Here is a 56,428-nt window from a genome sequence, read left to right on the forward strand (position 1 = left end):
TCGCTGGCCAGCGTGCTAGGGCGTCTTGGATCCATCTGTGGTGAGCGCGGCCGCTGGCGATTAGGATATTATCGGCCAGCTTGAGGGTGACGGTGTCGGGTGGATTAAGGTATTCGAGGGCGCGGCGATAGATGAGGTCGGGTTCGAGTGAGAGGATTTGTTTCCATGAGGTGGAAATTGTTTTGGGATCGATTTGGTATTTGGGGGCGAGATCGAGAGGATCTGAGGCGTGAGGGTCTTTTAGTCCTGAGAGGGTGTAGCGGCCTTCGGCGTGGTGGGAGTAGGTGATGATGACGCCTGGGAGTGAGGAGGCTTCGAGGAGGAAGCGTTGCCACTGGCGTTCTTTTTCGGCGAGGAGGAGTTGGTGTTGATGGTGGCGGTGGTAGCCATAACCAATTAGGCCTATGATGGTGAGGAGAAGGAGTAGTAAGATCCAGGAGAAATGGCGGGGAGGAGTTCTTTTTTCTTTTTTCAAGCAGGCTTCTAGGAGTGGGCGTGTGGCTAGGAAGGGAGAGGTGTCGCCTTGGAAATCGAGTAATGGGATTCGGAAGTCGTAGTAGATTTGCTCGAGGGTGCGCTGGAAGAGGTGGTGGAGCTCTGGGGTGACGGTGCCGCGGACGACGGCGGCGAGGATGGCAGTGGGGGATTGCTCGACTTGGACGACTAATTCACCGACGCGGAAAGAGTCGAGGTTGTGGTCGGGATTGGCGCCGAATGAGTCGCGAACGAAGTCTTGGATGGCTGTGAGCATGCTGGAGACGAGTTGTGGGTCGCGTTGATCGGTGTCGTCTGCGGATACGTGCTGGAGGAGGAGACCAGATTTTCTGTGGATGAGGAAGACTTGCTCGACGCGGTAGAGGAGGGTGTGGGAAAGGACGACTTCAGCGTAGGGGCGGCCCGTGCGCCAAGCTTGCCAGCGCCAACGTAGGCCTTCGAGGGTGAAGGTGTGCTCGACGCTTTGTGTGATATTTTCAATGAGGGAACTGAAACTTGCGGCGATGGATTTTCGGATCGTGGGTCCGATGAGAGGGAAGAGGGCATCGACGAAGAGGTGTGGTTTTTGCTTGAAGAGAGCGTCGAGGATGTCCTGGACGGTCGAGGTGAGGGCGCTGGAGAGTTTTTGGCTGCGTGAGGCGGCTTGTGCTATGGCCTCGGGGAGGATGGGGGAGACATCTTCCGGCCGGAGGCGGAAGTTGTTCATTCGTCTTTCGAGTCGCTCGATGCGTGCGCGCTCGTTTTGGTTGAGGATTTGGGTGAGCTCGGAGAAGGCTTGGTCGTCACTTTTGCTGGAATAGCTTGAGGCTTGTGCTGGGGGGATAGGAGGGGTGGGGGCGGGGGGCATGGCTGGGGAGTGACGTCACGGGTGAGGGGGATTTTCGTAGCGGGGTTGGGTTTGGGGGGATGGGGAGGCAGAGGTGTTGAGTAGGCGTTTGGCCATTTCGGAGAACATTTCTGCGATGAGGCGGCGATCGGCTTTGTCGTTGCGGAGGTCGTTGGTGGCTTTGGCTAGCATGTCGTAGAGGGTGTTGTGTTGTTGGCGGATTTGTTCGCCGATGCGCGCTTGTTCTTGTTGTGCTCTGGCGGTCAGGGATTCAATTCGGTCGCGTGTTTCTTGGGCGAGGATTAGGGTGGCGCGGTCGAGAGATTTGTAGTGCTCATCGAAAAGAGCTTTGAGGTGGTTGATTTCTTGGGTGAATTTGGATTCGAGTTGTAGGATGCGATTTTCGATGCGGCGGATTTCATCACCAAAGATGAGTTCTCTGATTTTATCGAGGTTGCTGCTGCCGTCTTGTTGAGGTGGAGGGGTGGGGCGATCGGGAGAGGTGGCAGGTTGCGAGGTAGAGGGGGTTGGGGATGGGTGTGTGGAGAACGATGGGTCTGGGGTAGTCGGGGTGTTTGGGGGATGGGGTTGTGTTTGTGGATCTGGGGAGGGGGTGGGGGGAGTCGAGTTGGGAGGGGTGTGCGGAGCGGGTCTGGATGTGGGGTAAATAGATGGCCGGAGTGGGATGGAGGGGTCTGGTTGATGGGGATAGGGGTTGACGGGTGGGTGGGGATGTGGTGGTTGGGAGGGATGAGTAGGGGTGTGAGTTTGTTCCGGTTGTTGTGTGGGGTGTGGAAATTGAGGATGCGACTGGGGTGATGTGGGTGAGGGTCTTGGGACTGGCTTAGGGATGTAGGGCGGTGTGGGGTCCATAGCAGGGGGAGGCTTGTGTTTGTTTTATTATTACAATTTATTGGATAGCATGATGGGGTAAAGCGGAATTAGCAATTATTGTGCCTAAAAAAAGTGGAAGGATGGAAAATTTTGATTTTTATGTGTAAATATTTGAATATAAAGCCGATAATTCGATAGCGAATTTTGGCAAGATTAGGTGGTGGGCTTTGCTGGGGTAATTTAAGGAAATTTTTGCAGGGGATGATATAATTTTTTAGGGCTTTTATGCTCACGAAGTTACATCGGAAAAGCGGCTCGAGCATGTAGTTGGCCGAGGTTTTTTTATAAGGGAAGCGAGAAGGGCGGAGTGGAGCTTATGTGCTCGACAAAGATAGGTGGGTTGTGGGTAGACTGAGCGAGTGGTTTTGAGAAAGAGGATATTTAGTATGTATTTTTGGCTTGGGCTGAGTGTGTTTGCGGCGTTGATGGTCGGATGTGGGGGGTTGGATGAGAGTCGGGTTGTGCGGGTGTGGCATATGAAGGCTCAGTCGGAGCGAGCTTTGCTGGAGGAAATAGTCAGGGAGTATAACGCTTTGCATAAGGATCGGCGGGTAGTGGTGTTAAACAAGCCTGTAGAGGAATTGCGGAATCATTTTTTGGCGGCGGCGGTTGCGGGTGTTGGGCCAGATTTGGTTTATGTAGCTTCGGATAATGTGGGAGTGTTTGAACTGACGGGGGTGATTATGCCATTGGACGAGGTGCTAGGAGCTGATTTTTTTGAGGAGTTTCATGAGAAGGGAAAGGTGTCTTGGAAGGGGCGTCAATGGATGGTGGCGGATAAGGTTGGGGATCATTTGATGTTGATCTACAATCGCGATTTGATTTCTGAGCCGCCTCGTGATTTTGATGAGTTTGTGAAGGTGCTTAAGGAGGTTACTCGGGATGGTGAGGAGATGGGCCAAAAGCGGTATGGGATAACGTGGAATTATCAAGAGCCGTTTTTTTTCATTCCTTTTTTGACGGCATTTGGTGGTTGGCTGATGGATGAATCTGGACGTCCTACATTAGATACTCCGCAGATGGTGGAGGCGTTGCGGTTTGTTTCGGAGTTGCGAAATGTGCATAGGGTTGTGCCGCCGGAGACCGATTACCAAATTTCCGATGCTTTATTTAAGGAGGGTCGTGCGGCGATGATTATCAATGGTCCTTGGTCTTGGGCTGATTATCAGGTGCCGAAGCGGAGTATGATTGCGCCGTTGCCTTACAATAGTGAGAAGGGATTTTGGGCAGAGCCACTGGTGTCTGCCTGTGGTTATTGTGTGAATGTGAATGTAAAGCGTGAGAAACTGCCGCTTGTGTTGGAGGTGCTTAAGTATTTGACTTCTGAGGAGACGCAACGGCGGATGGTCGAGCGGTTGCTGAGTTTTCCGACGCGTTTGTCAGTGATTGAGTCTGGTCTTGTGCAGGGTAATCCGATTTTGCAAAAGTCGTGGGAGCAGATACTACGCGGTCGTCCTATGCCGATTGCTCCTGTCCTGCGTCAGATATGGGATGGTATGCGCGGTGCATATCAGCTTATTATGGCTGGGAAGCTCAGCCCTGAGGAGGGGGCGCGTCGCATGCAGGCGGACACTGAAAAGCTTATTCGCGATAGTCAGATGTGAGTTTATGTATCGAGCTTCGCGTTTCCCGATTTTTCTCAGTTTTTTAATTGGGCCGATGCTGGTGATTGTGTTGGCGGTAGTCGCTTATCCGTTTTTTTACAATATTGTGCTTTCGTTTTCGAATGCGAATCTTTATACGATACGCGATTGGCGGATAGTCGGCATTCGGCAATATGTTGCGGTCTTTTCTGAGCCGATTTTATGGGAGCTTTTGATTAAGACTTTGGTTTGGACAGTGGTGAATGTGTTTTTTCATGTTACGATTGGGGTGGCTCTTGCTGTTGCGTTGCACCAGAAGTTTATTCGTGGGAAGCCTTGGTGGAGGATGATTCTTATTCTTCCGTGGGCTTTGCCGCAGTATATTACTGCGTTGACATGGCGGGGGATGTTTAACTACGACTATGGTGCAATAAATGTTATTTTGAGGGAGTATTTGAGGCTTCCGCCGGTGCAGTGGCTGGGCTCGCCTTTGGAGGCGTTTGTTGCGGTGATTATTACGAATATTTGGATGGGTTTTCCTTTTATGATGGTTGTTGCTTTGGGTGGTTTGCAGTCTATCCCGAATGATTTGTATGAGGCTGCGGAGATAGATGGTGCGAGTGCGTGGCAGCAGTTTTGTAATATCACGCTTCCGCTTCTTAGGCCGGTTTTAGCGCCGGCCATTACGCTTGGCACGGTGTGGACTTTTAATAACATCAACGTTGTGTGGCTTGTTTCGAATATGGGTGAGCCTGCTGAGTCGACACATATTTTGGTGTCTTACGTGTATAAGGCTGCGTTTAGTATGTATCGGTTGGGGTGGGCGGCTGCTTTGTCTATGGTGATTTTTATGATTTTGGTGTTGATTACGCAGAGCTACATGCGCCATGTGAAAGCTTCGGAGCCCGTATACTAGCGCTTTGGGAGGGGCGAGGATGATCAGCGTGATCGGACGAAGTCGTGGATAGCTTCGATCATGTAGTCGAGCATTGCTGGGGTGAGGCCTGGGTAGACGCCGATGAAGAGGGCGTGATTGAGGATGCGGTCGGCTCCTTTTAAGTCGCCAATGATTCGGATGGACTCGGGACGCTCTTTGCGGAGCTGAACGAAGGCAGGTTGTCGGAGGAGGTTTCCTCCGAAGAGCATGCGGTTGCCGATTTTCTTTTGATCGAGGTGGCGTGCGAGTTCTGTGCGGGTGAAGGGGGCGTTGGGTTTGACGAGGAGCATGAAACCGAACCAGGATGGTTGGACGTAGTTTTCGGGTTTATTTTTGTGCCATGTGAAGCCGGTTTGTGGGGACCAATCTTTGGCGTGTGTGGGGAGGTGAAAGTCGAAAAACTCGCTGAGGTCGTGAAGGCCTTGGCGTAGGGTGAGCCAGTTGTGTTGGCGTGCTTGGATGAAGTGGGGGAGCTTGAGGAGTTGTTGACGTGCGATTGCTGCTTGGGGGTCTAGTGGTTTTAGGTTGTAGCCGAGGTGTGAGTAGATGTATTTGTGGTCGTAACCTTGGGGTAATTCGCCGAGTTGCCAGCCGAAGCGTTTGTTGCAGGTGTTGTCTTTTCCGGAGGGGCACCAGCAGTCTCGTCCCCAGTCGCGGAAGCTTTCGACGAGGACTTTTAGTTTCATATCGCGAACGATATTTACAGCGCCCCCTTCTCCCATTGTGAGGTGGTGGGGGGGGTAGAAGGATTGGGTGGAGAGGTCGCCCCATGTTCCGGTGAGTCGTCCTGCGTAGCGAGCTCCGAGGGCGTCGCAGTTGTCTTCGATGAGCCAGAGGTTGTGTTTTTGGCAGAAGTCTGTGATGCGATCGAGGTCGAAGGGGTTGCCTAGGGTGTGGGCCATGATGACGGCTTTGGTTTTTCCTGGGCGGTGGGCTTCTTCGAGGTGGGTGAGGTCGGCGTTGAGGGTGAGTGGATCGTTGTCTAGGAAGACGGGGATGGCTCCGCATTGGATGATGGGGGCGACGGTGGTGGGGAATCCGGCGGCTGTCGTGATGACTTCGTCGCCGGGTAGGATGCGGCGTTCTGGGGGGAGTTTGGGGCTGGTGAGGGCGGAGAGGGCGAGTAGGTTGGCTGAGGATCCGGAGTTGACGAGCAGTGAGCGTTTGACGCCGAGATATTGGGCTAGTTCAGTTTCGAAGGCTTCTCCTTCGGGGCCTAGGGTTAGCCAGAAATCGAGGATGGAGTTGACGGCGGCTGTGACTTCGGCGGCGTCGAAGACGCGTCCTGCGTAGGGGATGGTGTCTTGGTGTGGGGTGAATGGGGGTGCGTCGTGTTGGTAGCCTGGTCGTTGGCGGGTGTGGGCGAGGTGTGAGTAGTGTTGGGTGAGGGTGAGGATGAGTTTTTTTTGGTATCGGAGGAGGGCGGAGGTTGTGAGGCTGGAGTCGGTGGGGGTGAGTGAGGTGGTGTGGTAGAGGTGCCGTTCTCTGAGCGAGATGGCGATTAGGTCGTGGAGTGGGTGTGTGGACCAGTCTGAGGATTGGAGGTGGAAGACTTGTGAGGTGGAGGAGATGGATGAGAGTAGTAGTGCAGCTTCGATGTAGGATTCGGAGTCTGGAGGGGTGAGGATGAGCACTTTTTTGGGGGGGGCGTTTTTTAGTTGGACGGTGGCGATTTGTCCTGGGGAGAAGTGGGTCATGGGTGTAGGGTAGAGGTTTTATTGAGTCCACGGAAGGCCGATTTTACGGGCGTCGTGGGTGTAGTTTTCGATGTTTTCTTCGGTGAGGGCTTGGAGGTTTGTGGCTCCGTTCATGTAGGCGCGATACCAGCGTGCGGTGATGGCGATGGTGGTGGAGAAGTTCCATACGGGGGTCCAGCCGAGGAGGTGGTAGGCTTTGTCTATGGCTAGTTGTAGTCGTGAGGCTTCGTGGGGGGCGTGTGGGTCGGAGTGGTCGATCCAGGTGCCGGGGATGTGTTTTAGGAGTTCTTCGACGACTTGGGCCACTGGGCGATTGGATTCTAGGTGGGGGCCGAAGTTGAAGGTGCTGTAGAGGTGGAGTGGGTCGGGAGAGGTGGGGGTGGAGGGGAGGGTTGAGAGGACGACTCCGAGCCAGAGGTAGCCGGAGAGGGGTTCGAGGACGTGTTGCCAGGGGCGTGTGGCGTGGGGGTTGCGGATGGGTATGGGCTGAGATTGGCTTAGTGCGCGTATGCAGTCTGGGATGAGGCGGTCTTTTGCCCAGTCGCCTCCGCCGATGACGTTGCCGGCGCGTGCGGATGCGATGCGGATGGGTGAGGGTGGGGCGAAGAAGGAGCGGCGGTAGGAGTGGATGGCGAGTTCTGCTGCGGCTTTGCTTGCGCTGTAGGGGTCGTGTCCGCCGAGGGGGTCGTCTTCGCGGTAGGCGTGGAGCCATTCGCGGTTTTCGTAACATTTGTCGGTGGTGATGAGGATTGCGGTGCAGGGTTTTTGTAGGGTGCGGAGGGTTTCGAGGATGTGTGCGGTGCCGAGGGTGTTGGTGTGCCAGGTTTCGATTGGGATGGAGTAGGATTCGCGGACGAGTGGTTGGGCGGCGAGGTGGAAGATGAGGTCGGGTTGGGTGTGGAGGATGATTTTTTGGATGTGGGCGAGATCGCGGATGTCGGCGATGTGGTGTTGGCAGTAGTTTTTGAGTTGGAGTTGATCGAAGAGGTTGGGGGTGGTGTGAGGGGGGAGGCTTAGGCCGGTGATTTGGGCGCCGAGTTTGTGGAGCCAGAGGGTGAGCCAGGCGCCTTTGAAGCCGGTGTGGCCGGTGATGAGGACGCGTTTGTTTTGGTAGAAGTTGCGAAACATGGTTGGGTGGGGGTGTTTTAGGTGGGGGGGTGGAGTTTTTGGTATTCTTTGTAGTAGATTTGCCAGAGTTTTTCGTTGAGTCCGATGAGGGGTGCGAGGTCGGAGTGGGGGGCGTCTGGGTAGAAGCGTTTTAGGTGATGGATGAGGTGTGCCATGAATTCGGGCCAGATGGGGCGATGGGATTTGTGTATGAGGGGGGCTAGTTGTTCGGCGAGTGATTCGAGGTGTGAGGGGGCTTTGGGGGTGGTGTGGGGGGCGGGGGGTTGGTGGATGGCTTGTTGGATTTCTTTGGGGAGGTGGGTGGGGAGGATGGTGTGGGCTTGTGATAGGACGAGGGCGCGTTGGAGGCAGTTTTCGAGTTCGCGTATGTTTCCGGGCCAGTGATAGGCTGTGAGGTGGGTGAGGGCTTCTTCGGAGAGGTGGGCGGGGGGTAGTGAGGGGTTTTTGATGCGGAGGCGGTTGAGGAGGTGTTGGACGAGGAGGGGGATGTCGCTTTTGCGTTCGCGTAGGGGTGGGAGGTGGATGGTGACGACGTTGAGTCTGTAGTAGAGGTCTTCGCGGAAGTGTCGGGAGAGGACTTGTGCGTAGAGGTCGCGGTTGGTGGCTGCGATGATGCGGACGTCGACGGTGATGGGGATGTTGCTGCCGATGCGGGTGAATTCTGATTCTTGTAGGACGCGGAGAATTTTGGCTTGGGTTGAGAGGGGCATTTCGCCGATTTCGTCGAGGAAGAGGGTGCCGCCGTGGGCTTGTTCGAATTTGCCGATGCGTTGGGACATGGCGCCGGTGAAGGAGCCGCGTTCGTGGCCGAAGAGTTCGCTTTCGAGGAGGTTTTCTGGGATGGCGGCGCAGTTGATGGCAAGGAAGGGTTTGTGTGCGCGGGGGCTGTTGTGGTGTATGGCGTGGGCGACGAGTTCTTTTCCGGTGCCGCTTTCTCCGAGGATGAGGACGGTGGTGTTGGAGGGGGCGACTTGGCCGATGAGTTTGTAGACTTCTTGCATTTTGGGGGAGGTGCCGACGAGGGTTGTGTGGATGTCGTGTGGTGTGGGGGGGGGTGGGGGGGGTGTGGCGCGGATGGTGGTGGTGGAGAGGGCGCGGTGGATGAGGTCTTTGAGGTGTGGGATGTCGAAGGGTTTGAGTAAGTAGTCGTAGGCGCCGTGTTTCATGGCTTCGATGGCGGTGTCTGAGGTGCCGTATGCTGTGATGACGATGATGATTTGTTTGGGGTTGTAGCGGCGGATTTGTTTGAGGAGGTCGAGGCCGTTGCCTTGGCCGATGCGGATGTCGAGGAGGATGAGGTCTGGGTTTTCTGATCGGGCGAGTGCGAAACCTTTTTCTATGGTGTTGGCGGAGAGGATGGTGTAGGGTTCGTTTTCGAAGAGTCTTGTGAATGAGTAGTGGACGTCTTTTTCGTCGTCGATGATGAGGATGCGGTGTGTGGTGGGTTGTGGGGTGGGGGTGTTGGTTTGGGGTGTTGTGGTGGGGGTTTTTTTGGGGGTTTTGGGTGGCATATGGAGGGGGTGGTGAGGGGATTTAGGGGTGTGGTTGAGTGGGGGGGGGTGTTGGGTGGGGTGAGGGGGTTTTGTTTTTGGAGCGGAGGAGGCGGAGGAGGTGGCGACGGAGGGGTTGTGGGTTGTGGAGGTCGGACCAGCGGCGGTGGATGTATCCTTTGGTGTTGAAGAGTGTGGCGGCGAGTTCGTTGGGTTTGTTGTTCCAGCCGAGGGCTTCGGCTATGGTTCCGTCGAAATCGGCTATGGTGTGGAGGTCGTGGCGGGGGGAGTTGGGGTTGCCGTTGGAGCGGTAGTAGGGGAGGAGTCGTTGGGCTTCTTGATCGAGGTTGGAGCGAATTTGGATGCGAACGATGGTGGGGAGGAGGTTGGCTAGGGAGTTTCTGAAGTCGATGACGACGATGAGGCGCCATTCTTTTAGGCCGCGGAGGTCGTCGAGGCTGCGGGCGATGGAGCGGGTGCGGTCGGCTAGGGGTTGGTTGGATTTGAGGACGAGGGTGATGATGCCGGGGGAGTTGATGTGGATTTTTTGTGCGTCGACGGTTTCGGCGTGGATGGGGGGGATGGAGATGAGTGGGGGGGGGAGGTCGGGTTGGGGTTGTGAGTTGAGGGGGGAGGGGAGGGGGATGATGAGGAGGGGGAGGAGGATGAGAGGGAGGGGCGGGTGGGGGTGGGGTTGGGACATAGAAGGCTGGCTGTGCGGGGGTTGGTTTAGAGTTTTTCGAGTAGTAGGCCTTTGAGGTATTCGGTTTCTGGGACGTTGATGAGGATGGGATGGTCTGAGGCTTGGGTGAGGCGAAGGCGTAGGCGTAGTTGACAGCGGGTGGAGGCGGCGGCGCGGTTGATCATTTTTTCCCAGAGTTCTGCGGTGATGTTGTGGGAGCAGCAGAAGGTGGCGAGGAGTCCGCCGGGGGCGAGGAGGCGGAGGGCGCGGCGGTGAATTTCGTGGTAGCCGCGTAGGGCGGATTGGATTTGGTCGGTGTTGCGGGTGAAGGAGGGGGGGTCGAGGATGATGAGGTCGTATTGTTTTTTTTCGTTTTCTTGTGTGGAGAGGGCGTCGAAGACGTTGGCGTTTTCGAATGAGATGTTGAATAGGTTGTTGCGGTTGGCGTTGGTGCGTGCGAGGGCGATGGCTTCTTCGGATTGGTCTATGGCGTGAACGGATCGGGCGCCGTGTTGTGCGGCGTGTAGGCCGAAGGAGCCTTGGTTGCAGAAGCAGTCGAGGACGCGGCGGTCTTTGGCGTGTTGGGCGATGGTGAGGTAGTTGTGGAGTTGGTCGAGGTAGAAGCCGGTTTTTTGGCCTTCTAGGAGGTTGAGGTGGTATTCTATGCCGTGGAGTGAGATGGGGGTGGGTGGGGTGTAGGTGCCGAGGGCGACGGATTTTTCGAGGGGTAGGCCTTCTCGTTGTCGGACTGGGGCGTCGTTGCGGATGATGATGCAGGTGGGTGAGAGGAGCTCGGTGAGGATTTCGATGATGAGGGGTTGGCGTTGGGCAAAGGCGAAGGTGAGGGTCTGGATGACGAGGTGGTCGTGGTAGCGGTCGACGACGAGGCCGGGGAGGGAGTCGGATTCTGACCAGACGAGGCGTTCGGCTGGGGGGGGGGTGGGTTGTAGGGTGCGGCGGTATTGGATGGCTTTGCGGATGGTGGTGGTGAGGAAGCTGCGGTCGAGGGCTTGGAGTTCGCGGGAGTAGCGGCGGAAGACGATGCGGGATTGGTTGTTGTAGATGCCGGAGCCGAGGAGTTGGCCTCGGGAGTCGTAGGCGGCGAGGTAGTCGCCGTTTTTGACGTTGCCTTCGATGCGGTCTATTTCGTTTTGGAATACCCATGGGTGGCCTTCGTAGATTCGATGGGTGCCGCTTTTTCTGAGGAATAGTTTGGGGAAAGAGGAGGAGGGTGAGGAGGGGCTGGGGTTGGGTGAGGGGGGGGTGGGTTGGGAGGTCATAGTGTGGGGTTGGGTGTTTGGGTTTTGGGTTTTGGCAGTGTAGTGGTGGAGGTGATGTATGGCAAGGGGGTGGGAGGGTCAAGGTAAATGGAGGATGGGGATGATGTCATGGAGGGGTTGGAATGCGGTTTCGTGGATGTGGAGTTGGGTGTTTGCGTGTGCTTGGAGGTAGAAGTGTTGAAGGGTCCAGTAGGTGGTGTTGTTGTGGGATGCTTGTATCCAAAGGGCATAGGATCCGGGGAGGAGGAGGTTGGAGTCGGTGAGGTTGCTCCAGGTGAAGGTGCCGTCGGGGGAGATTGGGAGGTCGATGATCTTGTTTTTGGGTGGGAGGTTGCGGATGTCGTTGTTGAATTGTTCGTAGTAGGATTGGATTTGGGAGTTTGTGGAGATGAGTTTTTGGCGGATGGGGCGGAGCGCGTTTTCGGTTTGGTGGAGGGTGTTTTGGAGTTGTTCGAGTGTGGAGATGGTCTCGGTTTGTTGTTTTTTGATGGTTTCTGGGGTGTGGCGTGATAGTAGTTTGTTGCGTTTTTCTTGGAGGGTGCGTTTTTGGTCATTCCATTGGGTATCGTAGTTTTGCCAGATTTGGATGGCGCGTCGGAGCCAGTCTCTTTCTTCTTCGACATTTAGGTTAGGTGGGGGAGAGTAGAGGGAGAGGCGGAAGGCGGTGATGATTTTTTCGGCGGTGAGGGGGGATCGGGTATCGAGGGTGACTTTGAGCTTTTGAATTTCGGCACGGCGGCGGATGACGTTGGCGAATTCTTCGAGGCGTTTGCGGTATTGTTGATCGAGTTGGAGTTCTTCGTTGTTTATTTCTTGGAGGGCAGAGGTGAGGAGGGCGTTGTCTGAGTCGAGGTTGAGTAGCTGGATTTGGAGTTCGGCGAGTTGGTTTTCGGTTTCTTCGATTTTTTGGACGGTCTCTCTGATGATTTTGCGGTAGTGGGAGATTTCTGTTTCGAGTTTGAATTGTTCACGCACGAGGGGGATAAGGATTTGGCGGTATTGGAGGATGAGGGAGTCGAATTTCGATTGGATGGGGTGTAGGATGGTGACGTGGGTGGGGAGCTGGAGTTTGCGGAGGTAGATGTGGCCTGTGAGGCGCATTTCGGATAGGCCGATGAAGAGGTAGTAGCCTAGGGCTAGTGTGGTGGTGAGCAGGAGGATGTAGGTGGTTTTTCTGAGTATTGTGGCATAGCGGCGCTGTTCAGGTGTGAGGAGTCGCATTGGATGTGGGAGGGGAGCTTATTGTGGGGGTGGGGTGAGAGAAGATAACCACCATTGTTGGAAGCTCGGGCTGATTTCGTGCGGTGTGAGAAGGAGCCATTGGGGACAGGTGTAGGGATGGTGTCGGGTGAGGAGATCGTAGAGGGTATGGGCGAGTTTTTGGGTGGTTTTGAGGGTGATGAGGATTTCTTCGGTTGAGGTGATTTTGTTTTCCCATGTGAAGTGGGATTCGATGTGGGGTATCAGGTGTGCGCAGGCGACGAGGCGTTGGGTGAGTGCGAGTTGGATAAATTGAACGGCTTGCGGGCGGTGGGAGGCTGGGTATGTGGTGATTGCCCAGCGGTATGGGTATGGTTCCTCCATGTGGGAATGGTAGTGGATGGGCTGGTGGGGGGCGAGTTTTTTTCTTATGGGTGGGGAGTGCACTTGATTGTGGGGATGGAGCGTGTTAATTCAAGTTGAGTTGTGTAGGTTATGGATGAAAAGCTTGTGTATTTGAGAGAGCCTTATGTTTATAAGCGGCGTGTAACACGCGCTGTGAGGGTGGGAAAAGTGCAGATAGGTGGGGGGGCTCCGATTGTGGTGCAATCGATGTTGACATGCGATACGATGGACACGGCGAAGTGCGTGGAGCAGACGTTGGAGCTGGTGAAGGTCGGCTGTGAGGTGGTGCGAATTGCGGCGCCGACGGTAAAAGACGCTGCGAATTTGAGGAATATTAAGGAGGCGTTGCTAGCAAGGGGGTGTGATGTGCCAATCGTGGCGGATATTCATTTTAAGCCGGAGGCGGCTATGGAGGCGGCGCAGTGGGCAGATGGTGTGAGGATAAACCCTGGGAATTTTGCGGATAAAAAGAAATTTCAGGTGAGAGAGTATACACGGGAGCAGTATGAGGAGGAGTTGCAAAGGATTGAGGAGTGTTTTGCGCCTTTGGTGAAGTTGTGTCTGGAGCGTGGGATAGCGATGCGGATCGGCACCAATCATGGTTCGCTTTCGGATCGGATCATGAATTACTATGGTGATACGCCACTGGGGATGGTGGAGAGCGCTTTGGAGTATGCGCGGGTGGCGCGGAAGTATGGTTATCACAATTTTGTTTTTTCGATGAAGTCTTCTAATCCGAAGGTGATGATTCAGGCCTATCGGCTTTTAGTTGCTAAGCTGGATGCGGAGGGGCCGGATTGGAATTATCCGTTGCATTTAGGGGTAACTGAGGCTGGAGATGGAGAGGATGGTCGAATTAAAAGTGCGATAGGAATAGGGTCGCTGTTAATGGATGGGATTGGAGATACGATTCGGGTATCGTTGACGGAGGAGAGTGTGTATGAGATACCAGTTGGCAGAGCTTTGGTGGCGTGGGTGGAAAAGCTGCAGGCGAGTTGCGAAGGAGCTAAGATTTCGCCGCCGTTGGGATTTGATCCGTTTAGTTTTGAGCGGCGGGCGGTGCCGGTTTTCGAATTTAATGGGGTCAGGCTTGGAAAGGGTGAACCTGCTCGTGTGGTGGTGACAAGAGAGCAGAAAAGTATTTTAGAAAATCAGGGAAAAGGATTTGGAGAAACGCCGCCGGAGTTAGTGTTTGAGGAACTTAGACTGATCGAGGTTGATCCGGAGAACCGAGAAGAGATTGAGAAAGTAAATGCTCTTGCAGAAACGCATTTGATCACCGTGCCTGATGGTTGCAGGCTGAATCCTATCACCGCTTATCGGTTGCTAGATGCGCAGCTTGATAAGCGCCATGCGTTGTTGATTAAAGATACATTTAGACCACCGCAACCAGGAGTTGCTGAGGGGCTAGATCCCTTGGAAAGTTTGATCGCTGCGTCTGTCGTGATAGGGTCTTTAGTATGCGATGGGATTGGTGATGCGATCTGGGTGAGAAGCGAGCCTGGGGCCGGGGCTGCGTTGCGTTTAAGCTATAATATACTTCAAGCAGCGGGGAATCGCACATTTAAGACAGACTACGTCGCTTGCCCCTCATGCGGGCGGACTTTATTTAATTTGCAAGCTACCACAGCTCGTATCAAGGCTGCGACGTCGCACCTCAAAGGAGTAAAAATAGCTATAATGGGGTGCATCGTAAATGGGCCAGGGGAGATGGCTGACGCTGACTTCGGGTATGTCGGGGGAGCGCCAGGGAAGATCAACCTCTATGTGGGCAAGAATCCAGTTAAATTTAACATTCCAGAAGAAGAGGCTGTGGATCGGCTTAAAGACTTGATCCGCGAGCATGGAAAATGGACTGATCCATAGAAAATGGGTATTGCAATTAAGATGCTGCCCCAGGATTAACGTGGTGAAGGGGCTTTCAACCCATACAATCAAGGTGGGAGCGTCTTGAACATGTCGTCCGTCTTCCTGTATGAGGCGTGACGTCGGACAAGCCATCAGCCCCCATAAGGTTTACATCGGCAGAAAGACATTCTTCAATCAGCACGATTAACCCAGGGCATGTGAATTAATTTACATTCTCTCTTCTTTCTGCAAAGTTATTCTTGCGGCATAATCTTTGGTGGGTTTGACAACCGCTAAAAGTCGCATACGTTTTTGCACGTGAGCACTGAGACTCTTGATCTAAACAGCATAGACCAATCCAAAGGTGATTTTACTTATGACGTAAGATACACTTACGACGCGGGTCGAGGGCTTACTGAAAAAACAATAGATTATATTTGCGACGTCAAAAATGATCCTCAATGGATTCGAGAGTTCCGTCATCATGCTTTGAAAGTTTTTCTGTCGAAACCTACGCCGACACATTGGGCTAGCCGGGAGCTTGAGAAAATAGATTATGATGTTTTTCGCTATTATTTGTCTCAAGGGCCAAAGCCCAAGAAGAGCTGGGAAGAGGTGCCGGAAGAAGTCAAAAAAACATTCGAGCGGCTCGGCATACCAGAGCAGGAGCGTAAATTTTTAGCTGGGGTGGAAGCGCAGTTCGATAGCGAAGCTGCATACTCGAACATCAAAAAAGCTATCGAAGACCAAGGAGTAATATTTGTCGGCAGCACTGAAGGTTTGCATGAATATCCAGACATTTTTCGGCCTTGGTTTAGCAAAGTCGTTCCCGTAGGAGATAATAAGTTTAGTGCGCTCAACTCGGCTGTCTTTAGCGGAGGAAGCTTTATTTATGTGCCTAAAGGTGTAAAGGTCAAACATCCTCTCCAGGCCTATTTTAGGATCAACGCAGAACAGTTTGGTCAGTTCGAACGCACTTTGATCATCGCTGACGAAGGGGCTGAGGTCACTTACATGGAAGGCTGCACAGCTCCCAGGTTCAACACGCCGACTCTGCATAGTGCGGTGGTAGAACTTGTCGCACTCAGGGGCGCAAAAATTCAATACATTACCGTGCAGAATTGGGCGCCAAATGTGTTCAATCTCGTTACAAAACGTGGCCTTGCACACGAGGAATCTGAGATCAAATGGATTGACTGCAACATCGGCTCGCGGCTGACTATGAAGTATCCTGGCGTCATCCTCAAAGGGCGTAAGGCGCGCGGAGAAGTGATATCAATCGCCTTAGCCAACAACGGCCAACATCAAGACACGGGTGCAAAGATGATACACGCTGCTGATGAGACGACGTCGATTATTGTCTCCAAATCCATATCGATAGGTCAAGGTCGAGCCAGCTACCGAGGGTTAGTGAAGATTCCTAGCCATCTGAAAGGTTGCAAGAATAACACAGAGTGTGATGCCCTGCTGATTAACACGAATTCTCGCACTGACACATATCCGGCGATCACTGTGCGGGGCGACAAAAACTGTGTCCAGCATGAAGCCAGCGTCAGCAAAGTAAGCGCTGAGCAAATTTTCTACATGCAGCAACGAGGCCTTACTGAAGCTCAAGCTATGAGTCTCTCGGTGAACGGTTTTGTTAACGATCTTGTGCGTCAGTTTCCGATGGAATACAGCGTAGAGCTCAAACGACTGATAGACCTGGAAATGGAAGGTTCCGTCGGATAAGGGCACTCATTAATCAGGCTTTGAAAATTCCCCACTGCTAGCACATAGTGAGAATATAACTATGTCTAGCAAGCCTTCTATTCCTGAAGTGACCGTGGGGCATTTCTACACACAGCACGCCGAAGCTCTCCAGCTCAAGCTACTAGCCGGCGCTGGTGGCCTAAATCGAGTTATAAAACAAGGAGCAGTAAATCGACCCGGACTCGCCCTTGCTGGGTTTTATGTTGATTTTGCACATGATCGTGTGCAAATCATCGGTCGCGCTGAGACGGCCTACCTCAAATCCCTCGGCGAAGATTTAAGCCGCGTTCGGCTTCGAGAACTATTCCGTCATAACATCCCATGTTTGATCTTCGCTCGATCTATCGTGCCTCCGAAGGTTGTGCTTGAAGAAGCTGAAGCAGAAAACATCGCTGTGTTTAGTTCGCCAATGACAACCTACCGCTTAGTCAACGCGGCAACAATATGTCTCGAAATGGATTTTGCACCGACTACAAGCGAGCACGGCAGCATGATTGATATCCAAGGAATTGGCATTCTCGTGCGTGGAAAGAGTGGAGTTGGAAAAAGTGAATGCGTGTTGTCTCTTATCGAGAGAGGACACAGCATCGTCTCGGATGATATTACGCGCTTTAAGCTGATTGAAGGCCGCGAGTTGGTAGGAACGGCGTCCGATCTTACCAGATTCCACATGGAAGTCAGAGGACTCGGTATCATTAACCTTGCGAGCATATTCGGGGTGCGTTCAATCAGATTAGAAAAAACATTGGACCTCGTCTGCACCCTGAAAGATTGGAATGAAGTCGAGAATATCGAACGAGTCGGCATGGAGACCGAATACTATGAAATTTTAGGCATCAAAGTCCCCCACGTTACAATACCTGTGCGTCCGGGGCGAGATTTGGCAAGCCTTGTCGAGGTAGCAGCTATGGATCAAAAGCTAAAGCGGATGGGACAAAATTCAGCAGTTGAATTTAACCAACGCCTCATTCAATCTATGAGCAAGCCCATACGGTAAAGACCCATGACATTTGCTATCCAGAACCTCGCTTCAGACAAAGCTGAGCTCCACATAGAGATCCAGAATAAGCTCGGCCTGCATGCCCGACCCGCGGCGATGTTTGTACGAGTGGCCAATCGTTTCTCTTCGGAAATCATCGTTGAAAAAGATGGCGAAGAAATCAACGGAAAAAGCATCATGGGCTTGATGCTCCTTGCTGCAGGCCAAGGTTCCAAGTTGAAAATTATTGCTACTGGCAAAGATGCGCACGAGGCCTTAAGAGCCCTGGGCGAAATCATCGAACGAAAGTTCGACGAAGAATAATCCCACCAAGCCTATGCCTGAAAGCTCGCCGGCACAACTCACTCTTCGTGGGCGTGCCGCAGTGCCCGGAGTAGCCTTCGGCCCGATTGTCATATTTCAGAGAGGCAAAAATATTGTTCGAAAACGAAAAATCACAGAAGACCAGATACCATCGGAAATCAATCGTCTTGAAGAAGCGATCCTCAAGACACAACAAGAGATACGCAGGATCCATCAAAAAATGAAAGAAGCGACTTCACAGGAAGACGCAGCCATTTTTGATGCCCACCTGCTCTTCGTAGACGATGCCATGATCATTGAAAACGTTAAGAGGCGACTTCGAGAAGAGTTGTTAAATATCGATTACATCTACCACGATGTCGCTCGACAATATGCAGAACAATTAGCTGCAATGGACGATCCATACCTCAAAGATCGTGCAGCGGATGTTACTGACGTAAGTGGACGCGTCTTAGCCCACCTTAAGGGCGGATCCACAGGCTCGCAAATTTCTCTAGAAGCCCCCTCCATAGTTGTTGCTAACGACCTTCTCCTCACGGATCTCGCAGAGCTCGATCGATCGCTAGCTCTTGGAATCGCTACCGAACATGGCAGCTCTACATCCCACGTCGCCATCATGGCCCGCGCCCTCAATCTTCCAGCTGTAGTCGGTATCCGCGATCTTACTCAGCTTGTTTCCAATGCAGACTATGCGCTCATAGACGGTCACGAGGGCCTTCTTATTCTTCATCCCACTCAGCAAACGCTTTTCGAGTATGGTCAACTCGAGCATCGCCGCCGCCTTTTCGAAGAAAGCCTCAAAACGCTTCGCGATCTCCCCGCGCAAAGCACAGACGGTCATACCATCATCCTCTCGGGGAATATTGAGCTACCTCAAGAAATTCCCCTCCTCAAAGAACAAGGTGCAGAAGGCATAGGGCTATATCGCACAGAATTTCTCTTTCTAAATCACGATCGGCTACCCACTGAAGAAGAACAATTTCAAGTTTACAAATCGGTCGCCGCAGCAGTTAAACCTCATACCGTTATTCTTCGCACGCTCGACATCGGTGGAGATAAATCTATCCCCATCCCGCGGGCTACTGTCGATGCCAATCCATTCCTCGGATGGCGAGGGATACGCCTCGCTCTGGATTGCGAGGATGTCTTCGTCACACAGCTTCGCGCGATGGCTCGAGCTGCTATCGAAGGCAATATCAGCATAATGTTTCCTATGATTGCAGACATTCAAGAATTACGGCGTGCTAAAAAAATCTGGCATACCGTTCTCTCCGACTTGCAATCACAAGGACTCATCGACGATCGTCACATCCCTTGTGGCATGATGATGGAGATCCCATCAGCAGCGCTGATGGCAGAGGTATTTGCTCCAGAAGTCGATTTTATCAGCATCGGTACGAATGATCTCGTGCAATATACACTAGCAGTAGATCGGTTAAACGAACGCGTTGCCAATCTCTACCAACCTGCTCATCCAGCGGTCCTTCGTCTCATCAAACACATCATCGAAGCAGCTCATGCCGCTAAAATTTGGGTCGGCATCTGTGGGGAAGCAGCAGCCGATATCCGCCTGACACCTGTTTTTCTAGGACTGGGAGTTGATGAACTAAGCATGGGCTCTGTATCCATCCCGCGCGTTAAAAAAGCAATTCGTTCACTCTCTCGAGAGACATTGCGCCCCTTATGCGATGAATGGCTTAAGCTTTCCACCGCACAGCAAGTGCTTCAGCAGCTCGAGGAAATTGCTCAGACCTACTACCCAGACCTGCTCGTCTAACCGCGACGATCCCCAGAAAATAACCCCATACGAAGGATTTCTATTCAATCATTGCCACCACCAAAAATTCGAGCAATGATTCAAGTCTAATACCTCTATGAAGCTTCTCATCTTGGCCGCTGGATATGCCACACGCCTCTATCCCCTTACACAAAACACCCCCAAACCCCTCCTCCCCGTAGGCGGCCAGCCCATGATCAACAACGTTATCGAGCGAGTGACCACCATTCCCGGGCTCAACGAAATCCTTATCGTTACCAACCACAAATTTACTCCTCATTTTCAAACTTGGGCTTCCAACTACACCATCATCCATCCTCGTTATCGCATCACTATCATAGACGATGGCTCCACAGACGACTCCAATAAACTTGGAGCCATCGGCGATATTCACTTCGTTATTCGTCAAGGTCACGTCGGGGATCAAGATTTAGTGGTTGTCGCAGGCGATAATCTCTTTACCGAATCGCTTAAAGGTTTTGGAGAATATTGCCAACAAATCCACGCCCCTGTCCTAGCCGTCTATGATGTCGGGAATCTCGAAGAAATAAAAAAATACAACTCGATCTCACTCGATACAGACGGCCGCATTACATTCTTCGAAGAAAAACCCAACACCCCAACCACTACGCTTACCGGTATCGCTCTCTATTATTTTCCAAGACATATTGTCCCCCTTTTTGACACTTACATCCAAGAAGGGAACAACCCCGATCAACCTGGACGATTTATCCAGTGGCTCTATCCTCGCACACCTGTCTACACGTGGCGTGTGCCAGGGAAGTGGTTCGATATCGGCAGTAAAGAAACCCTCGAAGAGGTGAATCGCTATTTTGCTCGCTACTATTAACAAACGTTACTCTGTTTGCTTATCTCATCCAAGCTCTTACTCTCTCAAGCCACGATATACCGGCGCACGCGCTTGCTAATTCCCGTCAATACTTCCCACGGAATCACCCCCGTGCGCTCTGCGAGCTCGCGAACGCTTATCTCTTCAGAGCCACACTTTCCTACAAGTGTCACCTCTTCACCTGTTTGGATGCTCTCTCCCCTCATATAAATGGAACTTAAGTCCACCATCACTGCATCCATCGTTACACGCCCTAAAATAGGACAACGCCGTCCTTTAACCAAGATCTCCCCATTGTTTGAGAGCTTACGCGGATAACCATCCGCATATCCTACACTCACAACTCCCACCCAGGCATCTTCCTTTAGACGATAAGTTGCACCGTAGCTGATAGTCATTCCCGCGCGCATGTGCCTCACGAGTGAAACACGACTCTTCCACGTTAGCACAGGCCGTAGTTTCTCTTGATTCTGAATCAAGGGAGAGACGCCATACACCATCAAGCCAGGGCGGACAGCATCCCCATAAAGGCTCGGGAATCGCATCAATCCAGCGCTATTCGCTAAATGCCAAGGTCTTTGTGGAAGCTCTCTTAAGATGCCTCTGAAACGCTCTTCTTGAATTAAAGTCATCTTCTCATCCTCTTCGTCTGCACATGCTAGATGGCTATAGTAAGCTTCCACAACTAGCCACCTCGAAGAACGCAATATGCGCTCCCTCACAGCTGTAGTTCTGTCAGCGAAAAAACCTAAACGTCCCATCCCTGTGTCGAATTTCACATGCGCCCTAGCCTTTATTCCTACCCTTTCTGCTTTGTGTTCCAACGTTTCCCATTCTTCAAAACTTGAAAGCGTAAAAATCAATCCAGCTTTAATACCTTCTTCCATCTCCTCCGGTAACGCTGCCCCGAGTAGCAGAATTGAAGCGCTCAGGCCTGCTTCTCTTAATTCTAAGCCTTCCCGCACATTCGCTACACCCAACATTTCAACCCCATTATCTACTAAACAACGTGCCACCTCCACAGCTCCATGTCCGTAAGCATCCGCTTTGACGACCGCGATGATCTTCCGATCTTTTCCAATCTGTTTTCGAATAAATTGCACGTTGTGCTGCAGTGCAGTTAACGAAATTTCCGCCCACGAACGATCGCATCCTTTCATGACATCTTCTCGATCGGTAAATAAAAAGGTTCCAGACGTTCACGCTGCCAGTCTTGAAAATTAGGATCATCATAAAGATCTAGATAATCTTCGGCTCTAGGAAAAATTCGTTCCAACCGCTCATCTCTCCAATCTGCCGTAGCAGCAAGCGTGCCCTTTGAGAGACAGTTATCCAATTCTTCGCTTCTGACCATATAAGTTGCCCGATACAGCTTCCCCCGCTCATATTCCGTCACATACACACAACCCCTTCGAGCATCAGTTACTAAAATTAAGCGCGTCACATGACGCATCTGTCGTCCTTGGGAATAATGGCTCCATACCCCCCACACCTCGCATCCCTTTACTAAAGCCAATCCGTAAGCCATCGCTAAACCCACACGTATACTGGTAAAAGATCCAGGCCCGAGGCCAATCAAGATCTTGTCTAATGCGATGGATTCAAGCTCAAGACGGATTAACGCTCGGGTGAGGGATTCTGAATGACGCTGCGGAGAGAAGAAACGCTCGACCTTTCTCATTTCTTTCCCCCTTGCAAGGGCCACGGATCCATAAGCGGAGGAAGTTTCAATCGCCAAAACATTCATGCAGACCTTTGCTTATTTTTATATCGTCTCCCACGCGTAACTCCGCGCCTGCCCATAAAACGCAATTCGCATCTCCACCGTCTTCCCTTTTGGCATACCTCGTGGATGACGCTCAGGCCATTCTACGAGTGCTAGATCAGCCTCAGCGAGCATCTCATCAAAAAAACGCCAAAACGAAAAATCATCAGGTTCGATACGATACAAATCAAAATGATCCACACGCCTTGCTCCCCCTTCGTATGTGTGATGCAAAGTAAAGGTCGGACTTGTCACCTCTCCTTTGTAGCCCAGCGCATCCATCAAAGCCTGACACAGAGTCGTCTTGCCCACGCCTAAATCTCCTCGAACCGCGAGAACGGAATAATCACGCAGATTGTCCACCCAGCTTCGCATCCAAGTCTCCAGCGCATCTTTACCCTGTATGACAATTTCGCCTTTCATTTATTTTTTAACTCAATCGCCTCTTAGATGATCATACCCTTTCCAAGGCCATTCTCTGAGTGTCTCGCTTACGCGTCCACGCATTTCTCCAATGCAACTAAGCGGTGTTGAAAAAGGCCATTTTCGTTCCAAGCTTTTCGCCTTACTCTTCGGCACTGTAAATAGCAACTCATAATCTTCCCCTGTCTCCATTGCCTCATGAAGACTCACTCCAGGAAATCGAGGGATTCTTTTTTCATCTAATCTAACCCCCACATTCGAAGCCAATACCAGCCTGATCAAATCTATCCCTAAACCATCGCTGATATCCATCATCGCTGTGGGATAACCGTGTCGCGCTAGCCACTGTCCTTCTGCAAGTCGAGGTGAAAAAGTCAAATGCCGCCGAGGCATGGCGCCGCCGAGCCTACCCGTCACGTAGACGTAATCGCCACTCTTCGCGCCAGCGCGGCCAATCACTCTCTGAGTCCATCCAAGAGCTGCAACAGATAAGACCAGCTGCCGAGTGGTCACGGTCTCTCCTCCGACAAGCAAAAGTTTCACCTTGTCAGCCATAGCTTGCATTCCCGCATAGACAGCCTTAAGGCGGCTAGTGCTAATTCCACGGGGACGTCCTAAGGTCACTACAGCCACCCACGGTCGGCCTCCCATCGCAGCGATGTCGCTTAAGACGCGCGCTATCGCTTTGCGACCGACTAGCCTAGGAGATGTCGAGGATTCAAAATGCACATCTTCAACGATTGCGTCGGTCTTAAAAAGAAGATAACGTGACCGGCCGCTGCTAGTTACACTGAGGACGGCACAGTCATCTCCTACACCTTTTACTATGCTTGCATCTTGCTGCCAATAGCGGGTAAGAGTGGCAATCAACGAGATTTCGCTCAAGCCTGTATCCCGATAAGACTTCATTTGTCTCTCACGTTAAGACGGCTATTTTCAAAATCAATGACAGCCCAACGGAAAACAGTATCTGATCTATCCACATGCCTTACAGAGCCATGCTGGCTTGTGAAACAAGAACCCTCCGCTTACAGCTTTTCGCAATTTCTCGAAGAAAAGACAACGGCTTGGACAGGAGTTCGCAATCCACAGGCGCGTAAAAATCTTCGCGCAATGCGCAAAGGCGATTTTGTTTTTTATTATCACACAGGGAATGAGAAAGCGATTGTGGGTGCAGCTAAAGTTAAAAAAGAAGCATATCCAGATCCTACTGATACAAGCTGGGACTGTGTCGATCTGGAAGCGATCGGTTTTTTACCACGGCCTCTCCCCCTCGCTGAAATAAAGTCTGATCCCCGTCTTCAAGATCTTCCGCTCGTCCGCCAAGCACGCCTTTCGGTGATGCCTATTCCTAAAGACCAAGCGGAATATATTCTCCGGCGTTGTAGGGGAAACTCATGAAGCAGAACAGCCTGTCGAAGCTCTAAAAAAACACTTCTGAAACAATCGGACGATGCTCTTCGTCTTGAAGTCTGCCTTCACGAGTCCATCGAAAAGTAATGACACCTGTCTTTTTTTGAATCCAAGCGGCATGCCAATCTTCATAAAACGCGCCATGAGAGAAAAAATCATTTAAGACTACCGCTTTCACTTCCAACCCATCGGATAAAATGCGCTCCACCGTCAACAACGTATGGTTGATTGTGCCCAAGCTATTCCTTGCGACTACAATCACTGGGAAGCCTAGCATTTTAGCCCATTGAGATATATCCATATCTTCGGACAACGGCACGCGCCATCCTCCTGCCCCCTCGACCACACCGCAGTCGAACTGCTGCAAAGTCATGCACACGATGCTGTGCAGCTCTTCAAAATCAATTTTTTTAGTCTGCACGCCTAGTGATAGAGCACGATGCTGCTCTGCAAAATAAGGGGCGGCAGGCTCGTTCCAAAAGAAAGGGTTTATCTCATCCAGAGAAAGCGAGCTTTCAGAAGCTGATTGGAGAATCTGAGCATCTTCGCGATCCCCTGTAGCAAACGGCTTCAATCCGACAACACGACGACCTTGTTTTCGCCACGTCTGTAACAACCATGCACAAAAAGCAGTCTTGCCTACGCCTGTATCTGTTCCCGTAACAAAATAATAATGACGCATCTCCGTTATCTAAGCCGACTCCTTCATTGAAAGGCAACGTCGAGTTTGCTACCAAAGGGAGTTCACTGTGCTCCATGAGAATTGTTGTCTGTGGCCTCTTAGCTCAATATCCATTTGGAGGGGTTATTTGGGATTACATTCAATACGTGCTTGGATTTCGAGCTTTAGGGCATGAGGTCTGGTATCTCGAGGATACAGGATGCTGGCCATATCATCCAATCGAGCAGACTTATACAGAAGATGCTTCGCATAATATCGCGGCTTTGCGACAGATCATGGATGAATTCGGGTTAAGCGATCGCTGGATCTATCGAAACGGTGCTACAGGAGAAATCACCTCTACAGCATCTTTGAGCTTGGCAGCCCTGATTGAGGAAAGCGATTTAGTTGTAAACGTCTCAGGTGCCGCTTTGCTTCAAGGGTTAAGAAAAGGAAAGAGCCATTGGATGTATCTCGACGGTGACCCGATGTTTACACAGATTCGGTTGGTAGATGAAAAAGAGGCCTTTCAGCGGAAGCGACTTTCTGAATATGACTCTCATTTTACATTCGGTTTAAACATCGGATCTGAAGATTGTATCGTCCCGACGGGTGGTTTTCTCTGGCGAAAAACAGTTCAGCCGATTTCCTTGGAGCATTGGCCTGTGGTAACACAAGCGCCTGCACTCCCTTGGACGACCGTCATGAATTGGAATAGCTATGCCTCAACTGTGTGGCAGGGCGAGCGATATGGACAAAAAGATTTCGAATTTATGCGGTTTAAGGAGCTACCACAAAAAACTACTGCCCGGTTTACTATTGCGATGGGACAAGGGCCGGGACGAAAACGTCCTACGGCAGAGTTGTTGAATCTAGGCTGGCAAATTGTCGAGCCAGATCAGGTCGTCCCAGATCATCATACTTACCGCGATTTTATCCTTCGCTCTTACGGTGAATGGAGCGTGGCGAAGGAGGGTTATGTAAAATCACGCAGTGGGTGGTTTAGTTGTCGCACGGCTTGCTACTTAGCTGCAGGACGTCCTGCGATCGTCCAAGATACTGGCTGGAGCCGCTATTTACCAACAGGTCACGGGCTCTTTGCTTTCGATGGTATGGAGGATATTCTTCATGCCTTAAAAGAGGTAGAGAGCAATTATGAAGAGCATTGCCTTGCAGCGCGGCAGCTAGCTGAAGAGCATTTTGAGGCAACAAAGGTGTGCAACGATTTATTAAGACAAATTGGCCTAGATCAATAAACGACGCTGATGCAAAAGTCCCTTTCTGTTTTGATGACCGGGGCTACTGGATTTTTAGGGAGTCAGGTAGCACGGCGACTTCTGGAGCGTGGGCATCACTTGGTAGCGCTCTGTCGCCGTGCCTCTATTCTTCGGCGGTTGACGCAGCGTGAGATCGAAAAGATTCATTGGCTTCACATCGAGGAAAATGGAGTGCGCAGGGCATTTGAAACTCCTATTGATGTGGTCATTCACACTGCGACGAACTACGGCTATCGGGGTTCTTCGATAAATGACATTTTGGAGGTTAACCTTTTGCTGCCTCTGCAGATCTTAGACTATGCGGCACAACACGGGGTGTCGCTTTTTATAAGCACTGACACGATGTTGACTAAATTTCTAAACGATTATGCTTTGACAAAGTCCCACCTCACCGATTGGGGGCGTCGGTTTGCGGATTTGGGGAAAATCGCATTTTGTAATTTGCGAATCGAGCACATGTATGGGGTCGGAGACAATCCAGAACGTTTTACTGAATACGTGATTCAGGCCTGCTTGAAGAACGTCCCGCATCTTGATTTAACGCTGGGAGAACAATATCGGGACTTTATCCATGTGAGCGACGTAGTAGAAGTCTACGATAGATTGCTGAGCGTTTTCTATGGTGCTCCGCCGCAGTTTTGTGAGTTTGAAGTAGGAACCGGGGTCGCAACTCGAGTGCGGGATTTTGTTGAAATGGTGCATCGGTTGACGGAGTCGCGCACAGAACTTCGTTTTGGTGCCGTGCCTTATCGGTTGCATGAGATCATGTATGCGTGTGCGAATATCGAACCGCTCAAAGAATTTGGCTGGCAACCGAAAGTAAAGCTTGAAGACGGGTTGCGGCAAGTGATTGCAGCGATAAGGTCAAGGAGCGATTAAAAATATGAAACTTTTTATTACAGGTGGCGCTGGCTTTCTTGGCAGTAATCTTGCGGCCGAGGCGTTGAGGCGAAATTTCGATCTCATCATTCTAGACAATCTCTCGAGGCTGGGATCGGCTGATAATTTGGAGTGGTTGCGAGAATGGGGAACCTTCACCTTCATCGAGGGTGACGTCACAAAGCCAGGCATTTTGCAAGAGATTGTGCGAAGGGAGCAGCCAGATGCGATTTTTCATCTGGCTGGGCAAGTGGCTATGACGACTTCGATTGCGGATCCTATGCGGGACTTTGAAATCAACGCGCTTGGGACGCTGTATCTCTTGGAGGCGGTGCGTCAATATGCTCCAGATGCTCATGTTTTCTATTCTTCGACCAATAAGGTGTATGGTGATCTTGAGCAGTTTACTTATCGGGAGACCTCGACGCGATATGAGTGCGTAGAAAGGCCAAACGGATTTGATGAGAGCACGCCACTTGAGTTTCACTCTCCCTACGGTTGTTCGAAAGGGGCAGCGGATCAGTATATGCTCGATTACGCAAGGATTTTTGGGCTATGCACGACGGTGTTTCGGCATTCTTCGATGTATGGCGGGCGGCAATATGCGACTTATGATCAGGGTTGGGTAGGTTGGTTTTGCCAAAAGGCTATTGAGATTCGCCGAGGCTTGTTGAAAGAGCCTTTTACGATCTCGGGGAATGGTAAACAAGTGCGCGATCTTCTTCATGCGGAGGACATGATAGCGCTTTATTTTACATGTCTTGAAAAGCGAGAGGTGGTGAGGGGGGAGGTGTATAACATTGGGGGTGGTATGGAACGCAGTCTTTCGCTCTTGGAGCTATTTATGCGTCTTGAGGGGCTGACAGGGGTCTCTATGAGCTATCGTTCCTTGCCGCCTCGGATCTCAGATCAAAAGGTGTTTGTGGCGGATTTAAGTAAGGTCGCACGGCATATTGGATGGACGCCGCAGGTAGATGTTGAGAGAGGATTAGAGTCAATGATTCGATGGTGTGAGAGGGTGGTTGGGTGATGGATGCTTATATGCGTTGGTTCCAAGCAACTGTGTCGTAACGCTCACGGCACAGTTTTTCTGTGTGTGAAAGCTCTTCGCTGGTGATTGTTTCTTGTATGAAGTGAGCATCCCATTTTTTGCAGAAGTGATGGATTAGGGTGAGGGCGAAGGTTTTTTTTAGGTCGAGCGACCAGTTGAGGCCTTGCACGCTGCCTTGGTGAAGCAAGCCGAAACGATTGCGGCGTTGGGCGGCGCCAGCGATTTTCTGTCTAGTGCTGGGATGTAGGAGATCATGGGGGACTGGAGAAATGAAGCATGGAAGTGGGATTGCAGACGTCGATGTGGGGTGTGAGGTGTTTAGAATCGTGTGGATCTTAATTTCAGCTAATGCATCGGAGAGGATCTGGTGAAAACTTCGGTAGCTCTCTGCGACTGAGATTTGTAGGCTTTCAAGATGGCGTTGTGGAATGATGACGGAATAGGTGAAATCGTTTTCGTGGTCTACAAGGCCTCCACCAGTGAGGCGGCGAACGTAGGAGCGGTGGTGGGGAACGATTTGCCAGGGATCTTGATAGCCGATGCTTATGGGGCGGCGGCCTTGTGAGTCTGGGCTCCAGGAGTAGACACGGAGGACGGGGTGTGGGCTGCATTCTAGGAGAGCTTGGTCAGCCGCCATGTTCCAGCCTTTGGGACGTTCCTCTTCGATGATCAGTCGGAAGAGAGGACGGTTCATTGGGGCTAGGAGAGTAGCTCTTTGAGTCGTTGTCCCATGACGGCGGGAGTCTCTGCGATATGGATGCCAGCTTCTCGAAGTGCTTGTATTTTGGCTTGAGCTGTGCCTTGGCCACTTGAGATGATGGCACCGGCGTGTCCCATGCGGCGGCCAGGTGGAGCTGTCTGGCCTGCGATGAAGGCTAGGACTGGCTTGCGGACGTGTTCGCGGATGTATATGGCGGCTTCTTCTTCTTCTTGTCCGCCGATTTCTCCGATGAGCATGATGGCTTGGGTCTCTGGATCTTCGTTGAATAGTCGGATGGCGTCGGTATGTGTGGTGCCTTTTATGGGGTCGCCGCCGATGCCGATGCAGGTGCTTTGGCCTAGGCCGAGCTGGGTGAGTTGCCAGACGGCTTCGTAAGTGAGTGTGCCGCTGCGGGAGACGACGCCGACGGGGCCAGGTTTGTGGATGTATCCGGGCATGATGCCGATTTTGCAGGCGCCTGGGGTGATGATGCCGGGGCAGTTGGGGCCGATCAGACGGCTGTTTGTTTTTTTCAGTATGGTCTTTACGCGGATCATGTCGAGAACGGGGATGCCTTCTGTGATGCAGACGATCAGCTCGATGCCGGCAGCTGCAGCTTCGATGATGGAGTCTGCTGCGAAGGGGGCGGGGACGAAGATCATGGTGGCGTTGCAACCGGTTTTTGTTCGTGCTTCGGCTACGGTATCAAAAATGGGGACTTTTCCGTCGAAGGTTTCGCCACCGCGTCCAGGTGTGACTCCTGCGACGACTTGTGTGCCGTATTCCATACAACTGCGGGCATGGAATGCACCGGCGTTGCCGGTGATGCCTTGAACGAGGAGGCGTGTGTGTTGATTGACGAGGATGGCCATAGGCGAGGGGGCTGGGGTTTATTTTACGGAAGCGACGACTTTTTGGGCTGCATCGGATAGGGTGTCGGCGGTGATGATGGGGAGGCCGGAGTTTTGTAGGAGCTCTTTTCCGCGTTGGACGTTTGTGCCTTCGAGGCGGACTACGAGTGGGACGTTGAGCTTGACGATTTTGGCGGCGTTGAGGATGCCTTGGGCGATGATGTCGCATTTCATGATGCCGCCGAAGATGTTTACGAGTATTGCTTGGACGTTTTTGTCGGAGCAGAGGATGCGGAAGGCTTCGGTGACTTGTTCTTCGTTTGCGCCGCCGCCGACATCGAGGAAGTTGGCGGGGCGGCCGCCGTAGTATTGGATGATATCCATTGTGGCCATGGCAAGGCCGGCGCCGTTGACCATGCAGCCGATGTTGCCGTCGAGGCCGATGTAGTTTAGGTGGAATTTTGATGCTTCGACGTCGCGGGGATCTTCTTCGTGTGGATCGCGTAGAGCGAGGATTTCGGGGTGGCGGTAGAGGGCGTTGTCGTCGAAGTTTATCTTTGCATCGAGGGCGAGGACTTGTCCTTGTGGTGTGACGGCGAGGGGGTTGATTTCGAGTAGGGAACAATCGCATTGGATGAATAGGTTGTAGAGGGCGGAGAGGAGTTGGGCTGCTGCGGTGAGTTGTTTTCCGCGGAGACCGAGGGCTAATGCGAGGGTGCGGGCTTGGTAGGAATGAAGGCCTTCTAGGGGATCAATGGTCAGTCGTGTGATGGCTTCTGGAGTTTCGTGGGCGACTTTTTCGATATCCATTCCGCCGCGGGGGCTGACGATGAATATGGGGGCGGCTTGGGAGCGATCGATGAGGAGTGCGGCGTAGAGTTCTCGCTCGATTGGGGAGGCTTCTGCGACGAGGACTTGGCGGACGAGGCGGCCGGAGGGGCCGGTTTGGGCGGTGACGAGAGTGTGGCCGATCATGCGTTCGGTGATTTCGGCGACTTCATCAGGGGTGGAGCAGAGGTGAACGCCACCTTTGAGGCCGTTGGTGAATGTGCCTTTGCCTCGGCCGCCTGCGTGAATTTGTGCTTTGACTACGAGTGGTGAGGGGAGAAGGCTTTCGGCGATTGTGCGTGCTTCTTGGGGTGTGCGGGCGACGCGTCCTTGGGGGGTGGGGACTTTGAAACGTTGGAGGAGTTCGCGGGCTTGGTATTCGTGGATGTTCATGTTTGGTGGGGCGTCTGGATGATGGCAGGGGGAGGAGAGAATTCAACTTTGTTTGTGAGCGAGGGAGGGGTGAGGGGGTATGGTGATGAGGTGGATGTTGGGGATGGAGCCGTAGCCGACGAAACGGGTTTTGTTGGTGCGGATGGTGCCCCAGAACCACCATGGGATGCGTTTGCGTTTTGGGTTGGGGAGGACGAAGTCGAAAACGCCGACGCCGTGCTTGGGGCGGCCGTGATAGGTGCGGCCTTCACTGGCTCCGGCCATTATTGGGCGATTTGAGTTTTTTTCGATGCCGAGGTAGATCATTACGTGGGAGATGGGGGGGTTGCGTTTTACTTTGTAGGTGCCTTCCCAGAATAGGATATCGCCCGGGCGGAGGAATTGGAGTTGGCGGTCGTGGGGGTCTTCGTCGTTGACTTTTTTGAGGGTGCGGTTTTGTTGAAGCCAGAGGTAGATTTGGGTGGAGTCGCGAGGGGGGTTTTTGTAGCCGAGTTGCTTGAGGGTGTAGTGGACGAAGCCGGAGCAGTCGAAGCCTCCTTGGTTGGGGTCGGCGGATCCGTATTTGTAGCTGAGGCGGCGAGAAGTTAGGTCTAAGCAGATGCGGATTAGGTGTTGTAGGTAGGGTGGGTAGTTATGGAAATTGAGTATGTCGTCGGGTTTGAGGGTTTGTGTGGGGAAGGGATTGGTCTGAGAGTTGGCGGGTTGAGATGAGAGTGGGGATAGGATGAGGGCTATTATTACGATGAATTGGCGAAGAGGGGGGAACGCTGGGTGATTGGAGATCATGGTTTATATGGTGCGTATGGTGGCTTGGGTGTTTTGGGAGAGTGAGGTTTGGATTTTTTGCAGGGCTTGTTCTATTTCTTCGTCGTGGAGGGTGCGTTCGGGGTGGCGGAAGATGAAGGCGTAGGCGAGGGATTTTTTGTCAGCGGGTATTTTCTCGCCTTGAGGATCGGTGAATTGGTCGAAGAGGAAGAAGCGTTCGAGTATGGGAGGGGCATTTTTTTGAATGATAGAGGTGATAGTCGAGTGGGTGATCTTAGGGTCGACTAGGAGGGCGAGGTCGCGGCGAGCGGATGGATATTTGGGGAGTGGGGGCAGGGTCGGAGGCGGTGGCTCTGGTGACTGGAGCCAGGTGGTGAGGTCGTATTCGGCGATGAAGGTGTCGCGTTTTATTCCATAGAGTTTTTTTGTGGCGGAGGGGAGGTTTTGTGGTGGTGTTGTGAGACAGGTGTGGGGGATTCGGAGGTTGTTTTCGAGGAGGGAAGTGATCGAGGTGAGGTCGTAGAAGTCGAATGGGCGTTGTGGCTCGAGCCAGTGTGGATCGGCATTAAGGCCGGTGATGGCGAGAGCGAGGAGGTAGGATTCTGAGCCGTCGGGATGGGTGATGCGGTTGATTTCGAAGAGGCGGATGCCGGTGTTGCCGTGAGAGAGGTTGTAGGCAGCGGCTTTGAGAAGGCTTGGAATGAGGCTGGGACGGAGATGGGTGTAGTGTTCGTTGAGGGGATTTAGAATGGGTAAGGCTGAATTGAGTGCGTGAGTCTTGGGGTTGAGAAGGGGTTCTCCGAGGGTTTCGTGCCAGCCACGAGAGGCTAGGGTGTAGCGAAGGTTTTGGATGCGGCGGTAGAGGAGATCTGTGGTGGAAGGAGGCTGGGAGTGGAAGTGAATGTGGGAGGGGATGGACTCCATGCCGTGGAGGCGAACGATTTCTTCGATGAGATCGATCTCAGAGGTGAGATCGTGGCGGTGGGTAGGAGGTAGCCATTGTGAGGAGCTCGGGGTTTCATTTTGGAGCTTGAGATGAAGGGAGGAGAGTATGGAGTGAATTTTTTCTTTTGGAATTTCAGTGCCTATAATTTCTGTGATTCGTCGAGAGCGAAGGGTGATCGGAGGAGGGGGCGGTGGGGGAGAGCCTAGAATAGTGGGCGCTGAGGCTATTTTTGCTTGGCACAGTTCGATTATTAGGTTGATGGCACGGTCTCTAGCTGCGAGGAGGGCATGGGGGTCGATGCGGCGTTCGAAACGATAGGAAGAGTCGGTGTGGATCCCATGGCGGTGTGCGGAGCGGCGGACGTAGGAAGGTTCGAAAAAGGCGGCTTCGAGTAGGATGCGTGTGGTGTGCTCTGAGACGCAGCTGAGGCGACCTCCGATGACGCCTGCGAGGGCTTGTGGGTTTTGGTTGTCGGCGATGATGACGTCTTGGGGGGTGAGGAGATAGTTATGATCGTCTAGTGCTGCGAAGGCTTCGGAGGGTTGGGCGTGGCGGATGGTGAGTGTGGAGCCGTTGAGGAGATCTGCGTCGAAGGCGTGGAGTGGTTGTCCGGTCTCCCAAAGGATATAGTTGGTGATGTCAACGACGTTGTTGATGGGGCGGTGGCCTGTGGCTTTGATTTTATTTGCGAGCCAAGAGGGGCTGGGAGCGATGCGGATGTTGTCGAGGAGGATGGCTGTGTAGTAGGGGCAGGCCTCTGGGGCTGTATTGTGCACGGGGAATGGGGGTGCGGTGTTATCGAGGTGGATGATTGGAGAAGGGGATGGGGTAAGTGTGCCGAGACCGAGGGCGGCTATTTCTCGTGCTAGGCCGATGTAGGAGCAGAGGTCTGGGCGGTTGGGTGTGATCTCGATATCGAGGAAGGTGTCGGGTTGTAGGTAATGGTGCAAGGGCACGCCAAGTGGAGCTTGCGGGTCGAGTATTAGGAGGCCTTCGGAGTCTTCAGCGATGTTTAGTTCCTTTGCGGAACACATCATGCCTTGGGAGAGTTCACCCCGGATTTTGGTTTCTTTGATTTTGAAGTTGCCGGGCAATATGGCTCCGGGGAGCGCGAGTGGGACGCGGTCGCCGGGTTTGAAGTTGGAGGCGCCACAGACGATTTGTCGAGTTTCGCGGCCTGTGTTGACTTGGCAGAGGCGGAGTCGATCTGCATTGGGATGAGGGATGTAGCTGAGGACTTCTGCGATGATGATGTGGTCACTTTGGATGCCGGAGGTGTAGGTGTATTGGACTTCGATGCCAGCACGGGTGAGGCTATCGATGAGGGTTTCGAGTGATGCTTGTATATCGAGATGCTGTTTTAACCAGGACAGAGAAAAGCGCATGAAGGGGGGTGAGGTTTGGGGGACTTTATTTTTCTGAGATTTTTGATTGGAGCTGCATAATGTGGTCACGGTAGATGGCAGCTTGTTCGTATTGTTCGTTTTCGATGGCTTTTTGAAGCTGAGCGCGTAGCTCTCGGAGGCGGGCTTCGTATTTGGCTTTTTCGATGAGGCGTTGAGGTTGTTTGCCTTTGTGTTGGACGGTCTTGTGCATGTCTTTGAGGATGGGGATAAGGCCATCCCGGAAGACTTCATAGCATTGAGAGCAGCCGAGGCGGCCAGTTTTTCTGAAGTCGTTGAGCGTGAAACCGCATGCGGGGCAAGTATTGTTGGGGCTTGTGGAAGCTTGCATTTGCTGGGAGGCTCCTAGGCCAAGTAGAACATCAGCGAGGGAAAATCCTGTGGGATCGTCTATTTCCTTGGCATGTGGACAGCTATCGCACATGTCGAGTTTGTTGAGGACACCGTTGACAATTTGAGTAAGGTGAACGGTGGCTGCTTTTTTGCAGTTTTCGCAACCGTGTGGGCGATTTTCTGGCATAATCATGAACATAGAGGATTTAAGGTATGGGGCAAGTTGTTAAGAGGGTGTGACTGATGAGAAGGGGTTGTTGCGCAAATTGGCGTAAAAAGTTTTTGACGTTTGCCTAGATTGAGCCGATAAGGATAGCGATAATTTATTAGAACGTATGAAAAAGTTTTTAACGGTAACCGTGCTCGCGTGGATGGCCTGTGGAATGTATGTTGGAGCTCAAGAGGATGGAGGGGTGATTAGTTTTGATCGCACAGTAAAGATTAAACCTGAGTTTGTAGATGCACCAGTGTTTGCAGGTGGAGCAGCAAAGCCAGGGGGCACAGCTCCGACAGAATCGAAGTGGATGGAGGTGGAATTTAAATATGCATGTATGCCTCCTGAAGCTCTAGATTTGAACTCAAAGAAGGGTATTTACCTTGATGAGGCTCAGTTCAAGATCTACATAGAGGGCATCAATCCGGATGAACCTAATTCTGACCAGGGAGAGCCAATTCTACTCGTAGGTGAGGTAACTTATATCAACATCCCTGCTGGAAAAGAGAACTATGGCGTATTTTACGTTCATCCCAATACGATCGGCCGTTACGGCGGCCAAGCGACATTTGAAAAAAGCAATAAGAACATTCGCATAGAGGCTTACATTAACGGTCAACTTGTCGATGTAATACAAAAAAAAGAAGAAGATGATGACGGCTGGATCAATCCAATTAAGCGAGTGAACCATCAAGTATATACTAAAGAGGAAAGCCCTTTTCGTCTTGTGAATATCTCCCGTTACCCAGCCGAGAAGAAAAATCGCAGGGATTAGAGTCGAGAAGCTCACTCAGGGATGATGCAATATGTCCAAGCGAATACTTACCCTAGATATCGGGTCGCATGCAATTAAGCTTGCGGAATTTTCTATCGATAAACAGAACGGCATCGTTCTAGTCCACTTTGGACAACAAGAGCTTCGTCAACGTAATTCCTCTTCGGAAGATCGTTCCACAGAAATTTCCCAAATCATCAAACAGCTCCTTTCTGAATACAAATCTCAAGCCCGAGAAGCTTTCCTCACCATCTCGTCGCAATCTACATTGATGAGGGCTGTCAAGTTGCCGCCAGTAGAAGCTGCCCAAATCGAAAAAATCATCGGTTTTGAGGCGCAACAAATCATCCCCTTTCCACTCGAAGAAATGGCCTGGGATTATCAAATGGTTCCCTCACGTAGTGGAGATGGAGAAGAAGCCCTAATTGTCGCCGTTAAAAAAGAAATACTGGAACCAGAATGCCGTGCCATCGCCAACGCTGGGCTTCATGTCCAATTTGCCGATGCTGGCCCTCTAGCCCTTTACAACGCCTACCGTTTTAACTACGGATATCATCCCGAATCTGTCTTAATCCTCGATCTTGGGGCAAAAGCAACAAACCTCCTCTTCATCGAGGGATCTACTTTTTATTCCCGTTCCGTCCCCATTGCTGGCAATCACATCACTCAACAAATCGCCAACGAGTTCCAAGAGACTTTCCAAGCCGCAGAGACGCTCAAAAAGGGCAAAGGTTACGTCAATCTCGGTAACGACTATGCCGACACCGGCGATCCTACCTCGACTCGCATCTCCCATCTTATTCGCAACACCATGCTCAAGCTCTACAGTGAGCTCACCCGTTCGATAAACTTTTACCGCACGCAACAAAACGGAGCCTCCCCAGTGAGAATCTACCTCACAGGCGGCACGGCTATGATTCCCTACCTCGATCTCTTTCTCGCCGAAAAGATGAAGCTGAGTGTTGAATATTTTAATCCCTTAAAAAACATCAGCCTCCATCCCTCGATAGACCGTGAAGCTTTCCGATCCAAAGTTTTCTTCCTGAGCGAGCTTACTGGACTGGCTCTGCGGGCTGCAGGATCAGCTCCAATAGAAATTACTCTCAGCACTCCATGGATAAAGCAAAAAATCGCAGAGCGTCAACGTGCCCCATACCTCGTCGCGAGTCTAATCATCCTTTTTCTCTTATTCACCTTTAGTGCTACAGCCGTCTGGAGAGAAATCACTATCACCCAGCAACTCCTTGAAACAGCCCAAGCTGAAAATGCTCAATATCAGGCCACCGCAAGTCAACTTGAACCCCTCGAAAAAAATCTCGACCAACTCCAACACTACCTCGATCAAGCCAAAATCCTCGGCGATCAACGCCAATTCTGGCATCAAATCCTTAATGAACTCCACCGGTGCATTCCCGTCGGTGTCTGGATCACTGAACTTATTCCTCAATTCAACGGTTACGGCTTGAATGAGCTCGTCCCACCTGAAAAACCAGCTCCACCACCTTCTCGCCCCAAACCTTCAGCAGCTCCCTCTGGCACAACCGCACCACAAGCCGATGCATCCCCCAAGCCCGCTCCTCCCACACAAATCAACCAACTCAAGATCAAAGGCTTCTTTGAAAAAAATCTACAACCCGCCGTCATCAACACCTTCGTCTCAGCCCTCGCCGAATCCCCTCTCTTCGATATCAACCCCGAAAAAATCACCGAAGCCATTATCAGCACTGAGACGCCACAAGATTCTGACGCCCTCGGCTGGAGCTACGAACTCCGCATCAAACTCAAAACCCCTCTCTCCATCCAGCCCTAGCGATCACGCCCTATGAAAACTAAATTTCCCCCCCTCCCTTGGCCATGGATCGCTGCTTATGCCTTAATCCTACTCCTCGGCACCATCGCCCTATGGCAACTCCAATCAATCTTAGAACAGAAGAAAAGCGAGCTTACCCAAGTCCTCCAGCAACAACAACAGCTCCTCCGACGCCGCTTCACGCCCGTCAACCTTAACGTCCAAGCCATCCAACAAACCCTCCAAGACTACAACTCACTCCAAAAAAATCTTCAACCCTTCCTCCACACCGGTATCGAAACACTCAAGCCCATCCGTGAAATCAACGCCATCAACTTCAAAGAAAAACTCGCAGAAAAAGTCAAACAACTGACCCAAAAAGCCAAGGAAAACAACATCCGCCTCCCCCAAAATTTCTACTTCGGTTATTCCCTCTACAACAGTGAAATCAACCCCCCCGATCGAGCGACTCCTCTCCTTCAAAAACAACTCCTCGCCATCGAAACGCTAGTCCTCACCCTCTACCAAGCTGGCATCGAGCAAATTCACGCCATCCGCAGAGCCCCTGATCCAGCGGAACCTCAATCTTCTAGCGTTCGCGGTGCCTCTCATCCCGACTATCTCCCCATATCCTCCAGCCTTAGCACCTCAGGCCATTACACCAACATCCCCATCGAAATCGAATTCAGCGCCCGCACCGAGAGCCTCAGAAAAGCACTCAATGCACTACATAAATCACCCTATCTCCTCGTTCCCCGCGCCCTTGAAATCAAAAGCTCACGCACCTCTATCCCTCGCCTAAGCGACTTTCAAACCCAATCCGCTGAGCAAAGCGATCCCACCGTTCCGATCCTTGCCCTCGGGGATGAGACCGTAAGAGTCACCCTTCGCTCTGACCTCGTCGAATGGTCCTCAACTCAAGGCACCGAGCACATCTCCGTCAAATCCAATCCCCCTGCCCAGAATCCATGAAAAACCACTGGCATCATCTCCTCCTCATCCTCCTCTCTTTGATTGCTGCCGCATTGCTTTTTCAAAAAGCCACCTCATTCCCCACCCCTGAAGAAATCGGCGGCCCCAACCTCAAAAAACCCCCTCAAAAAAATCTCACCCCACCCACAAAAGAAGAGCTCCAAGCCATTCAATCTCCCTGGACGGAACCCAAAGAGTGGATTGCCCCACCCGGTGTCCCCAATCAACTCTTCATCCCCCGCATGTGGCTATACTTCCCAGATCGCAACGAAGCCGAGCTGATCCAAGGCAATCTCGAAATAGACGGCATCCCCATAAGCTGGTTCGAAAAATATCGAATTAACTGGCGTATCCCGAAAATTGCCTTCATCGACTCCGACCAAGATGGATTTAGCAACCTCTACGAATATCGAAAAAACACAGCCCCATCCGATCCCCAGGAACATCCCGACTACACCGAGCTACTTCGCCTCAAGGATTTTGAAATCATCCCATTCCGCCTCCGCTTCCAAGCCGTCAACATGCTCGACGGACAAGAAGTATTTCAAATCAACCTCATGGACGATAACCCCCGATTCCCTCGCACCCTACGAGCATTCAACAAACGCATCAAAGAACGCATGATCACCCCCGAAGCCGCTAAACTCCTACCCGAGCGCGACCGCGTCTTCCAACATTTCATCATCGACGCCTACCGCCCCAAACGCCAGACACAATTCAACGAATCCACCAATCTCACCGAAGAAGTGGACGTCTCGGAGCTCGACATCGTCGATGAGCGCATCGGTGTCCCCATCACCCTTGTATTAAATAAAATCACGATTTCCCCCGACTCCAGCGCTGTCCTGATCCCCCTGCTCCCCGGTCGCACCAACCAAGAAATTCGCGTCCGCCAAGGCGAAGACTTCGAATTCCAATCTCAACAATACCGCCTCATCAAAGCCACCTCGGAAAACGCCATCATCCGCAACCTAGCCAACGACACCGAAATCACAATTCCTCGCCTCCAAAATAAAGACCTCGACCTCGTCCCCATCAACTCGACAGCTCCGCCCCTAGAGCCGACGGAGACTCCATCCCCCACAACGTCACCCGATACGACTCGCACAACCTCTCCACTGCCGGCGGATCAATAATCAAAGTCTTCCCCGCTTCCACACCGATCGCCGTCACACCATACTCCCGCGCCAATTCCACCGTTCGCTCGCCCACCACAGGCACATCAAATCGCATATCCTGATTCGGCTCACTCACCTTCACCAACACACACCCCTTCCGTTTCCCAAGCTCCGCACCCCGTCGAATCATCGGATCCGTGCCCTCAAACGCCTCCACCGCTAAGACCGTCCCTTGCTTCACCACCACCGCCTGACCGATCTTCCATTCGCTTATTTTTTTCGCGATTTGAAACCCATACCGCAAATCCTCCAACGTCCGCTCTTTCGGTATCGGCCCCGCACAATGGCCGCTCTTCGCCAGCCAATGCTCCACATAACGAGTCGCCGGCAACACCTTTATCCCCCGCGCCTCCAACTCATCTGCAATCGCACCAAATATCGAAGCCGCATTCCGCTCCTTCAACCGAGCAAGCAACATCAAGGCTTTCCAATCCGGCCGAAGCTCAAACAAATTCGCCGGCCGAATCTGCCCCGCCATAATCACCTCCGCCACCCCCCCATCCTCCAAGACACGCAACATCCTCCCCAACTGCCCCACCCGCAACCACGTCGTATCATAATTCTTGACCCACTCCTCATCCGTCTCATCATAAAAAGCAACCACCTTCACCTCCACCCCTTGATCTCGAGCAGAACGCGCCACCGCTGCCGGATACTTGCCGCGCCCCGCAATGATACCAAGTCGCCCTGCCATATTCGGCCTAGCCTACGACAATCCCTGATTATAGCAAGATACAGTCCGTTTGCATTTTGAAGCGCAAAACGTATGCTCTATAACATGAAACAGCCAGCCTTCTATCTCCCCCTTAGTCTAGCAATTTGTGTCGCCTTGGGGGGATGTGCCCAACAGCAACCCACATGGGGAGGCGCTCGCGGTCCCGATATGCGCGTCGGCATCGGTGTCGGCACAGGGTGGGGTTCGCGATCCAGCGGAATCGGCGTAGGCGTAGGCACCTCCGTCTCTTTCCCCATCGGCACAGATCGACGAAGCCGAGACCAACGAGAACTGCAAGAATATCGCGCTTACCTCCGCGCCATGGATTTGACTAACCAGGAGCGTCAGCAAAAAAAACAAAAACCACTTGAAATCATGACTTTTGAGCAGTGGCGAGCGGCTCGAGAGCGACAATCAGCCCAGTCGCAGCCATGAAATTACCTCAACGCCAAAAAATACTTCGCCAATCTCGCCTCTATGCGATTTTGGATTCCGCCTATCTCCCCTCTGATTCTGCCTTCATAAAAAAAACTGCAGAGCTTCTTCGCGCAGGAGTGAGGCTTTTTCAACTCCGCTTAAAAAACGAATCCCATAATCGCGTTCGCTCTCTCGTGGAGCTTGTAGCCCCTACAATTCACGCGCAACGGGGACTTTTAATCTTAAACGATTACGCTGCATGGGCAGCCGAACTCCCCGTAGATGGAGTCCACGTCGGTCAAGACGATCTCTCAGTCTCAGACGTCCGCATGATTATTGGTTCACAACGCCTTGTCGGACTCTCCACGCACAGTCTAGATCAAGTGAGGGCAGCAAAAATCGTGCAGCCGGATTACATCGGCTTCGGACCACTCTACTCTACTCAGACCAAGCCGGATTACCCTCCGATCGGCCTTGAAAAGATCAGAGAAGCTACCCACTACATCGATCCCATCCCACTTTTTTGCATTGGAGGCATCACGCTGGAGCGGTTGCCCTCTGTAATTGCAGCCGGCGCGCAGCGTGTGGTCATCGTTTCCGCCCTCTTAAATGCTGAAAACAGCGAAGCCTACGCACGGCAAGTGATCGAGCGGCTTAGCTCGCTGAGTTCTTGATTTCAAACAGTGAAGAGATCGATTGATCGGCGTGGATGCGATCAATCGCTTCGGCCAGTAAGGGCGCTACGTCGAGAACTCGAATATTACAGCCCGCTGGGCATTTTACAGGTGTGCTATTGGTGGTGATCAGCTCTTCTATGGGCGAATGCATCAATCGCTCAATGGCAAGATCCGTCAATATCGCATGAGAAACGGCCGCGAAAATGCGACGAGCACCATGTTCTTTTAGAACGCGTGCCGCGCTCGTGAGTGTGCCGGCAGTCTCCGTCAAATCATCCACTAGGAGGACGTCGCGACCTTTTACGTCGCCGACGACAAACTGCACTTCAGTCTCCGTAGCGCTCGTGCGGCGTTTCACGACTAGAGCCAGGCCAGCGTGAAGCATCTGTGAGTAATACGATGCCATTTTCATCCCGCCGACGTCTGGAGAGACGACGGTGAGATTCTCAAGGCCGAGCGTTTGCACGTATTTGTAAATCACGGGGGCAGCGTAGAGATGATCCACGGGAATATCAAAGAAGCCCTGGATCTGCTGGGCATGGAGATCCATGGCTAGAATGCGGTTGGCTCCCGCGGCGACAAGGAGATTGGCGATGAGTTTCGCTGTGATCGGGACGCGTGGTTGATCTTTGCGGTCTTGCCGGGCGTAACCGTAGAACGGGATCACGGCGGTAATCCGCGCGGCGGACGCGCGCCGAGCTGCATCGATCATGATGAGCAGCTCCATGATGTTGTGATTGGTGGGGGGCGAAGTGGGCTGCAGGATGAAGAGGTCGCGACCGCGGATATTGTCGTGGTATTTCACAAAGGTCTCGCCGTCGGGGAAAGTGGTTACGTTGACGACTCCAAGCTCGACGGAGAGGCAGCGGGCAATGGCTTCAGCGAGTGGACGGTTGGCGTTGCCGGAAAAAAGTTGCGGGGGAAGATTAAATCGTGACATGGTGCAGGGCTATGGATTATCAAAGGGGAGAGGTTTGTTGCCGACTATTTGTTCGATTTGATTTAGCACCTCGGGTGTGAGTTTCTCAGTATCGTTGAGGGCTTGTAAGTTTTCCTGAAGCTGCTCCACTCGGGAAGCACCGAGGATGACCGTGGACACATATGGATTTTTTAGGCACCATGCGATGGCAAGGCGCGGAAGGCTGATAGAAAGGGAGTGCGCGAAAGCTTGAAGTTGTTGGATGATTTGGGCTTTTTGTGGAAAGGAGGGATGATCGATGGTCTTTTGGCGAAGCCATGAATACATCTCCATGCTGAGGCGGGAACCTTCTGCGGGGCGGCAGGCTTGGTGTTTTCCAGTGAGGAGACCAGAGGCAAGGGGGGACCAGGTGGTGAGGCCTAAGCCGATTGAGGAATAGAGTGGCGCGTATTCGATCTCGACGCGTTGGCGGCGAAAGAGGTTGTATTCGGGTTGCTCCATAGTAGGGGCAATGGCGTGCGTGGATCGAGCGATGCCAGCGGCCTCTGCAATCTGTGCGGCTGTCCATTCAGACGTGCCCCAGTAGAGAATTTTGCCTTGGCGAATCAGGAGAGTCATTGTCTCCACAATTTCATCTGTCGGAGTATCGGGGTCAGGACGATGACAAAAATAGAGATCGAGGTAATCCGTGCGAAGGCGCTTCAAGGCTGCATGGCAGGCATCGGTGATATGTTTTCTACTGAGGCCGACTTGTGTGGGGCGATCGCCTCCCCAGAAGACTTTTGAGGAGAGGATGTAGGTATCGCGTGGCCAACCGAGCTCGTGGAGGATTGCGCCCATGGTTTCTTCGGAGCGTCCCATGGCATAGGCCTCGGCGTTATCAAAAAAATTCACGCCGTGGTCATAAGCCGTGCGCATGAGATCGCGGGCAGTCTCGTAAGAGATTTGCTGAGCAAAAGTGACCCAAGAGCCAAAGGAGAGTGCAGAGACTTTAAGACCAGATCGGCCTAAGCGGCGATATTGCATAGACGTTCCTTTTCTAACGCTTCGAGGTGGGCTAACAAGGATTTATGTTAATCGAAATTATCGCTTTTGCATGCCTGGGGGGAATTTTAGCGGCAGGTATCATTTGGATTTTCAGGCGGCAGTTTCGTGAAATGGCTGATGCTTTAGCCCAAAAAGAAGAAAATGCGAGGCAAGCTTTGTTAATCGCTGTGCGTGAGCGCATCGGAGAGCTGCAAACCTATTTTCAGCAAGAGTTTTCTTTGTTTCGGCAAGAGTTACAGGCTGCATCAAGGGAGGAGACGCAGGTGCTATTAAAACAAGCGCAAGAGGGCAGTCAGGCTGTGCAGCGGAGTCTGCTGGATTTTTCAGCTAATCTGAGTCAACGCACGGAAGCGGCTCATCAGATGCAACAGCAAGTTTTGCATCAGCTTCAATCGCGTCTGCAAGAGACACTGGATCGGCTAGGACAACGGATCGAAGAGCGGCTTGATGCGGTGCGAGCGACTGTGGAAGGTCGCTTGAGAAGCTTGCAAGAAGATAACGCCGTGCAGCTCGATCGTATACGACACACAGTGGATGAGCGTCTGCAGAACACGTTAGATAAACGGTTGAGCGAATCTTTCTCAGTCGTATCAGAACGGCTTGAGCTTGTGCAGCGCGGATTAGGGGAAATGCAGTCGCTTGCCAGTGGCGTGGGAGAATTGAAGCGCGTGTTGACGAATGTGAAGCAGCGCGGCACGTGGGCGGAGATTCAACTGGGCGTTTTGATCAGCGAGATGCTCGCTCCGCATCAGTATGCGGTGAACGTTAAACCGGATCCTCAATCACGGGAAGTCGTGGAGTATGCGATACGGCTTCCTGGGCGCGAGGGGGAGAGTGAAGTGTGGCTGCCGGTAGATTCAAAGTTTCCGATGGAGGATTATCAACGGCTTGTAGAGGCTTCAGAAAGAGGGGATAGTGCGGCCGTCGAGGTTGCGACTCGAGAGGTGCGGCGAGCTGTTATAGAAGCGGCTAAGGAGATTTCGCAGAAATATTTGCGACCTCCACGCACGACGGATTTTGCTATTATGTATCTACCGACTGAGGGGTTGTATGCTGAGGCCGTGCGTCAGGTGGGACTTGTGCAAGAGCTACAGCAAAAGTATCGGGTCGTTGTGGCTGGGCCGACGACCTTTACGGCACTGCTGAATAGCCTGCAGATCGGCTTCAAGACGCTGGCTATTCAAGAGCAATCGGCTCGGGTGTGGCGGGTGTTGAACGAAGTCCGTGTGGAATTCGGAAAGTTTGCGGAGTGGGTTGGAGCCGTGAAGGCGCGTTTTGATCAAGCGAGTAAAGAGCTTGAGAAAGTGGAGACGCGGACTCGTGCTGTGGAGCGGAAACTTCAGGGTCTTGGGACGGTGGGTGCGATTGAGTCTGAGCAGCCTGTGCTGAGGGTTGGAGAAGGAAGTGAGGGGGAGTAGTTTAGGGTTCACGGAAGGAGAATTTTTGTTAGTCTGCTAGGAAGAGGAGGCATTATGATTCAGATGGGGGTTTTGTTGAATGTTGATTAGAGGATGTGATGTTAACAAAAGTCTTACATGCACCGCTGCGATTTCATACGACAACGCTTTTGCTTTTGGATTGGGCGACGTTTTCGGCATGTTATTACGCCGCGGCGCTATACGTGCGGCAGAGTATCTTTGATCCTGAGGCTTTTGCTACGGATGTGTTGTTAATATCGCTGGGGGCGATCAGTCTCATGTTTTTCGTTATCTCTGGATACGATCGGCGTAACGATATGCAAAGCTTGCGTTATACAATTGAGCATATATTGGCTGGGGGTGTAGCGCTTTTAGTGGTGTTGGTGGGGGCTTATGTTTTCACCTCGTATGCAGCGGTGATGATGCCGAGCCGGGGTGCGGTGTTGTTGGCTTTTGTGTCGTTTGTTCCTTTGTCGTTGACCTATCGGCGATTTTTGAGTGATCGGCTGGTGGATTATAATCGGGAAAATTACTTCTTGGCGGTCGGTGGGGCGAAGGAGTTGGAGGATTTTTATCGAGATTATAAGGAGGCTAAGCAGCCACAGAAGCTTGTGTTGGTGGGGTTGACTGAGGCTGATTGGGGAAAGCGGGTGGTGGGAAAAGGTGAGACGATTGAGATTGGGAGTGATCCGATAAAAGCTTTTGATCAGGTAGACGAGCGGTGTGAAGGGATCATTTTGTGTTTTGATCCGGAGCATTTGTCGGAGAAGTTTTTGGATCGCATTTTGTCGTTTTATTTAAAGCGGATACCTGTTTTTACGTTGGAGTCATTTTCGAGTATGTATTGGAAGAAGCTGCCTGTGGAGCGCGTGGACTTGGTATGGGCGTTGGAGGATAATTTAAGTCTGGCGCGGACGGAAGCTTTCGATAAGGCTAAGCGATTGATCGATATTGGGCTGAGTTTGTTGTTGTTGCTTCCTGCTGCTCCCGTTATTTTAGTGCTTGCGGGATTGATTAAGTTGACGAGTCCTGGACCGGCCTTTTTCGAGCAGACACGGATAGGGCGATATCGTAAGCCATTTACGTTGTATAAGCTTCGAACGATGATCCACAATCCTGATCCGGAGAAGGGAGATGTTTACACGCGGAAAAATGATCCTCGTGTGACGCCGCTGGGTGCTTTGCTGAGGAAGATGCGGCTAGATGAGTTGCCTCAGCTTTGGAATGTGTTGATCGGAGACATGAGCTTAATCGGGCCAAGGGCGGAATGGGCGAAATTGGTCGAGCACTATGAAAGTAAGATTCCGTATTATCATTTGAGGCATCTGGTCAAGCCTGGGATTACGGGCTGGGCACAAGTGAACTATCCTTATGGGGAAAGTGAGAAAGATGCCGTCGAAAAACTTAAATACGATTTGTATTACATTAAGAACTACTCTTTCGTTTTGGATGCAGCGATTTTTTTGAAGACTATTTTCGTGATGCTTTTTGGGCGCGGTGCGCGTTAGTTCTATCAGCGGAGGACTTGTATTCGACTGCGGTCTGCTTCTCCTAAGCCAATTTCAGCGGCTGCGGCTAGATGGCCTGGTTGGGGGGTAAGGGGAGGCATCTGAGCTTCCTTGCGGTATTCATTTAGGAGCTCGAGGCCGACGGTATCGAGTGCGACAGGGTCTTGGCTAAGGAGGATGATTCCAGCAGGTCGGGAAAATTCGGCGTGTTGACGAGGTCCAGCAGCGAACTGGATGCGAAGACCGTCGAGAATGTGGAGACGGACTTTTGATTTCAAAATAGGATGATCAAGGATTTCTCCGATCGCTTCGTCTGTGCTGCGAGGGCCTTGGGTAAAGCGCAGGGTGTTGTCTACACTGCCGAGAGCGAGTGAGACTAAGGTGCCGTGTATGCCATAGAGATTATCATGATTGAGGGCAGAAACATTGATGACTTGAGTAAAAGTGTGGACAAGCGGGTGGGCAAAATACGAGCGCCTGCTAGTGCCGTTTTTGAGGTCAAAGAAACGTTTGCGATCCTTGAATTTTTCGGGGCGTAGGCGATCTCTTTGGTATTCTGTTAAAAAATCTAGATCGCCTGGGACAAGGTTTCCGACGAGTGGGTAGTCAATGAAGGCTTTGCGACTCATTCCCGGAGGTGATGGAAGGATCGAGGTGATATGGGCATCGAGATGATGAGAGGGGGGAAGGTAGCCAGCATGTTCCATATCGCGTTGCCATTTGTCCCACACAGTGATTTTGCTGATGCCAGCTTGACGAAGGCTTTGGATGATGGTTTTCACAAGTTCGATTCGAGTGCCACTGAGGCGGCCGCCGAGGGTGGAAATTTTGATTCCGACGTGATCGCGGCGAGAAAGGCCAAGTTTTCTCCATGCTGTGGTTTCAGATTGTGAATCTGTGAGTCGGAGTAGTGCGCTTTGCCATGCTAGACGGACTTTGTCTTCCAGAATATCCAAACCGACAATTGCTTCAGGAATGTCATGTCGCACTACAGTCGCGGGCATTGAAAACCCTGGTGAAACTGTTACGCCAAGAAGAAGAAAAAGCAGTAAATGGGAAGAGAGTAGGCGTCGCACATTTTGCGGCGGGAATTGACGGGCAAGGGATCTCCAAGCCAAACGGAAGAAAGAAGGGTAGCTTGTGCAGAGAATTGGGATTAATCCAGCCAATTGGGAGCAGTAGGGGGGGTGTCAGCTTGCACCATCTGCGTGGCCATGGATTTCTTCATTTTCTGGGCTTCGCCATTTTTTCTAATGAAGACAAAGCCTTTTTCACCGAAAGGAGCTGTTTTGGTGAGAGCTCCCGTGCCCCAGGGAAGGCTTTTATTTTTGGTAGTGGCAAATATTGTAGTGCCTGGATCCGCATCCGAGACAAAACCGATCCGAAATGCATTGTTTGCAGAGGGGATATCAACAGGGCCGGTCGCATTGTTTGCGCCGGAAAATACTGGCACACCGGCGGCAACAACGATTCTGACAATTTCACGTGGTGAAATGTAGTCGTTTTCTTGCATTATTCGGTAGTAGGCGGAGCAATTGGAGGGGGGAGAGGGATTAGTAATGTTGGCTGGCCAACCGATGCGATCGCTGCCCGTTGTGCTAGCGTCGAGAGACATCTGCATGGCAATGGTGTAGAGTTGACGTAGATTATTGATGGCAGCCGTCATTTGAGCTTCATTTACAGCGTTGGTGATGCCTGGCAAAGCGAGACTCGCCAGAATGCCGATGATCGCTATGACGACTAAAAGCTCGACGAGGGTGAATGCGCGAAATTTTTGCTTTGGGAGAACGGTGGGCTGTTTGGAATTCATACTGGCTATCAACATTTCCTGCCATTCGTCTTTTGTCAAGCTTTGGGTATTTAAGAAAAATTAACCTGTTTGCGCCGAGATTTATCGAGAGTCGAGAGTCGGAGGTGTCTTCCCTTTCATCTAAGGTTGTGGCTTGTGCCTGACGTGTGAGGGGGGAGGGTGTCTGCAAAATGCTTTGACAACGCTGCCTGATTTCGCTTTTATGCTGTGCTCCTTTGGTATGAAGACGTATAGCGCAAAGAAGGAAGAGCAACGTCCTCGCTGGTATCTGATTGATGCGAATAATGCAGTGGTGGGCCGTGTTGCTGCGAAGGCAGCAGTTATACTTCGCGGTAAAAATAAACCGACCTTCACACCCCACGTAGATACGGGGGACTACGTCATTGTGATTAATGCAGCTAAAGCCGTTTTCACAGGTAAGAAAGAGACACAAAAAGTTTATACTAGCTATTCGGGCTACATTGGAGGTCATAAGGCAGAGACCGTTAAAGCACGACGAATGCGGCGGCCTGAACTGCTCATCCAGAATGCCGTTAAAGGTATGATTCCACATAATCGGCTTGGTCGAGCTGTCCTTAAAAAATTGCGTGTTTACGCGGGTCCGGAGCATCCTCATGCTGGACAAAATCCTATCGCGGTAACTCTTTAATCGAATACCATGAATGCTACTTCATCCTACATCGAGACAGTCGGTCGCCGTAAGACGGCTGTCGTCATTGCCCGTGTGAAGCCCGGCACAGGAATCATCACCGTAAACAAGCGTCCATTTGAGGAATATTTCCCCACTCTAAATATGCAGCTTGAGGCCTTAAAGAGCCTCCAGGCTACTGACAGCATTCGCAAATTTGATATCGAGGCCAGAGCCGAAGGTGGCGGCTTGCAGGGTCAAGCAGGAGCATTCAAGCTGGCCACGGCGCGGGCCCTCGTCAAAATCAATAGCGAAAATAAAGCCATCCTTCGAAAAATCGGCGCTCTCACCCGTGATCCTCGCGCTAAGGAGCGTAAGAAATCAGGACAACCTGGCGCCCGAAAGCGCTTCCAGTTCTCCAAACGATAAGTCGTGTCCCTCACACCTGTCGTCATTATTGGAGCCTCCGGTTACACAGGGGAGGAGCTTGTCCGTCTTACCCTTCGCCATCCGCATTTACAGCTTCAGGCTGTGACATCGCGCCAAAACGCAGGTGAACTGCTTGAACGCAAAATCCCAGCGCTTCCTCGCAAAACTGACCTGCGTTTTAGCAATCCACACCTGGATGAGTTGGCTCATCTTGCTTCAGTCTTTTTTTTGGCCGTTCCGCATGGGCTGGCGGCTGAATATGCTGTTCCGCTTATTCAGATGGGAAAGATTGTTATTGATCTGAGCGCGGATTTTCGATTGCGAGAGGCTGCACGTTATGAGGCCTTTTATGGCCATCCTCATCCCGCGCCGAGTTTACTTAGTCAAGCTTGCTATGCGCTTCCAGAGATCAGACGCGAGATGATTCCCCAATACAATTTGCTAGCTGCGCCGGGGTGTTATCCCACGAGTATTCTCCTTCCACTTGTTCCGTTGCTTCGCCGAAAGCTCATCGAGGCTAACTCCATCACCATAACCTCTGCCAGCGGCGTAAGTGGGGCAGGAAAAAAGGCAGACCTGGCTTACTTGTTTGGAGAGGTAAACGAAAACTTTCGTGCCTACGGCTTGCCGTTACATCGGCATGTGAGTGAGATTGAGCAAGAACTTTCGCTTGCAGCCGAAGAGAACGTGTGTGTGACCTTTATACCTCATCTCGCTCCGTGGCATCGGGGCATCTGGACTACGATTGTGGTTATGCTTAAGGCCAATGTATCTGAGGCGGAAATTCATGCTGCTTATGAACGAGACTATACAAGTGAGCCGTTTATCTCCGTGATGCGCGCTACAGAAGTCATGCCTGATATGCGCAACGTTCAACGCACGAATCGTGCTGAGATAGCGTGGCATCTAGATTCACGCACGGGGCGGCTGATTGTTTTTTCGACGATTGATAATCTGGGAAAGGGCGCTGCATCGCAGGCTATTCAAATTTTGAATTGTCGCATGGGATGGCCTGAGACAACCGGGTTAGAAGGATAAACGTTATGCAAATGGATCAGCACTATATGTCACTAGCCCTAGAAGAAGCCAAGAAGGGGCTGGCTGAAGGAGGCATTCCGATTGGATCTGTGCTGGTATATCGCGGTGAGGTGATTGGCCGCGGGCATAATCAGCGCGTGCAACGTGGCAGTGTGATTCATCATGCTGAGATGAATTGCCTGGAGAATGCCGGGCGTCGTACGGCCTCTGTATATCGTGAGTGTGTTCTATACACCACGTTGTCGCCTTGCCCGATGTGCAGCGGAGCAGTGATTCTCTATAAGATTCCAAGAGTGGTGGTGGGGGAAAATCAGACGTTTCGTGGTGCAGAAGACTGGCTTGCTCGAGAGGGGGTCGATGTCTGCGTGTTACAGGATGAAGCTTGTATGGCTCTGATGCGGGACTTTATTGCGAGACATCCTGCGCTCTGGAATGAGGATATCGGTGTGTGAAGCCAGAGATTTATTTAGCGCCACGTCTTGCTAATACTGCGGGGATGGTGCGGAGGAGGATCTGGATGTCCAGCCAGAGGCTCCAGTTGTCGATGTATTCGAGGTCTAGGCGCACCCAGTCGCTGAAATCTTTGATTTCGTTGCGTCCAGCGACTTGCCATAGGCAGGTCAAGCCGGGGCGGACACTCATTCGGCGTCGTTGCGAGTAGTCGGAGAAATTTTCAGTCTCATAGACGGGCAAGGGGCGTGGGCCGACGAGGCTCATTTCTCCGCGCAAGACGTTCCATAGCTGGGGTAGCTCATCTAGGCTCCAGCGCCGTAGGAAACGGCCGATGGGGGTGATGCGTGGATCGTTTTCAATTTTGAAAACTGGACCGCGCATTTCATTTCTAGCTTGGAGCTCGGGTTGCAGCTTTTCTGCATCTTTGATCATGGTGCGGAATTTGTGCATACGAAAGACGCGGCCGTATCGTCCGCTTCGAGGTTGCGAATAGAAAATGGGAGGTCCACTTGTGACGAGGATAGCCGCAGCAATCAGGAGAAAGAGTGGTGAGAGAGTGATGAGGAGAATTAATGCTCCGATGCGATCGATTAGGCTTTTACAGAGGAGCTGGAAAGAGCTGTCGGGGGTAGTGCGGAAGATTAGGAGGGGACGGCCGTAAAATTTGTCGAAAGATGGGCGAGCGAGGGAGGTGCGAAGGAAATCGGCGGTGACCCAGACTTCGACACCTTCTGTTTCGCAAGCTTGAACTATTTCGCTGCATGTGTGGAGATGGCGTTCGTGTAGCTCGACTACGACGAGGTCAATGTTTTCTTGGTGGAGGCGTTTTAGGAATTCTTCGCGTTGAACATCCTCAAGTGAGATGTGTCCTTTGATGGCATAGCTGGAGATGGGTTGTGATTGAAATTCATTTTGCCAACGATGAAAAGAGGCGGCATCGCTGCAGATGAGGATATGCTGGCGATCGGCTTCGTTGCGGCTTTTTTGGATGAGCCAGCGACGGAAGAGATACTCGCGGAGAACAATTAATGCCGTGGAGCAAGGGATGTAGGCGACAAAGACGCCACGACTCATGACGTTTTCTGGGATTTTGAGAGCGAGGGTGGTAGCAGCTAAAACGAGGGTGAGAAAGGCGATGGCACGGATGATCGGCCAGATGAGCTGGCGCAGGCGGCGTATCATGCTGCCGCGGTAGAGGCCGTTAAACTCGAGTAATAACGGGCCTAGGGGAAGGATTATGCCGATGAGCCAGAGGTAGTTGTAAAAAGTGATGCTTTCTATGGGCTCGAGTAGGAAGTAGGGCATCACTTCGGATCGAAGCCAGAAAGCGAGGTAGAGGGCGAATGAGAGGAGGAATGCATCAATGAGCTGGAGGATCTGATAGTAAAATTGTTGTTTGCGGGAAAGCATGAAGCACAACGGTTGTTATTTCAGAGATTGATTTTTTTGTAACCAATCACTATAGGAGGCTTCTAGGCCTTTTTCTAGGGGTGTTGTGGCTTTCCAGCCGAGAGCTTGGATTTTAGAGATATCGAGGAGTTTACGCGGAGTGCCATCGGGCTTGCTCGGATCGAAAATCAGTTTGCCGGTGTATCCTGTGATTTTGGCGATGAGATGTGCTAGTTCTGCGATTGTGATATCTTGGCCGCAGCCGACGTTGATAATTTCTGGGTCGTCGTAGTGATCCATTAAGAAGAGGCATGCATCTGCAAGATCGTCTGAGTAGAGGAATTCTCGACGTGGGGTGCCTGTGCCCCAGATGGTGATGGTTGGGTGTTGATTGATGCGTGCTTCGTGGAATCTGCGGATCAGAGCAGGGATGACGTGGGAATGCTCAGGGTGATAGTTGTCGTTGGGCCCGTAGAGGTTGGTAGGCATGGCGCAGATGAAGTTGCAGCCGTATTGTTTGCGGTAGGCTTGGCAGAGCTTTATACCGGCGATTTTGGCGATGGCGTAGGCTTCGTTGGTGGGCTCTAGATGGCCGTTGAGGAGGGCGCTTTCGGGTATGGGTTGGGGTGCAAACTTGGGGTAAATGCATGAGCTGCCGAGGAAGAGGAGTTTGCGAACGCCGTAGCGATGAGCTGCGGAGATGACGTTGTTTTGGATGGCGAGATTTTCTAGGAGGAAATCAACGGGATAGGTATCGTTGGCGAGGATGCCGCCGACTTTGGCTGCAGCAAGGAAGACATATTGGGGGCGATGTTGTTCAAAAAAGGTTGCGACGGCTTCTGCATTTTTGAGGTCAAGCTCAGCTCGTGTGCGGGTGAGGATCGAGCTGTAGCCTTTTTTTTGGAGTGCGCGGACGATGGCTGAGCCGACTAGTCCGCGGTGACCGGCGACGTAAATCGGGGCGTTTTTTTCCATGGGTTAGGCACGGATATCAAGGCCTTTGAGTTGGCGATCGAGTAGTTCACAATCGGCTTCGACCATTATTTTGACAAGTTCTTTGAATCGGACTTTGGGTTCCCAACCGAGGCGTTTTTTGGCTTTGGAGGCGTCTCCGATGAGGAGGTCGACTTCTGCGGGGCGCAGGTAGCGTGGATCGAAGCGGACGTAATCTCTCCAGTCGAGGTTGACGTAGGCGAATGCTTCTTCGACGAATTCGCGGACGGAGTGGGTCTCGCCTGTGGCGATTACGTAATCGTCGGGGTTGTCTTGCTGGAGCATGAGCCACATGGCTTCGACGTATTCAGGGGCGTAGCCCCAGTCGCGTTTTGCATCGAGGTTGCCGAGGTAGAGTTCTTTTTGGATTCCGGCTTTGATGCGGGCTACGGCGCGTGTGATTTTTCGTGTGACGAAGGTTTCGCCGCGACGGGGGCTTTCGTGATTGAAGAGGATGCCATTGCTGGCATGGAGGTTGTAGGATTCGCGGTAGTTGACGGTGATCCAGTAGGCATAGACTTTGGCGACGGCGTAGGGGCTGCGTGGGTAGAATGGTGTTTGTTCGTTTTGTGGGACGGTTTGGACTTTGCCGAACATTTCGCTGCTGGAGGCTTGATAGAATCGGCTTTTGATGCCGACTTGTCGCATGGCTTCGAGGATTCGGGTGGTGCTGAGTGCTGTCATGTCGGCTGTGGCTAAGGGCATGTCGAAGCTTACGCGGACGTGGCTTTGAGCGCCTAGGTGGTAGATTTCATCTGGGCGGATGTCGTAGAGGAGGTGGATGATATTTGAGGAGTCTGTGAGGTCTCCGTAGTGTAGGAATAAGCGCACGTCTTTTTCATGGCGGTCTTTGTAGAGGTGATCGATGCGTTCTGTATTAAAGGAGCTGGAGCGGCGGATGATGCCGTGGACTTCGTATCCTTTGCTGAGGAGGAGCTCTGCGAGGTATGAGCCATCTTGGCCTGTGATGCCGGTGATGAGGGCTTTTTTCATGGAGTTTTTGGGGGGGTGTGGGTTATTTTTTGCGGGGTTCGATGATGATGCATTTTAGACCGGAACGGTCGTTGATTTCCTCACTGCGGGTTTGGATATCGGGGTCATCTTTGAAGTATTGGTGGATGAGGAGACGGTTGTAGGAGTTCATTGGGGGAAGTTTGATGGGTTGGCCTGTGGCACGGACTTTTTCTGCGCGTTCTTTCCAGCGTGCGAGGAATTGGTCGCGTTCAGTTTTGCGGTAGTTTTCGACGTCTATGCGGATTTTTGGGTGTTCGTTTTTTTTGCGTTCGGGGGAAGGGGAGTGGATTTCGTGTTGGGATTCGATGATGCGGTTGAGGAGGTATTCGAGCTCTTCGAGGGTGTGTCCGTTGCGTCCGATGAGGCGGCCGGGTTCGCGGGTGAAGATGTTGAGTGTGGGGCCTTCGAGTTCTTGTGTTTCTTGGATTTCAAATGTGAAGCCTAGGTGACCCAAGATGCTTTCGAGGATTTCTTTTGGGCTCTCGATGGGGGAAGGGGCTTGGGGAGCATTCATGCTCGGGATATTGCCTGATTTATTTTGGGGGGAAACTTTTTTGTTTTTTTAATTCTTTTGAATGGGTGTGGTTAACTGTTGGGTTCGAGATGATCGAGTATGTCGAGTAGGCGGAGGGTTTTTTGTTGGTGCTCGTCGTCGAGGTGGAAGGTGAGGCAGGGGGTGAATTTTGTTTTGAGGATTTTTCCGAGTTGTTGTTGCCACGGGTGGCGGTGTTTTTGGAGGATTTCGAGGATGTCTGTGTGGGGGATGTTTGAGTTCAGGATGGAGAAGTAGATGTGGGCTTGGCGGAGATCGGGGGTGACATCGACTTCGGTGATGGTGATAAAGTGTCCTTCGAGGTCGGTGTGTTGGCGGATGAGGGTGGGGAGATGGTGAAGGATGAGTTCTCCGACTCGGAGGGTGCGTTGTGTGTTCATGAGTGTGGGGGGGAGGGAGGGGTTGGATAGGTCAGAGACTTTGTGGGATTTTTTCGAGTTGGTAGCATTCGATGATGTCGTTTTCTTGATATTCGTTGAAGTTGCCTAGGCGGATGCCACATTCTAGGCCTGATCGGACTTCGTTGACGTCGTCTTGGAATCGTTTTAGGGTTGCGATGTTGCCGTCGTAGACAGGTTGTTTGTTGCGGAGGACGCGTGCGCGTGCGTTGCGGAGGATACGGCCGTTTTGGACGATGGATCCGGCGACGTTAAATTTGCTGAGTTGAAAGACTTTTTTGACGAGGGCTGTGCCGATGATGGTTTCGCGGAGCTCTGGATCGAGGAGGCCGGACATGGCTTCTTTGACTTGATCTACGAGCTCATAGATGATGCTGTAGAGTTTGATTTGGACGGATTCTCGCTTTGCGGCGTTGACGGCGTTGCTTTCGGTTTTTGTGTTGAATCCGATGACGATGCCGCCGGAGGCTTTTGCGAGCATGATGTCTGTCTCACTAATGGGGCCGACTGCGGCATGGATGATTTCGAGGTCAACTTTGTTGCTTTTGATGTTGTTGAGCTGGTGTTGGATGGCTTCGAGGGAACCTTGGACGTCGCATTTTAGGAGGATGCGGAGGGTTTTCTTTTGGTTTCCGCTCATGGCTTGGAAGATGTTTTCCAAGGTGATCTTCGGGGCTTGGTCGAGTTTTTGTTTGCGGAGATTTTCTTGTCGCTCTTCACTAATTTGGCGGGCTTCGCGTTCGTCTTTTTTGACTTCGAAGCTTTCGCCGGGTGTGGGGACACCGTTTAAGCCGAGAATTCGGACGGGTATGCTTGGGGTGGCGGTTTTGACGTTTTGGCCTTTATCGTTGATGAGAGCTCTGATACGGCCGTAGTAGGGGCCACAGATGATGACATCGCCGACTTTGAGGGTGCCTTTTTGGACGATGGCGGTGGCGGTGGGGCCGCGGCCTTGTTCGAGTTGTGATTCGATGATGCGGCCGTGTGCGGGGGGGTGGTAGTCGGCTTTGAGCTCGAGCATTTCGGCTTGGAGGAGCATCATTTCGAGGAGGTGGTCGATGCCGATGTTTTTGGTGGCCGAGACTTCGCAGACGATGGTGTCGCCGCCGTATTCTTCGGGGACGAGGCCTTTTTCTTGGAGTTGGGATTTGACTTTGATGGGGTTGGCGTTGGGGAGGTCGATCTTATTGATGGCTACCATGATGGCGACTTTGGCTGCGCGGGCGTGATTGATGGCTTCGAGGGTTTGTGGCATGATGCCGTCGTCGGCTGCGACGACGATGACGGCGATGTCTGTGATGTTGGCGCCACGGGCGCGCATGGCGGTGAAAGCTTCGTGGCCTGGGGTGTCGAGGAAGGTGATGAGTTGTCCGTTGTGTTCGACGGTATAGGCGCCGATGTGTTGGGTGATGCCTCCGGCTTCACCAGCAGCGACTTTTGTTTTTCGTATGCAGTCGAGTAGGGAGGTCTTGCCGTGGTCGACGTGTCCCATGAAGGTGATAATCGGAGGTCGTGGTCGGATGTCGGTCGGTGCGGTGGGTTGTGGGGGGTGTTTGGGGGGATGGATTTTTGATGTAGGCTGGGTTGATTGAGTGGGGGAGGTTTGCTGAGAGGCTTGTTTATCGCGTTTTTCGACTTGTAGGGTGAAACCGAGTTTGTTGCAGACTTTACGGGCAACTTCTTCTTCAAGGGGTTGAGTGAGCGTGGCGAAGATATTGAGCTCCATCATGTGGTGGAGGAGCTGGAAGGGCTTGAGGCCGAGTGCGACTGCAAGCTCTTTGACGACGATGGGGGGTTTGATAACGACGGTTTTGTTATCGGTGGATGATTTGCTTGCGGGGACGAGAGTGGCTTGGGATGCTCCAGGAGGCGGAGGGGAGGAGGGAGGAGGCGAGGTATGAGATGTGGGGCCAGAAGTCGCTGGAGAGGGGGCAGCGGAAGGGGAAGGGGGATTGCTTGGAGGCGGTGGGGTTTGTGTTGTGGGGGGATTGGGAGGGGTGTTTAACTTTTCCTCTAGGGAGGTCAGCAGGGAATGTCGGCGAGGGGTTGGGGAAGTGGTTTTGGTTGCGGCTGCTGCACGGAGTTGACTGATAATATTTAAGTTCGAATTGGTGGCAGATTTTGAATCAGGGTTTGGTTCTTGGACGTGAGTTTGAGATTGGGATTCGCTTATGTCTTTTGAAGATTTCTTGGGGGCAGCGGTGGTAGTAGGGTTTTTTTTAGAGGTTTCGGTGAGAGCTTCGTCGGCCGGTTTGGGTT

General features: G+C 52.1%; 55 protein-coding genes and 1 other RNA gene (2 of these 56 only partly in view). 24 read left to right on the forward strand and 32 right to left on the reverse strand.

The genetic code is table 11. The annotated features are described in order from the left end of the window. A protein-coding gene (locus tag NZM04_07220; protein MCS7063815.1) for a hypothetical protein crosses the window boundary here: on the reverse strand, positions 1 to 1,342 show its 5' portion. The gene continues 452 nt to the left of window position 1, outside the view; 1,342 of the gene's 1,794 nt are visible here — the first part of the coding sequence; the start codon lies at positions 1,340 to 1,342; the stop codon falls past the left edge of the window. Positions 1,343 to 1,357: 15 nt separating this feature from the next. Further along, on the reverse strand, positions 1,358 to 2,194 hold the full coding sequence (locus NZM04_07225; protein MCS7063816.1) for a hypothetical protein: 837 nt from the start codon (positions 2,192 to 2,194) through the stop codon (positions 1,358 to 1,360). 407 nt (positions 2,195 to 2,601) lie between these two features. Here NZM04_07225 and NZM04_07230 point away from each other — a divergent pair, with 407 nt between their 5' ends. Both NZM04_07230 and NZM04_07235 read left to right on the forward strand, forming a co-directional pair. Next, positions 2,602 to 3,819, forward strand: coding sequence for an extracellular solute-binding protein (locus NZM04_07230; protein MCS7063817.1), 1,218 nt, complete (start codon positions 2,602 to 2,604; stop codon positions 3,817 to 3,819). A gap of 4 nt (positions 3,820 to 3,823) precedes the next feature. Continuing rightward, complete coding sequence (locus NZM04_07235; GenBank protein ID MCS7063818.1) at positions 3,824 to 4,714, forward strand: sugar ABC transporter permease; 891 nt, start codon at positions 3,824 to 3,826, stop codon at positions 4,712 to 4,714. 23 nt (positions 4,715 to 4,737) lie between these two features. Here the strand turns inward: NZM04_07235 and rfbH are convergent, their stop codons facing one another. The 7 genes from rfbH to NZM04_07270 form a co-directional block, all read right to left on the reverse strand. Next, positions 4,738 to 6,432, reverse strand: coding sequence for a lipopolysaccharide biosynthesis protein RfbH (rfbH, locus tag NZM04_07240; protein MCS7063819.1), 1,695 nt, complete (start codon positions 6,430 to 6,432; stop codon positions 4,738 to 4,740). A gap of 18 nt (positions 6,433 to 6,450) precedes the next feature. Continuing rightward, positions 6,451 to 7,560: a CDP-glucose 4,6-dehydratase gene (rfbG, locus tag NZM04_07245; GenBank protein ID MCS7063820.1), complete on the reverse strand. Its 1,110-nt coding sequence runs from the start codon at positions 7,558 to 7,560 to the stop codon at positions 6,451 to 6,453. A gap of 17 nt (positions 7,561 to 7,577) precedes the next feature. After that, positions 7,578 to 9,071 (reverse strand): sigma-54 dependent transcriptional regulator, encoded by a 1,494-nt coding sequence (locus NZM04_07250; GenBank protein MCS7063821.1) that lies wholly within the window; start codon positions 9,069 to 9,071, stop codon positions 7,578 to 7,580. Positions 9,072 to 9,093: 22 nt separating this feature from the next. After that, positions 9,094 to 9,753, reverse strand: a complete 660-nt coding sequence (locus NZM04_07255; GenBank protein ID MCS7063822.1) for a hypothetical protein — start codon at positions 9,751 to 9,753, stop codon at positions 9,094 to 9,096. Between the two features lie 26 nt (positions 9,754 to 9,779). Further along, positions 9,780 to 11,012, reverse strand: a complete 1,233-nt coding sequence (locus NZM04_07260) for a class I SAM-dependent rRNA methyltransferase (GenBank protein MCS7063823.1) — start codon at positions 11,010 to 11,012, stop codon at positions 9,780 to 9,782. Positions 11,013 to 11,090: 78 nt separating this feature from the next. Next, positions 11,091 to 12,233 (reverse strand): hypothetical protein, encoded by a 1,143-nt coding sequence (locus NZM04_07265; GenBank protein ID MCS7063824.1) that lies wholly within the window; start codon positions 12,231 to 12,233, stop codon positions 11,091 to 11,093. A gap of 18 nt (positions 12,234 to 12,251) precedes the next feature. Next, positions 12,252 to 12,659: a divalent-cation tolerance protein CutA gene (locus NZM04_07270; GenBank protein MCS7063825.1), complete on the reverse strand. Its 408-nt coding sequence runs from the start codon at positions 12,657 to 12,659 to the stop codon at positions 12,252 to 12,254. Positions 12,660 to 12,707: 48 nt separating this feature from the next. On the opposite strand from NZM04_07270, the gene ispG reads away from it, so the two are divergent. Beyond that, on the forward strand, positions 12,708 to 14,483 hold the full coding sequence (ispG, locus tag NZM04_07275; protein ID MCS7063826.1) for a (E)-4-hydroxy-3-methylbut-2-enyl-diphosphate synthase: 1,776 nt from the start codon (positions 12,708 to 12,710) through the stop codon (positions 14,481 to 14,483). A 22-nt stretch (positions 14,484 to 14,505) separates the two neighbouring features. On the opposite strand, the gene ssrS is transcribed toward ispG, so the two are convergent. Further along, positions 14,506 to 14,684, reverse strand: a non-coding RNA gene (ssrS, locus tag NZM04_07280) — 6S RNA. A gap of 99 nt (positions 14,685 to 14,783) precedes the next feature. On the opposite strand from ssrS, the gene sufB reads away from it, so the two are divergent. The 5 genes from sufB to NZM04_07305 all read left to right on the forward strand — a co-directional run bounded on the left by sufB (position 14,784) and on the right by NZM04_07305 (position 20,147). Beyond that, entirely contained in the window at positions 14,784 to 16,196 is a 1,413-nt protein-coding gene (gene sufB, locus NZM04_07285; GenBank protein MCS7063827.1) for a Fe-S cluster assembly protein SufB, read from the forward strand. A 61-nt stretch (positions 16,197 to 16,257) separates the two neighbouring features. After that, positions 16,258 to 17,214 (forward strand): HPr(Ser) kinase/phosphatase, encoded by a 957-nt coding sequence (gene hprK, locus NZM04_07290; protein MCS7063828.1) that lies wholly within the window; start codon positions 16,258 to 16,260, stop codon positions 17,212 to 17,214. Between the two features lie 6 nt (positions 17,215 to 17,220). Next, a complete protein-coding gene (locus NZM04_07295) occupies positions 17,221 to 17,520 on the forward strand; it encodes an HPr family phosphocarrier protein (GenBank protein MCS7063829.1) in 300 nt (99 codons plus the stop codon). 13 nt (positions 17,521 to 17,533) lie between these two features. After that, on the forward strand, positions 17,534 to 19,297 hold the full coding sequence (gene ptsP, locus NZM04_07300) for a phosphoenolpyruvate--protein phosphotransferase (protein ID MCS7063830.1): 1,764 nt from the start codon (positions 17,534 to 17,536) through the stop codon (positions 19,295 to 19,297). Positions 19,298 to 19,394: 97 nt separating this feature from the next. Continuing rightward, positions 19,395 to 20,147 (forward strand): nucleotidyltransferase family protein, encoded by a 753-nt coding sequence (locus tag NZM04_07305; GenBank protein MCS7063831.1) that lies wholly within the window; start codon positions 19,395 to 19,397, stop codon positions 20,145 to 20,147. Positions 20,148 to 20,191: 44 nt separating this feature from the next. On the opposite strand, the gene alr is transcribed toward NZM04_07305, so the two are convergent. From alr to NZM04_07325, 4 genes are read right to left on the reverse strand one after another with little or no spacing between them, the layout of a single operon-like run. Beyond that, complete coding sequence (gene alr, locus NZM04_07310) at positions 20,192 to 21,307, reverse strand: alanine racemase (protein ID MCS7063832.1); 1,116 nt, start codon at positions 21,305 to 21,307, stop codon at positions 20,192 to 20,194. Further along, on the reverse strand, positions 21,304 to 21,894 hold the full coding sequence (gene tsaB, locus NZM04_07315) for a tRNA (adenosine(37)-N6)-threonylcarbamoyltransferase complex dimerization subunit type 1 TsaB (GenBank protein ID MCS7063833.1): 591 nt from the start codon (positions 21,892 to 21,894) through the stop codon (positions 21,304 to 21,306). Before tsaB ends, alr begins: the two co-directional genes overlap by 4 nt. Before the next feature lie 18 nt (positions 21,895 to 21,912). After that, on the reverse strand, positions 21,913 to 22,335 hold the full coding sequence (gene tsaE, locus NZM04_07320) for a tRNA (adenosine(37)-N6)-threonylcarbamoyltransferase complex ATPase subunit type 1 TsaE (protein ID MCS7063834.1): 423 nt from the start codon (positions 22,333 to 22,335) through the stop codon (positions 21,913 to 21,915). 12 nt (positions 22,336 to 22,347) lie between these two features. Then, complete coding sequence (locus NZM04_07325) at positions 22,348 to 23,244, reverse strand: thiamine-phosphate kinase (GenBank protein MCS7063835.1); 897 nt, start codon at positions 23,242 to 23,244, stop codon at positions 22,348 to 22,350. Positions 23,245 to 23,280: 36 nt separating this feature from the next. On the opposite strand from NZM04_07325, the gene NZM04_07330 reads away from it, so the two are divergent. Next, positions 23,281 to 23,736 carry an EVE domain-containing protein gene (locus NZM04_07330; GenBank protein ID MCS7063836.1) on the forward strand — a complete coding sequence of 152 codons (456 nt, stop codon included), beginning with the start codon at positions 23,281 to 23,283 and terminating at the stop codon, positions 23,734 to 23,736. Between the two features lie 22 nt (positions 23,737 to 23,758). Here the strand turns inward: NZM04_07330 and bioD are convergent, their stop codons facing one another. Beyond that, the gene (gene bioD, locus NZM04_07335) at positions 23,759 to 24,430 is read right to left on the reverse strand and encodes a dethiobiotin synthase (protein ID MCS7063837.1); all 672 of its coding nucleotides are present in this window, start codon (positions 24,428 to 24,430) and stop codon (positions 23,759 to 23,761) included. 74 nt (positions 24,431 to 24,504) lie between these two features. On the opposite strand from bioD, the gene NZM04_07340 reads away from it, so the two are divergent. From NZM04_07340 to NZM04_07350, 3 genes are read left to right on the forward strand one after another with little or no spacing between them, the layout of a single operon-like run. Continuing rightward, positions 24,505 to 25,665 carry a hypothetical protein gene (locus tag NZM04_07340; GenBank protein MCS7063838.1) on the forward strand — a complete coding sequence of 387 codons (1,161 nt, stop codon included), beginning with the start codon at positions 24,505 to 24,507 and terminating at the stop codon, positions 25,663 to 25,665. Between the two features lie 9 nt (positions 25,666 to 25,674). Beyond that, positions 25,675 to 26,565 carry an NAD(P)-dependent oxidoreductase gene (locus tag NZM04_07345; protein ID MCS7063839.1) on the forward strand — a complete coding sequence of 297 codons (891 nt, stop codon included), beginning with the start codon at positions 25,675 to 25,677 and terminating at the stop codon, positions 26,563 to 26,565. 4 nt (positions 26,566 to 26,569) lie between these two features. Continuing rightward, positions 26,570 to 27,595 (forward strand): GDP-mannose 4,6-dehydratase, encoded by a 1,026-nt coding sequence (locus NZM04_07350; protein MCS7063840.1) that lies wholly within the window; start codon positions 26,570 to 26,572, stop codon positions 27,593 to 27,595. A 7-nt stretch (positions 27,596 to 27,602) separates the two neighbouring features. Here NZM04_07350 and NZM04_07355 read toward each other — a convergent pair whose 3' ends face one another. Genes NZM04_07355 through NZM04_07380 form a run of 6 tightly spaced genes read right to left on the reverse strand, consistent with a single transcriptional unit; the run spans position 27,603 to position 34,022 of the window. Then, a complete protein-coding gene (locus NZM04_07355) occupies positions 27,603 to 28,310 on the reverse strand; it encodes a hypothetical protein (GenBank protein MCS7063841.1) in 708 nt (235 codons plus the stop codon). 5 nt (positions 28,311 to 28,315) lie between these two features. Next, positions 28,316 to 29,188 (reverse strand): succinate--CoA ligase subunit alpha, encoded by an 873-nt coding sequence (gene sucD, locus NZM04_07360; protein ID MCS7063842.1) that lies wholly within the window; start codon positions 29,186 to 29,188, stop codon positions 28,316 to 28,318. An 18-nt stretch (positions 29,189 to 29,206) separates the two neighbouring features. Continuing rightward, complete coding sequence (gene sucC / locus NZM04_07365; protein ID MCS7063843.1) at positions 29,207 to 30,388, reverse strand: ADP-forming succinate--CoA ligase subunit beta; 1,182 nt, start codon at positions 30,386 to 30,388, stop codon at positions 29,207 to 29,209. Positions 30,389 to 30,430: 42 nt separating this feature from the next. Continuing rightward, positions 30,431 to 31,174, reverse strand: coding sequence for a C40 family peptidase (locus NZM04_07370; protein MCS7063844.1), 744 nt, complete (start codon positions 31,172 to 31,174; stop codon positions 30,431 to 30,433). A 3-nt stretch (positions 31,175 to 31,177) separates the two neighbouring features. Beyond that, the gene (gene pheT, locus NZM04_07375) at positions 31,178 to 33,553 is read right to left on the reverse strand and encodes a phenylalanine--tRNA ligase subunit beta (protein ID MCS7063845.1); all 2,376 of its coding nucleotides are present in this window, start codon (positions 33,551 to 33,553) and stop codon (positions 31,178 to 31,180) included. Next, positions 33,510 to 34,022, reverse strand: coding sequence for a UvrB/UvrC motif-containing protein (locus NZM04_07380; protein MCS7063846.1), 513 nt, complete (start codon positions 34,020 to 34,022; stop codon positions 33,510 to 33,512). The genes pheT and NZM04_07380 overlap by 44 nt, the downstream gene beginning before the upstream one ends. A 148-nt stretch (positions 34,023 to 34,170) precedes the next feature. On the opposite strand from NZM04_07380, the gene NZM04_07385 reads away from it, so the two are divergent. Genes NZM04_07385 through NZM04_07400 form a run of 4 tightly spaced genes read left to right on the forward strand, consistent with a single transcriptional unit; the run spans position 34,171 to position 38,721 of the window. Next, complete coding sequence (locus NZM04_07385) at positions 34,171 to 34,824, forward strand: hypothetical protein (GenBank protein MCS7063847.1); 654 nt, start codon at positions 34,171 to 34,173, stop codon at positions 34,822 to 34,824. A 31-nt stretch (positions 34,825 to 34,855) separates the two neighbouring features. After that, positions 34,856 to 36,634 (forward strand): type IV pilus assembly protein PilM, encoded by a 1,779-nt coding sequence (gene pilM, locus NZM04_07390; protein ID MCS7063848.1) that lies wholly within the window; start codon positions 34,856 to 34,858, stop codon positions 36,632 to 36,634. Between the two features lie 12 nt (positions 36,635 to 36,646). After that, on the forward strand, positions 36,647 to 37,585 hold the full coding sequence (locus NZM04_07395; protein MCS7063849.1) for an Amuc_1100 family pilus-like protein: 939 nt from the start codon (positions 36,647 to 36,649) through the stop codon (positions 37,583 to 37,585). Then, positions 37,582 to 38,721 (forward strand): hypothetical protein, encoded by a 1,140-nt coding sequence (locus NZM04_07400; protein ID MCS7063850.1) that lies wholly within the window; start codon positions 37,582 to 37,584, stop codon positions 38,719 to 38,721. The genes NZM04_07395 and NZM04_07400 overlap by 4 nt, the downstream gene beginning before the upstream one ends. Here NZM04_07400 and lpxI read toward each other — a convergent pair. Continuing rightward, complete coding sequence (lpxI, locus tag NZM04_07405; protein MCS7063851.1) at positions 38,621 to 39,457, reverse strand: UDP-2,3-diacylglucosamine diphosphatase LpxI; 837 nt, start codon at positions 39,455 to 39,457, stop codon at positions 38,621 to 38,623. The genes NZM04_07400 and lpxI overlap by 101 nt on opposite strands. A gap of 72 nt (positions 39,458 to 39,529) precedes the next feature. Here lpxI and NZM04_07410 point away from each other — a divergent pair, with 72 nt between their 5' ends. Beyond that, positions 39,530 to 39,913: a hypothetical protein gene (locus tag NZM04_07410; GenBank protein MCS7063852.1), complete on the forward strand. Its 384-nt coding sequence runs from the start codon at positions 39,530 to 39,532 to the stop codon at positions 39,911 to 39,913. Continuing rightward, the gene (gene thiE, locus NZM04_07415; protein ID MCS7063853.1) at positions 39,910 to 40,569 is read left to right on the forward strand and encodes a thiamine phosphate synthase; all 660 of its coding nucleotides are present in this window, start codon (positions 39,910 to 39,912) and stop codon (positions 40,567 to 40,569) included. Before NZM04_07410 ends, thiE begins: the two co-directional genes overlap by 4 nt. Here the strand turns inward: thiE and NZM04_07420 are convergent. Both NZM04_07420 and NZM04_07425 read right to left on the reverse strand, forming a co-directional pair. Then, entirely contained in the window at positions 40,550 to 41,512 is a 963-nt protein-coding gene (locus NZM04_07420) for a ribose-phosphate pyrophosphokinase (protein MCS7063854.1), read from the reverse strand. The two genes, thiE and NZM04_07420, sit on opposite strands and share 20 nt — an antisense overlap. A 9-nt stretch (positions 41,513 to 41,521) precedes the next feature. After that, complete coding sequence (locus NZM04_07425; protein MCS7063855.1) at positions 41,522 to 42,517, reverse strand: aldo/keto reductase; 996 nt, start codon at positions 42,515 to 42,517, stop codon at positions 41,522 to 41,524. 44 nt (positions 42,518 to 42,561) lie between these two features. On the opposite strand from NZM04_07425, the gene rmuC reads away from it, so the two are divergent. Together rmuC and NZM04_07435 are read left to right on the forward strand one after the other, a co-directional pair. Further along, positions 42,562 to 43,956, forward strand: a complete 1,395-nt coding sequence (gene rmuC / locus NZM04_07430; protein ID MCS7063856.1) for a DNA recombination protein RmuC — start codon at positions 42,562 to 42,564, stop codon at positions 43,954 to 43,956. A 98-nt stretch (positions 43,957 to 44,054) separates the two neighbouring features. Then, positions 44,055 to 45,464, forward strand: coding sequence for an exopolysaccharide biosynthesis polyprenyl glycosylphosphotransferase (locus NZM04_07435; GenBank protein MCS7063857.1), 1,410 nt, complete (start codon positions 44,055 to 44,057; stop codon positions 45,462 to 45,464). A gap of 5 nt (positions 45,465 to 45,469) precedes the next feature. On the opposite strand, the gene NZM04_07440 is transcribed toward NZM04_07435, so the two are convergent. Then, complete coding sequence (locus NZM04_07440) at positions 45,470 to 46,468, reverse strand: DUF362 domain-containing protein (protein MCS7063858.1); 999 nt, start codon at positions 46,466 to 46,468, stop codon at positions 45,470 to 45,472. Positions 46,469 to 46,620: 152 nt separating this feature from the next. After that, entirely contained in the window at positions 46,621 to 47,274 is a 654-nt protein-coding gene (locus NZM04_07445) for a type II secretion system GspH family protein (GenBank protein MCS7063859.1), read from the reverse strand. A gap of 220 nt (positions 47,275 to 47,494) precedes the next feature. Between NZM04_07445 and rplM the strand changes: the two genes are divergently transcribed. The 4 genes from rplM to NZM04_07465 are packed head-to-tail and all read left to right on the forward strand — an operon-like array spanning position 47,495 to position 49,821. After that, positions 47,495 to 47,923 (forward strand): 50S ribosomal protein L13, encoded by a 429-nt coding sequence (gene rplM, locus NZM04_07450; protein MCS7063860.1) that lies wholly within the window; start codon positions 47,495 to 47,497, stop codon positions 47,921 to 47,923. Between the two features lie 9 nt (positions 47,924 to 47,932). After that, entirely contained in the window at positions 47,933 to 48,331 is a 399-nt protein-coding gene (rpsI, locus tag NZM04_07455) for a 30S ribosomal protein S9 (protein MCS7063861.1), read from the forward strand. 3 nt (positions 48,332 to 48,334) lie between these two features. Beyond that, positions 48,335 to 49,369 (forward strand): N-acetyl-gamma-glutamyl-phosphate reductase, encoded by a 1,035-nt coding sequence (argC, locus tag NZM04_07460; GenBank protein ID MCS7063862.1) that lies wholly within the window; start codon positions 48,335 to 48,337, stop codon positions 49,367 to 49,369. Positions 49,370 to 49,380: 11 nt separating this feature from the next. Continuing rightward, positions 49,381 to 49,821 (forward strand): nucleoside deaminase, encoded by a 441-nt coding sequence (locus tag NZM04_07465; protein ID MCS7063863.1) that lies wholly within the window; start codon positions 49,381 to 49,383, stop codon positions 49,819 to 49,821. A 10-nt stretch (positions 49,822 to 49,831) separates the two neighbouring features. On the opposite strand, the gene NZM04_07470 is transcribed toward NZM04_07465, so the two are convergent. The 6 genes from NZM04_07470 to infB form a co-directional block, all read right to left on the reverse strand. Further along, positions 49,832 to 51,232: a sugar transferase gene (locus NZM04_07470; protein MCS7063864.1), complete on the reverse strand. Its 1,401-nt coding sequence runs from the start codon at positions 51,230 to 51,232 to the stop codon at positions 49,832 to 49,834. Positions 51,233 to 51,247: 15 nt separating this feature from the next. After that, on the reverse strand, positions 51,248 to 52,186 hold the full coding sequence (locus NZM04_07475) for a GDP-L-fucose synthase (protein MCS7063865.1): 939 nt from the start codon (positions 52,184 to 52,186) through the stop codon (positions 51,248 to 51,250). 3 nt (positions 52,187 to 52,189) lie between these two features. Beyond that, positions 52,190 to 53,197 (reverse strand): GDP-mannose 4,6-dehydratase, encoded by a 1,008-nt coding sequence (gene gmd, locus NZM04_07480; protein ID MCS7063866.1) that lies wholly within the window; start codon positions 53,195 to 53,197, stop codon positions 52,190 to 52,192. Between the two features lie 22 nt (positions 53,198 to 53,219). Then, entirely contained in the window at positions 53,220 to 53,732 is a 513-nt protein-coding gene (locus NZM04_07485; GenBank protein MCS7063867.1) for a hypothetical protein, read from the reverse strand. A 71-nt stretch (positions 53,733 to 53,803) separates the two neighbouring features. Next, a complete protein-coding gene (locus NZM04_07490; protein ID MCS7063868.1) occupies positions 53,804 to 54,151 on the reverse strand; it encodes a ribosome-binding factor A in 348 nt (115 codons plus the stop codon). 31 nt (positions 54,152 to 54,182) lie between these two features. Beyond that, positions 54,183 to 56,428 carry the 3' portion of a translation initiation factor IF-2 gene (gene infB, locus NZM04_07495; GenBank protein MCS7063869.1) on the reverse strand. Its footprint extends 97 nt past the window's final position, so only the last 2,246 of its 2,343 coding nucleotides appear in the window; the start codon falls outside the window, past its right edge — the gene reads right to left on this strand; the stop codon is at positions 54,183 to 54,185.

The organism is Candidatus Methylacidiphilales bacterium, from assembly GCA_025056655.1.
In the GTDB taxonomy this organism is placed as follows: domain Bacteria; phylum Verrucomicrobiota; class Verrucomicrobiia; order Methylacidiphilales; family JANWVL01; genus JANWVL01.

Coding starts and splice junctions, on each gene's coding strand:
- NZM04_07225 (MCS7063816.1), bottom strand. CDS start 2,194: ATGGACCCCACACCGCCCTACATCCCTAAGCCAGTCCCAAGACCCTCA.
- NZM04_07230 (MCS7063817.1), top strand. CDS start 2,602: ATGTATTTTTGGCTTGGGCTGAGTGTGTTTGCGGCGTTGATGGTCGGA.
- NZM04_07235 (MCS7063818.1), top strand. CDS start 3,824: ATGTATCGAGCTTCGCGTTTCCCGATTTTTCTCAGTTTTTTAATTGGG.
- rfbH (MCS7063819.1), bottom strand. CDS start 6,432: ATGACCCACTTCTCCCCAGGACAAATCGCCACCGTCCAACTAAAAAAC.
- rfbG (MCS7063820.1), bottom strand. CDS start 7,560: ATGTTTCGCAACTTCTACCAAAACAAACGCGTCCTCATCACCGGCCAC.
- NZM04_07250 (MCS7063821.1), bottom strand. CDS start 9,071: ATGCCACCCAAAACCCCCAAAAAAACCCCCACCACAACACCCCAAACC.
- NZM04_07255 (MCS7063822.1), bottom strand. CDS start 9,753: ATGTCCCAACCCCACCCCCACCCGCCCCTCCCTCTCATCCTCCTCCCC.
- NZM04_07260 (MCS7063823.1), bottom strand. CDS start 11,012: ATGACCTCCCAACCCACCCCCCCCTCACCCAACCCCAGCCCCTCCTCA.
- NZM04_07265 (MCS7063824.1), bottom strand. CDS start 12,233: ATGCGACTCCTCACACCTGAACAGCGCCGCTATGCCACAATACTCAGA.
- ispG (MCS7063826.1), top strand. CDS start 12,708: ATGGATGAAAAGCTTGTGTATTTGAGAGAGCCTTATGTTTATAAGCGG.
- hprK (MCS7063828.1), top strand. CDS start 16,258: ATGTCTAGCAAGCCTTCTATTCCTGAAGTGACCGTGGGGCATTTCTAC.
- NZM04_07295 (MCS7063829.1), top strand. CDS start 17,221: ATGACATTTGCTATCCAGAACCTCGCTTCAGACAAAGCTGAGCTCCAC.
- ptsP (MCS7063830.1), top strand. CDS start 17,534: ATGCCTGAAAGCTCGCCGGCACAACTCACTCTTCGTGGGCGTGCCGCA.
- NZM04_07305 (MCS7063831.1), top strand. CDS start 19,395: ATGAAGCTTCTCATCTTGGCCGCTGGATATGCCACACGCCTCTATCCC.
- alr (MCS7063832.1), bottom strand. CDS start 21,307: ATGAAAGGATGCGATCGTTCGTGGGCGGAAATTTCGTTAACTGCACTG.
- tsaB (MCS7063833.1), bottom strand. CDS start 21,894: ATGAATGTTTTGGCGATTGAAACTTCCTCCGCTTATGGATCCGTGGCC.
- tsaE (MCS7063834.1), bottom strand. CDS start 22,335: ATGAAAGGCGAAATTGTCATACAGGGTAAAGATGCGCTGGAGACTTGG.
- NZM04_07325 (MCS7063835.1), bottom strand. CDS start 23,244: ATGAAGTCTTATCGGGATACAGGCTTGAGCGAAATCTCGTTGATTGCC.
- NZM04_07330 (MCS7063836.1), top strand. CDS start 23,281: ATGACAGCCCAACGGAAAACAGTATCTGATCTATCCACATGCCTTACA.
- bioD (MCS7063837.1), bottom strand. CDS start 24,430: ATGCGTCATTATTATTTTGTTACGGGAACAGATACAGGCGTAGGCAAG.
- NZM04_07340 (MCS7063838.1), top strand. CDS start 24,505: ATGAGAATTGTTGTCTGTGGCCTCTTAGCTCAATATCCATTTGGAGGG.
- NZM04_07345 (MCS7063839.1), top strand. CDS start 25,675: ATGCAAAAGTCCCTTTCTGTTTTGATGACCGGGGCTACTGGATTTTTA.
- NZM04_07350 (MCS7063840.1), top strand. CDS start 26,570: ATGAAACTTTTTATTACAGGTGGCGCTGGCTTTCTTGGCAGTAATCTT.
- NZM04_07355 (MCS7063841.1), bottom strand. CDS start 28,310: ATGAACCGTCCTCTCTTCCGACTGATCATCGAAGAGGAACGTCCCAAA.
- sucD (MCS7063842.1), bottom strand. CDS start 29,188: ATGGCCATCCTCGTCAATCAACACACACGCCTCCTCGTTCAAGGCATC.
- sucC (MCS7063843.1), bottom strand. CDS start 30,388: ATGAACATCCACGAATACCAAGCCCGCGAACTCCTCCAACGTTTCAAA.
- NZM04_07370 (MCS7063844.1), bottom strand. CDS start 31,174: ATGATCTCCAATCACCCAGCGTTCCCCCCTCTTCGCCAATTCATCGTA.
- NZM04_07380 (MCS7063846.1), bottom strand. CDS start 34,022: ATGCCAGAAAATCGCCCACACGGTTGCGAAAACTGCAAAAAAGCAGCC.
- NZM04_07385 (MCS7063847.1), top strand. CDS start 34,171: ATGAAAAAGTTTTTAACGGTAACCGTGCTCGCGTGGATGGCCTGTGGA.
- pilM (MCS7063848.1), top strand. CDS start 34,856: ATGTCCAAGCGAATACTTACCCTAGATATCGGGTCGCATGCAATTAAG.
- NZM04_07395 (MCS7063849.1), top strand. CDS start 36,647: ATGAAAACTAAATTTCCCCCCCTCCCTTGGCCATGGATCGCTGCTTAT.
- NZM04_07400 (MCS7063850.1), top strand. CDS start 37,582: ATGAAAAACCACTGGCATCATCTCCTCCTCATCCTCCTCTCTTTGATT.
- lpxI (MCS7063851.1), bottom strand. CDS start 39,457: ATGGCAGGGCGACTTGGTATCATTGCGGGGCGCGGCAAGTATCCGGCA.
- NZM04_07410 (MCS7063852.1), top strand. CDS start 39,530: ATGCTCTATAACATGAAACAGCCAGCCTTCTATCTCCCCCTTAGTCTA.
- thiE (MCS7063853.1), top strand. CDS start 39,910: ATGAAATTACCTCAACGCCAAAAAATACTTCGCCAATCTCGCCTCTAT.
- NZM04_07420 (MCS7063854.1), bottom strand. CDS start 41,512: ATGTCACGATTTAATCTTCCCCCGCAACTTTTTTCCGGCAACGCCAAC.
- NZM04_07425 (MCS7063855.1), bottom strand. CDS start 42,517: ATGCAATATCGCCGCTTAGGCCGATCTGGTCTTAAAGTCTCTGCACTC.
- rmuC (MCS7063856.1), top strand. CDS start 42,562: ATGTTAATCGAAATTATCGCTTTTGCATGCCTGGGGGGAATTTTAGCG.
- NZM04_07435 (MCS7063857.1), top strand. CDS start 44,055: ATGTTAACAAAAGTCTTACATGCACCGCTGCGATTTCATACGACAACG.
- NZM04_07440 (MCS7063858.1), bottom strand. CDS start 46,468: ATGCCCGCGACTGTAGTGCGACATGACATTCCTGAAGCAATTGTCGGT.
- NZM04_07445 (MCS7063859.1), bottom strand. CDS start 47,274: ATGAATTCCAAACAGCCCACCGTTCTCCCAAAGCAAAAATTTCGCGCA.
- rplM (MCS7063860.1), top strand. CDS start 47,495: ATGAAGACGTATAGCGCAAAGAAGGAAGAGCAACGTCCTCGCTGGTAT.
- rpsI (MCS7063861.1), top strand. CDS start 47,933: ATGAATGCTACTTCATCCTACATCGAGACAGTCGGTCGCCGTAAGACG.
- NZM04_07465 (MCS7063863.1), top strand. CDS start 49,381: ATGGATCAGCACTATATGTCACTAGCCCTAGAAGAAGCCAAGAAGGGG.
- NZM04_07470 (MCS7063864.1), bottom strand. CDS start 51,232: ATGCTTTCCCGCAAACAACAATTTTACTATCAGATCCTCCAGCTCATT.
- NZM04_07475 (MCS7063865.1), bottom strand. CDS start 52,186: ATGGAAAAAAACGCCCCGATTTACGTCGCCGGTCACCGCGGACTAGTC.
- gmd (MCS7063866.1), bottom strand. CDS start 53,197: ATGAAAAAAGCCCTCATCACCGGCATCACAGGCCAAGATGGCTCATAC.
- NZM04_07485 (MCS7063867.1), bottom strand. CDS start 53,732: ATGAATGCTCCCCAAGCCCCTTCCCCCATCGAGAGCCCAAAAGAAATC.
- NZM04_07490 (MCS7063868.1), bottom strand. CDS start 54,151: ATGAACACACAACGCACCCTCCGAGTCGGAGAACTCATCCTTCACCAT.